The following is a 55,794-nucleotide window of genomic DNA, read 5'->3' as shown; positions in this document are numbered from 1 at the left end:
CGGCGTGAACTGGATGACGCGGAAGTAGCCATCGTCGGAGGCGTAATCGGCGTCAAGCCTCCACCCCAAGCCGCCGTAAAAACGCTTGGCGCGATCGACGTCCGAAACAGGGATGACGACGATCTCGAGCTTCATGTCCACGCCCCGCACGTTCGGGGTCTCGACTGCAGCGCTGCTCATGTGAACCTCCGCATGCTTGGGCCGCAACGCGGCCTTTGAGATTGACGACAACAACACCTGGCGAAGGGAACGGGATGTGGTTTGTCGGGCCGGATCAGCTGGCGCGAAGCATCGCGCAGATCCAGTCCCGATGCAGGGAGAACGTCGTAGCGGTGTTCGGCACCGGCGCCGTTGCCGAGTCTCTCCGGCTCCGGCATCTGCACATAACCGTCGACGACCTGCCTCGGCATTGGGCAGACGCCAGCGACAACACTAACAGGCGATGTACCCCTACGCTGGCAACGCCCGCTCACTTGCTCACATTGACCTTGGTCATATTGTAGGTCGGCCAGTGACGCGACGTCGTCGGATTTGGACGGGTCCCTCGGCCGTGGTCCTGGCGCGCCTCCAAGGCGCCCGCCCGCCAGCACGTTCTGGAGGGGCACTCCTGTGGAAGTCTGACCGGCCGCGCATCGGGATGACCAGGAACGCCGCCCGCAGTGCATGTCGCCCAAGGCGCTGTCCAGTTACCGCTTCAGCAAAGGCGTGACGACCTGCTCCAGCCGCTCGGCTGTCCAGGCCGGGCTGGCATCATCCCAGCCGTTATCGGCGAGGATCCCCGCGCGGTCGATGGTGAAGTTCACCGGAAGACGCCAGACCCGGCCGTAGCCGCCCGCGTAGGCACTACCCAGCAGTCCTACCGGAAAGGCGAGGCTGGCAGCCATCTTGCGTACGTCGGCGAGCGAGTCTGGCGTGTCCAGGCTGAAGCCGAGCACGGTGAGTCCTTCCCGGGCGTGAGCCGTCGCATAGGTCGACAAGACAGGAAGCTCTGTGTGGCACGGGCCGCACCACGTTGCCCAGAACGTGAGTACTACTACCTGGCCATGCAGGTCCCGCGTATCGATGTTGCGCCCGTCGAGCGTGCGCAGCACCAGCGGTGGCGCCGGCCGCCCCACCGCCAGGCTCTCCGCGCGCGCCGATGTGTGCCAGCCAGCAAGAGAAGGTCCGCAGGCAAGCGCGGCGGCCTTGCGGATCCAGTCGCGACGAGACGAGAGATCAGAACGCATAGGACACCCCGAGGTTGCCAGTCCAGCGAGGAAAGAGTTGGTACCCCTGAAGATTGCTATAGATTGCCTTCTGCAGAAAGGCGTACATGTGCACGTGCTCGCTCACGGCGACGGTGACCCCGGGGCTCAGGTAGAGCACGCTACCGCCTGTACTGATGGTGTCGCCAAGTGCGCCCTGGTCTGAGCTCTTGTGCGTGAAATTGAACTGTAGCTGGGGCACCACCTTTGGCTTGACTACGTAGCGCACGCCGGTGCTCACGGTCAGGAGATTGCCGGGACGATAGTCCGCATTGACGTCGTGCAGCCGTTGCATCACCGCCGCCTGGAATTGGCCATTGATGAAGGCGTCGAAATTCTGGCTGACCGGCTGGTAATAGTACGCGCCAAGGATCAGGTCGGTGCTGCCGGTACCGGGTTGCAGGCTGGCGTCGAGCGCCTGGCCCGCAGCCGCATTCGGGCCTGAGGAGAAGAACACCGGGCGGCCCACGGTGGCGCCGGTGACGACATTCTGGCTGCCGTAGGCGCCCGTGGGCAGCTTCACGCCAAGTTGCACACCAAGGTTTCGGGTGGGCAGGAAGCCCTGGTAGGTGCCGATGAGCTTGATATCGCCCAGGCCGCTGGCCGTCACACCGCTCACGTTGTCCGGCGTGAGCTGGTCGGAAGTCGCGTTGCCGTACGTGGTGTGGCTGCGGTCGATGATGGGGACGATCGTGCTAAAGCTCCAGCTGCTATTCGGGCTGTAGCTCAGGCCCAGGTTGTAGTAACGGTTGATTGTCTGCTTCTCCACCTCCTGGCTGCCGCCAGCGTCGTTGATTGCGGCAGCCTGCGTGGCGGGGACGGATCCTGTCCCATGGCGCAGCTGGTTCTGGTTGATGAAGCTGTAATCGAAGCTGATGCGCCAGCCTGGCATTGTGGAGTAGCCCATGGCGGCATCGGCGCTGAGTGAGCAGCCGCAGGTGGCGCAGCCGAACGCAAACGAGGGAAGCAGCAATGCGGCACCTGCGGTGCCGGCGCGAAGGATCGGATTCATGGTGTTCAGGGCAATACGGGGGCGGACCGGTAGTCCGCCCGTGGCATGGGCGCGCGCCCGTGCAGCGCGCGGGCGATCAGGCGAAGCCGATCATGCCAAAGGCGGCGCTCGGGCCGTCGCGAGGAGAATGCTCGGAGGCCGATAGGCATTGCGCTGTAACACCGGCCGCACAAGGCCAGGCTGGCTGAGGCGAGGCTGAAAGACAAACGGCGCGTGCGGTATCGCATTAGTGTTGCCGAGATCCGCGCAGACCAGGCAGCAGAGGGAATCGCCGAGGCTTTGGTGGTTGCCGGGGGCGCCCTGACCGAGGGGCGTTTGATCGGCCACTGAGACCACGCTTATGCCGCTTGCGCTGCAGATCGAGTGATCTAGCATTGCCTCGGCCGATTGCCCGTGGGTCATCGGCAGCAATGGCGCGTGCAGCGCCATGCCCAGCAGCGCGAGCCAGAAGACGAGCCGATGGGTGAAGGACATGTTGCTTCGTGTAAATGGGGGGCTGATTATCGTGGCGAGCCGTCGCCTGAAAGGACGCTTTGGGCTTGATTCAGCTAGACCGGGGGGGACACCGAGTCGCACCCACTGCCGCCGGATCGGCATTTGCGCCGGAAGTCATCGCAAACGGCCCCTGTCCATTCATATTTCCAGCTTACGCCGCATCTCCCCGCATTCCGTACGCTACGCCACTCTCTTCCAGGAAGCCAGCACGACGTCGCCCGTCGCCGGTCGGCATTGACCGGGCGCGGTGTATTGCGCCACCCCTGTTTCGGCGGAGTTCACCGCATCGCTCGAACAACACAAAGCTGTGCATCCATTTGCGCAATCAACCGCTTGTTGGATCGGTTCCGCGGCATTCCGCCTTTGCGGCGTTGCGGATTGCTAATCGGGAGGGCTGTGCGACTTGCTTTCTGTCTCGTCCGTGATCGAAGTGCGCGCGAATCGCATTTGATATTCGCTCGGCGAAAGGCCGGTCTTGCGCTTGAACAGTTGCCGGAACGTGCTGAGGTCTCCATAGCCGACGCGTTGACTGACCATCTCAAGGCCAATGGGCCTTGATTCCAGCAACTGTTTGGCTACTTCGATGCGCAGGTTCTGCAGATACGCCAATGGTGCCAGGCCTACTGCCAGCTTGAAACGCCGGTTAAGCGTCCGTTCGCTGACAGCGAGCCACTCGGCGAGCTCGCTCAGCCGAAACCCCTGCTGAAGTGTCGCCTCCATACGCTGTTGCGCTCGTGCGACGAGCGGATCGGCATGACCGTGGTCGTCGAGAAGCTTCGCATAAGACGCTTGAGAAGTCCGGTTCATGTCGATCAATAGTGACTTGGCGGTCCTCGCGGCAAGCGTCTCGCCCGCGAACGTTTCGACCAGCCGCACGGCGAGGTTGAGATACGACGTCACGGAGCCGCCCGAGATGATGCGATCTTGCGCGATCAGGATCTCCGAGGCCCGAAGCTCGACGCGCGGATAGCGTCGGGCGAAGTCCGCCGCAGTGGCCCAGTGTGTCGTGGCGACCCGGCCGTCCAGCAAGCCCGCCTCGGCAAGCAGGTAGTTGCCGGTGCAGTATGTGGCCAGCACGGCGCCCGCCTCGCTTTGGCTCCGTAGCGCGGAGGTCAGCGCGTTCAACTGCTTGTGGCGGCCGATGAATTCTTCCATGTTGGAGAAGAAAGGGGCCGTTACCAGAATGGCGTCCGAACGCTTGCGGGGATCGATTTTCCCGTCCACGGCAATGCTCTGGCCCGATGCGGCCTTGACCGGTCCTCCGTCCAGCGACTCCACGCGCCAGGTGAACTTGGGGGAAGGATGGCGACTATGTGCGGCTTCCCGTGCACTCAGGTGGTTGGCGGCATTGAGGACGTCGATGGGTCCCGCAACGCCCGATGCCAGGATGCCGTCATAGACCCAGATCCGGATCGTGATCATTTGCGTATGTGTCTGATATTCCTCGGATGATGGCAATACTGCCACTTCCAGGTCTGCCCGTAAAGGCCGATGATCAGCGAACCGAAACACCTGAAGAAGGAGTGACACCATGCCAATGATCGACGCACTGTGGCCGGAAGATGCCTTGACGCCTGAAGCGGAAGCACGCCTGGTTAAAGAACTGACTGACATCCTGATCAAAGCCGAAGGGTACGACCCGGGCAATCCGGTTGCGCAAGCCGTATCGGTATTCCATCTGCATCGACCGGCCGCGGTATTCGTCGGAGGAGAGCGCTCGAAGGCAGTGCGCTACCGGATTATTCCTTCGGCGCCCGAGGGGCAGTACACCGATGAGTCGCGTAGCGCACTGGTTAAAGCGATCACGGAAGCGGTCGCCCGTGCCGAGGGCCGACCGTTCGACGAGGTCGTATCGCGGGTATGGGTCTTTCCGACAGAAATTCCGGACGGTACCTGGGGCAGTCGCGGCGTCATCCTCAGGCTGCCCGCCATTCATGCGCTACTGGCCGGTGAGTCCGAACGCAGCGCCGGCGAGGAGCGACTCGCGCGCAGACGGCGCGAAAAAGCACGCATCACGCTGGAAGCCGCCGTTGATGCCATTAGCGCTGGAAGTGCCAGGTCATAACAGCGTCACATGTCGTGCTGGCGGTGCGCGAGCGGATGCCCGCGCCCGCTGCCAACGTTCAAAGAACCGAAGGAGAACCTACAAAGCTCCATTCCTCGTCCGACACGTCCGTTGGGTAGGGTCTGCGTTTCGTCATCTCCCTATGACATGAGCCGTGACGAAAAATGCATAACACGCTCTAGTCGCGCTTGTATGCCAACACCGCACCGCCCGCCCCCTGCCGCAATTCGATTGTCAGTGTCGGCGCTGGCATCCAGCGCAGTGTGTCCCCCGCAGTGGCAGCCGGTGGCCCGAATCTGGACTTCATCCTCTCGCCGAGTTTGTCGATTCCAACGTCGGGCTTGAACAGGTACTCGGCCTGGCTAAACCGTCCATCCGGTGCGTAATGGACATCGAGCTGCCTGGCATCGGCCGTGGACGGGATGGGGGTGTAGCTGTCGACGCTATCAATGAGATCCAGCTTGATGGCTTTCATCAGGCCACTTCCCTGGATGGCTCGCCGTAGCGATGTACGCGTCGCCTGGCTGAGCGGGACGCCATACAGGCTGGTTGCCTGCACCGGACCAGGCTGCGGCAACGTGGGCGATTGATCCCCCAGTTGTGCCGATGCTGCGGAATGGCTCTTGGCCAGCGCCGCCATGATGTGCTCTGTTGCCGGCGATGTGGCTGCAACCTGGCGCGGCGTGATGGCCATGTAGCTGATGCCGGGACGAATCTTGCAGGGACTCGAGGCTGCCTGGTTGTCGCAAACAATGGCCCCCGTCATGATGTTGACCCAGCGGCGCTGCTCGTCCGTCGGAACCGGGATGCTGCTCGTGGCGGGGAATGTCCAGGTACGATGTAGCGCGTAATAGTTGACGGTGCCGGCAATGAACTTGCCAATCGACAGATACGCCTTCCCGTTACCATCATCGGGACAGAACACGACATCAGTGGCGGCAGGGTAACCGTTCGCCGCTTCGGTATCGCTGTACATCATCTGCGGCACCGCCTGGCAGCGGCTAGTCTTGTGCTGGCTCTTTGGTTTGCGCTCCAGCTCGAGCGCACTGGCCGGATCCAGCCGTTGGCCAAGAAAGATGGTCACTGCGAGCAGTTCTTCCCAGTCGGCTTGCCACGGGTTCTCCGGTACGAAACGCTCGGTCGTGACCTGTGACGGTGCCTCGGCGGCCATCCTGGCTGGCGAGGGGATTCCACGCCAGCCTGCCGGCAAGCCCGGCTGGAACAGCAATTTTTCGCCGGGCGGGAGAGACGGCGGATCGGCTCGCACGACGGTTGTTATCGTGAGGGCGGCCAGCCCCGCCATCAGCGCCGGGACGGTCGGCCATCTCCAGTCAAGGGCGAATGGCATCAGGCCTACCCGACTGACGCGAAGGCTTGCTTGTATCTGTTCCACCAATTTGCTCCCCAGTCCCGCAGGCGCCCGACATAGGCAACCCTGGCGGCGTCACGCGCGACATTCGGGCCATACCAGTCAGAATCGCGGAACGTACTCGCCGGCGATGTGTTGATGTGTTCCTGCTCCGGACTAAACAGGTACGCCACATGCAGCAGGTCTGCCTTCTCGGCGCGATGGAACTCGACCACTACGAAATCCTGCGGATAGGAGATCCCGCGCACGGACATCTCGCCTGCAGCGGCGCGTTCAGCCTGGCCAATGCGCACGCTTCGGTCGTCCCAATGGGTCCACGGCGGCGTGAAGATGTTGTGCATCAGCCAGCAAGACTGACTGCCATTGGGTTCGTTCGATTCGTTGACCACGTAGAGCGCATTACCGTCATCGCAGGAGCGCGCCACCGGGAACCCCGTCGCTGGTGAGGTCTTCGCCACGACTGACTGGACTATCAGCGCGCCGGCGAGTCGCTGATGTTCGATGCGACCAAGGAAATAGGTCGCGATCGTCTGATCTGGACGGTTGCCGCGGATATCAGATAGCACCGTCCACGTACCGGGAGGCAACGGTAGTCGGTGCCCGCCAACTTCGAACATATCGCGGAAAGTCTTGCCCATTGGAGCCTTGGCACCAGGGGACGCGCCTTGCACCGGATCGGAGTAAGCCGAGCCGGCCGGGCGTGACAGTGCAAGTGGTACCTCGCGCGGCGCGGCAGGCGCGGGCTGCTGGATGCGCGCGGCCTCCTGCTTTCTGGGATGTGCGACTGGCACCTCCGGTGGTGCTGGCATCGCTGCACGGGGGAGATCTCCCGCAGGAATGGCGGGCGGTGGGGCCGGCTCGGTCTGCGGTCGGGGTTGAGCCGTGTAGGAGGCCGTGGCCTGCAGGTCCTCTGAAGTGGAACCGCGCAGGTGCGGTGGATTCCGCCCGAGGCAAACGAACAGCACGGTGGCGACCGTCGCCAGCAACACGGCGCTACGCCATATTGGAGCGCGTGCCCACAGCCTGCGCCAGGCACCGGACCAGGAAACGTTTGCGGTCATCACGAGACGGGCTTGGCAACAATGCGCTTGTCTTCGGCAATCAGCGCAATACGGCTATGGCCCTTCTGTCGCGCTTCGATCAGGGTGTCGGCAATGGATTCCTCGGCTGCCCGCACCAGATCCCGCGACGACGCGCCACCGCCAAGCCGCGCCTGCCGTTGCATCAGTGCGATCAGCACTTCCGGGGCGATGCCGCCGTCCACGATCTCGAGGCCGTAGCTCTGAATCATCGCCTCGATTTCGAGTGCCGTTACCCGCGCCACATCCATTCCGGAGAGCGGCTTGAACACGAAGATGCGGTCGATGCGGTTGAGCACTTCGGGCGCAATGCCAGCCTCACGCAATGCGTTGGTGGCAGCCTGGCGCATGCCATCGGCATCATTCTCGAAGCGTTTGCTCAGTTCCTGGAGCGCATCGGTCGCCGCATTGGTAGTCAGGATGAAGATGGCTTGCGTGGTCGGGATCTGCTTGCCGTCAGACGCTTCCGTTACAAAGCCGTCGTTCCAGGCAGTCAGGAAGTTCTTGTGGACTTCCGCATGCGCTTTTTCGAACTCATCGAGCAGCACGACCGAGTTGGGTACATCACGCAAGGCGGCTGTGAGCTTGCCATAGGTGTCCGAACCGGCGTACCCCTTGGATGAACCGAACAGCGAGGTGGCAGCGAAGCCGCCCTTCGAGAACTGCGTCATGTCCAGGTGCATCAAGGCACGTTGCAACTCGCTGGCCAGGCGCTTGGCCAGATAGGTTTTACCCGTTCCGGGCGGTCCGGCGAGCAAGAAAACACCCACCGGCTTGCCGCGCTGCTTCAGCGCGAGGCGCCTGCGTATCTGCATTGCCATGTCGTCGCACACGGCATCCTGTCCGATGACCTTGCCTTTCAGTGCCTCGGCGAGCTGGTTCGCATCGATAAAGACCGATTCGGCATCGGCCGCGAGTTTTTCCTCAAGCACACGCTTGTTGGTCAAGCGATCCAGAACATCCATTACCCATCCCCCCCGATTGCCACTGGCGGACAAGGTCCGCGTGCGCTCATGAATTAGTCCGGCAAAGACGAAGAACCATAGCCCGAAGGCCACAGCAAAAAGATACCAGGCCACTTCGCGCAGCCGGTGCAAAGCATCCTGCAGGCCGTCGTGCATGACCGCTCCCGAAGGCCCATGTTCTATCCAGAATTGGGCGATGGCGATCAACGCGATCGCGACAAAAGCCAGGGGGAGCACGCGGCTGGCGGCGTTCAGCAGTCGGACCATCTTACGGAGCCTGGGTGCGCAGGCCGATAGTCTGCCCAACGCTCATGATTGGTAATGTCACGCGCGAGGCGCCGGAAGCCACGCCGACCGTGATGCCACCGCCTTCCCCGTCGCGCATTCCGGCGATATTGACGACCCCGGACGACGCAGCAGGAACCGCGAACGTCATTGGCTGGCGCGTCAGGGTGACCACCCGGGAGTATCCCTGGCTCTGGATGCGTACGACGTCGCCATCCTCATCGTCGGTGTCCCACAGCGTCAGCCAGATCAGCCGGGTTGGGTGCCTGGCCGGAGCGACTGGCCGCACGGTGCTGACCGGAGCAGGGTGAGGGACGGTCTCGGGCCCCTGCGCCTGTGGCGTGACGGACGAGCCTGTGCCGGTGGCGGGCTTCGGCGAAGCCGCAGCCGCTTCAATCGGGCGCTCATGCAGGTCGGCTGTCAGTGCTTCGCGCGCGATCGCGCTGAGCCGCATTCCTGCAAGGGCAGTCTCTTCATCCTTTGGTTCGACGGCAGCGACCGGCAAGGCGGTGACGGCGTTGAAGGCCTCGAGTCTTGCTTGCTGCTGCGCGGATGAGAGATGATCCACGTCGTGCAGAAGGAAGGCCGGGGACAAGCGCCCGAACTGCCCCGAGCCGGCCAGTGCAGCCATCATGACCAGCGCGGCAAGAAGTGTCGCGGAGGCTAGCGTGCGCGGCAACCTCGTCGGCAAAGGCTCGCTGCGCGCGCTCAGACGCGGCGGGTCGAGTGGAACGTCGTTGTCCATCAGGTGTTTGTTCTTCTTGGTGGTCTTGAGGAGCTACGCCGAACAAATCCCCATGATACTTGGAACTCAAGATATTGGCTTACGCTGCCCGCTCAAGGCAAGCAAAAATAGAGATTCATCGCCGATTTCCGGGGAAGGCCAATGATTCGACGCCCCAGTCCGGCCATAAAGCGACATTTGCCAGTTTCCACAAATCCAACAACATTCACGCCTCATTTGCCTGTCTTTCACAAGAGACATTACGAGGTCTTTTGGTAACCATTTCCGGAAATTAATGCCGTATTTCCCTGTAGGTCTAATGCGAAACCAATCGCCAAAAAAACGAAGCTTCAAGGAAAACATGCGAGCCGTCGCCATCGCTCTTGCCACGCTCTAGGGAGGCGGCGCCAATGGCTTACAGCAGGGATTTTTTCGAGTTGCAGCTTGATTTTGCCCGGGCAGTTGCGGGTCTTGTCGACATGCCCGTCGAACGAGCATTGCTCGACTACACGAACTTCTACATTCGGTTTGGGCTAGGCAGGGATTTTGACCAGCGTCATCCCATTTGGCGTCAGTACGTCGATGGACTGACCCGGACATCGGATATTGGCGAATGGACGTATCGTTTCTATCTCACGCAAGGTGAGGATTCCCGAACTGCAGCGGCCGCTGGCTGTTTTTCATACGCGATGCAGGACGCGGAATGTGTGCGAATTCATTTCCAGAATGCGGAATCCACCACGGCATCTCCTTTGAGCATGGAGCGCATGCCTGCACGGCTTGCTGAACTCCGGTCACTCTTCGGTGACGTCAAGCGCAACAGGCAACAAGTGACACGAGTCGTGGGCACCTCGTGGCTCTATAACCTCCCTGCATACCAGCGGTGCTTTCCCGCGGCGTACGTCGCGAGCGCCAGGGTTGCAGAACCGCGGTATCGCCACGTATCGCTATGGGGACAATTTCTCCACCGCGATGGCTCGCTCAGACTCGGCGTTGTGCAGGATTTCAAGAGACGGCTCTTGAATCTGACGAATGTTCGAGACTTGGCACTCACCTTCCCACTGCAGGCGCTCGCCGTCGAAGCCCCGATCGCGGAGTTTTATACCTTCTACGGAATACAGCCCGATTGCTAGTCAGCTGTTCCGTCCTACGAATGTTCGAATGACCGCGACGAGGCGCTGGCAGGCGGCGCGGACAGTGCGGTCGGCTCGGGTGCGGGACCGCTTCATCATCACATTCCGTCCCGACGACTAATAAGGCACCTCCAAGTGGTCAGTACGCTACGCAGCCTGCGATAGGTCTTTGACAACTCGCTGCCCTGGATATCGCCATGGCGTGAAGTTCCAGCCACGTCCTGCGCAATTGGCGCTCACTTGTCAAATTATCCGTATGCGACGGCGCCTGTAGAAAGCACCGATATATTACAATGCGCCAGCGCGGCGTCGGATAATAGCGGTCGCATCATTTTGAGCAGGATTTTTGGAATTCCCCCATGGAAATTAAGGTCAACTTTCTCGATAAGCTACGTCTTGAAGCCAAGTTCGATGACTTCACGGTGGTAGCCGACCAGCCGATCCGCTATAAGGGCGATGGCTCTGCACCTGGCCCGTTCGATTATTTCCTGGCCTCGTCGGCATTATGTGCGGCTTACTTTGTCAAGTTGTACTGCGCAAATCGCAACATTCCGACCGATAATATCCGCTTGTCGCAGAATAATATCGTCGATCCGGAAAATCGATATCAGCAGATTTTCAAGATTCAAGTCGAGTTGCCCGCGGATATTTCTGCCAAAGACCGCCAGGGTATTTTGCGCTCCATCGATCGCTGTACGGTAAAAAAAGTGGTGCAAGCCGGACCCGAGTTTGTGATCGAAGAGGTAGAGAGCCTGGATGCCGATGCTCAGTCGTTGCTGACCTTGAAGCCGGCGTCTGACGCCGGCACCTATATTGCGGGCAAGGATCTGCCATTGGAGCAAACCATCGCCAATATGTCTGGCATTTTGGCGGACTTGGGGATGAAGATTGAAGTCGCTTCATGGCGCAATATCGTTCCCAATGTCTGGTCGCTGCATATCCGTGACGCACACTCGTCAATGTGTTTTACAAATGGCAAGGGATCGACCAAGGAAAGCGCGCTGGCGTCGGCGTTGGGGGAATTTATCGAGCGCCTGAATTGCAACCATTTTTATGTCGGTACGTTTTGGGGCGAAGACCTCGCCAATGCGGCGTTTTTACATTACCCGAACGAGCGCTGGTTCAAGCCTGGACGCAAAGATGCGCTACCGGCTGGAATTCTCGATGAATACTGCCTGCCCATTTACAATCCGGATGGCGAATTACGTGGCTCGCACCTGTACGAAACCAACTCGGGGAATGTGCAGCGCGGTATCTGTTCGCTGCCGTTTGTACGGCAGTCGGACGGCGAAGTGGTGTATTTTCCCTCCAATCTGATCGAAAACCTCTACGCCAGCAATGGCATGAGTGCCGGTAATACACTGGCCGAAGCGCAAGTGCAATGCTTGTCCGAGATTTTCGAGCGGGCGGTAAAGCGCGAAATTCTGGAGGGCGAAATGGCACTGCCCGATGTGCCCCAGGAAGTGCTGGCGAAATACCCTGGCATTCGGGCAGGCATTCAGGGGCTGGAAGAGCAAGGTTTTCCGATATTGGTGAAGGATGCTTCGTTGGGTGGAATTTATCCGGTGATGTGCGTCACCTTGATGAACCCACGAACTGGCGGTGTCTTTGCTTCGTTCGGCGCGCACCCAAGTTTCGAGGTGGCGCTGGAACGGAGTCTGACAGAGTTGCTGCAGGGTCGCAGTTTTGAAGGCCTGAACGATTTACCGCAGCCCACCTTTGTCAGTAACGCCGTGACGGAGCCGAACAATTTTGTCGAACACTTCATTGATTCCAGCGGCGTGGTGTCGTGGCGCTTTTTCAGCGCCAAGGCGGATTTCGATTTTGTCGAGTGGGATTTTTCTGGCCAAGGCGAGAACTCCAATGTCGAGGAAGCAGCAACCTTGCTCGGCATTCTTGAGGACATGGGTAAAGAGGTGTACATGGCTGTGTATGACCAGCTAGGCGCCATTGCTTGCCGGATTTTGGTTCCGGGCTATTCGGAAGTTTATCCTGTAGAAGATCTGATCTGGGATAACACCAACAAGGCACTGTCGTTCCGCGCAGATATCTTGAACTTGCATCGCCTGGACGACGCAAGCCTGGAGGCCCTGCTTGAGCGTCTGGATAACAGTGAGCTCGATGAATACGCCGACATCGCCACGCTGATCGGCATCGAGTTTGACGAGAATACGGATTGGGGGCAGCTGACAGTGTTGGAGTTGAAGCTGCTCATCAATCTCGCCTTGCAGCAATTTGAGGCGGCGCACGAGCTGGTGGGCGCCTTCTTGCAGTACAACGACAACACGGTCGAGCGCGGACTGTTTTACCAGGCCTTGAATGTGGTGCTGGAAGTGCAGTTGGATGACGATCTGAACCTGGACGACTACGCGGTCAACTTCCGCCGGATGTATGGCAATGCGCGGATGGACGCGGCGCTGGGTTCAGTGGACGGCAGCGTGCGTTTCTTTGGTTTGACGCCAACCAGCATGAAGTTGGAGGGGCTCGACAGGCACCACCGCTTGATCGACAGCTACAAGAAATTGCACTCGGCGCGGGCAAATGTGGCGGCTATAGCCAGTTAAGGCTAAGGATCAAGAAGGCGGGGAAGGCCTCCATCGGGAAGCACTCGCCTTCAGTGTCCGCTTTCGAGAAAGCTCAGAGGCCGCTCAGGGCAGGCAGGGACAGTCGCAGTTCCTCGGCGGGTCATCCGCCCGAGATTGGCTACGGCCGTCGGCCCGCCGGTCCATTCGAACGCCCGGGCGTCGTTTCAACTTAAACAACGGACATTCGCGCATCGACGGCACTAGTCGGTTCGTCGGCCGATGCGGACACTCGAGATTCTGGTCACCACATCGAATTCGCTAGCCGAACGTGGTCGCCGTCGCGCCGCACCGGCACTCACTGAGCCCGGTTGTCCTGTTTCGCCCGCTGGGCCTGAATGAAACGGAGCTCGTTTGCGGCCCTGGTATCGGAAGCATCCAATTCGAGGCATTTGCGATACAGGGCCTCGGCCTCAGCGAGTTGGTGCTGTTCTACGTAGACATATCCCTGGCCGCGCCATGCCCGCGAAAGCTCAGCGTTTTTCAGCGCCGGTGGAGAAAATTCACGCGCTTGCGTTTCGGCAGCCTGGAAGGTCTTCATCGCCAGAGACCAGTCCTTTTCGCGTTGATACACACTCGCCAGTTCCGCAAGAAATTGGGAATTGTGCGGAGCCAGATCAATGGCCTGTTGCAGCGAGACCTTGGCATCCGCGAGCCGGCCAAGCTCGACCAGCACGTAGCCTTTCATGTAATACGCGTAGGCCCAATTGCCGGAGACAACCCTGGCCGGCGTCTTGGCATTGGATGCTTCCACGAGGTAAAACAATGCCTCGGGCTGGAATCTGGCACTAAACAGCTTAACCTTGCTGCCTTGGAGCGCGCTCTCATACATGGCGCTTACCTTGTCGAAGTCCTCGATCGCTTCTGCTCGCTTGCCCGCGATGGCCAGTCGCGAACCCTCCTGTAGCAGTCGTGCAGCTTCGGTATCGAGCGCTGAAGGCGTGCTTGCCTCCTGCGCCAGACATGAGACCGAGAGCAGCAGCGCTGCGGTCGTCAGTAGTACCCGTACCAGCTTCATGGCGTATCTCCCCTTATTACCGTTATTTATCCATTTGGATCGCATGCGGAATGAGAGAGTCGCTGGGTCAGGGCAGATGGCGGGTGCAAAAAGTGCTTCTCGATCGCCTCGTTGCCTGCAATGACCATACCGCCAGATCGGGACGGCTGGAATCTCGTTTCGCACGGATTGCGCTCCAGGCTCATGGTTGCGCATTGCAATCCTTCTGCGGACTGCAAGCTACCATCACCAGAACGGGGGGATGTTGCTTCTGAAGTGGGGTATGTTGCGGCGACCCAACGGACGCACACCGCTGTCGGGTCAAACTGAGTTACCAGGAACTTGATGACGCTTCCACTCGCTAGTCGCGGCGTTGTCAGCTTCCGTACTACGCACGGAATTCCCCGGGGTTCTTTCCCGTCCATCGCTTGAAAGCTCTTCGAAAATTCGCGGGATCGGTAAAGCCAGTGAGTACCGCGATGTCGTCGATGCTTAATTCGGTTGTTCGCAAATACTCCGTGGCCAATGAGCACTTTACGTCGTCGGCTATTTCAACGAACGATACCCCCTCGGCAAGGAGATGGCGCCTCAATGTCCGCGTGGTCATGTGTAGCGCGGCAGYGGCTTCATCCATTGATGGAAACTGGCCGGGTGTGCGCATCATCAACTGATAGATCTCGCCGGCGGTTCCCGTGGAAGTCTTCGCCTGGCCTATCAGGCGGTCGCATGTATCCTGGAGCAGCGTCGAGGTCAGCCTGTGCGCAAGCTGCGGCCTTCCGTCAAGGATTGCGCGGGGATAGTCGAGTTCGCATTGCTCCTGGTTGAACAAGCAAGTGCATTTGAAATAGGTCGCATAGAGGCCCGCATGAGCCGGTGCGGGATAGGAAAATCGGGCCTCGACCGGAAGGCATCCGGCGCCGGCAATGTCCTTCAGATGGGTGACATGCTGGGCGAACTGCTGCTCGATCAGGAACCGCCGCAGTTCCGGCGAGGGGCTAGTGATGAAGGCATCCGGAAATACCCACACCGCCGTGTCTGGATCTTCCCGCCACTGAATGGTTAAGGTTGGCGTGGCGAGTTTGTGATACTTCACGCCCAGGTTGAAGAAGTCCTTTACGGTTTCGCTGCACATCAGTGCATATCCGTACATCCCATATGCGGACAGGTGCATGGCAAGACCGACTTCGAAGGGAGTTGCCGGGTCTGACGACAAACGCACGGCGTTCTGGCACACCTGCAGGTACTGACGGACAGAGGTTTGCGTTTCGGGGCTATGAATGTCCGCCACTGCCAATCCGCTGCCTTGCAGGCAGGCCTCTGCCGAGAGGCCCTGGCGTTCCAGCACCTCTACCAGCATTTCGATTTTGTACGGCGCGTAGATCCGGTCGTTCAGTAGTGGGGGGCGAGCCGCCATGATCTCTCCTGTGTCTCTTTCGGACATCAATATGTCCGAAAGGGACCTTACCAGGCAAGTCTTTGCTTTCTAGTATTACCGCACAGCCTGATCCCCGGCACCTGCCGCAGGACATGAGAACAGCTAGGAGACAGTAAGTGCAGAAACGCCTCAACGTGACCGTCGTGGGTGCCGGCCTGATGGGTCATGGCATCGCGCAAGTCTTTGCCGCCGCAAATCACCTCGTGACATTGACCGACTCCAACGAAGAAGTGCTCCATAAGGCGCCGGCTCACATCTCTCACAATCTGGTCCAGATGGGCGGCAAGGCGCTCTCGGTTCTTCGCAATCTACGGCTCGAACGCGACCTGAAAGCAGCGGTTGCCGAGGCAGACCTGGTGATTGAGGCGGCACCCGAGCGAATCGAATTGAAGCAGCACCTGTTCCGGGAAATCGCCGCGTCAGCGCCCGGCCATGCCATCTTGGCCAGCAATACCTCCGTCATTCCAATTAGCGAGATCGGCCGCGAGTTGAGCGATGCGGCCAAGGCAAGACTGCTAGGTACCCATTGGTGGAATCCGCCGCATCTGGTGCCGCTGGTCGAGGTGATCCGGATCGAAGAAACGTCCGACGATGTCTTCAATGAAACGTTCGCCCTCCTGGAACAAGTCGGCAAATGCCCCGTAAAAGTTCATAAAGACGTACCAGGATTTATTGGCAACCGACTTCAGCATGCGCTGTGGAGGGAAGCCATTTCGCTCGTCTACCGGGGTGTCTGTGATGCGAAGACGATCGACATCGTCGTGAAGCAGAGTTTCGGCATGCGGCTACCGGTTCTGGGCCCCATGGAGAATGCCGATCTGGTAGGCCTGGAACTCACCCGAAACGTCCATCAGCTCATCTTTCCCGACCTCGATAACTCGCGAGAGCCTTCTCCGCTTCTCGATGATCTGCTCGGGCAGGGAAATTCAGGCATGCGGACCGGGAAGGGTCTGCGTGACTGGACACAAGAGTCCGCCGATGAAGTGCGCAACGCCCTTGCCATGCATCTGATTACCGCCCTTGGGCGCTAACCATCCACCAGAGACTTTGGGTGTCACTATGAGCAAAGCCAACAACAAGGTAATCATCACCTGCGCGGTTACCGGCGCCATGCATACGCCGACGATGTCGGAGTACCTTCCGATTACGCCTGACCAGATCGCGGAGCAGGCGATCGACGCAGCCGCAGCGGGTGCCTCCATTCTGCACCTTCATGCCCGCGATCCCGTCGACGGAAGGCCTTCGCCAGATCCGGAGCTGTTTCAGCAGTTCGTTCCCCGAATTGCCGAGGCCACGGATGCCGTGATCAATATCACGACGGGTGGGAGTACGCGGATGACGCTGGAAGAGCGCCTCGCTTACCCGCTGCGCGCAAAGCCGGAAATGTGTTCTCTCAACATGGGTTCGATGAACTTCTCGATCCATCCGATCGCAAGAAAGATCACGAACTGGAAGCATGAGTGGGAACGCCCATACGTTGAGGGGATGGACGACCTGATCTTCCGGAACACCTTCAAGGACATCACCCACGTGCTGCGCGAGCTGGGCGAGCATGGAACCCGGTTCAAACTGGAGTGCTACGACGTCAGCCATCTTTATAACCTGGCCTATTTTGTCGATGAAGGACTGATCAAGCCACCGTTCTTCATTCAATCCATCTTCGGGATCTTGGGCGGGATTGGACCTGACCCTGAGAACCTGACGACGATGCGCACGGTAGCGGATCGACTGTTTGGCCGGCAGAACTATGCGTTCTCCATCCTCGGCGCGGGCCGTCACCAGATGTCGCTGCTCACGATGGGAGCGATCATGGGCGGCAATGTCCGGGTGGGACTGGAGGACAGCATCTATCTCGGCAAGGGTGTCATGGCGAAAACCAACGCTGAACAGGTCCGAAAGATCCGTCGCATCCTCGAGGAACTCTCCCTTGAGATCGCGACTCCCGCAGAAGCGCGAGAGTTCCTGCAACTCAAGGGTCGGGACAAGACCCGATTCTGAGCGGCTTCGGATTATCCAATTCCCATTTCAAGCATCACCGCGCCCCGCCACGAGGCGGGGGGGGGCGCTGCCATGCGCGCCAAGAATGCGCCATCTACTCTTAGAAAACATGGAGACAACATGCCTGCCACCACAAATGTCAGCGTAGGGCTGACTGCCGATGCCAACGGGCACGCGCTGTCCGAGGACCAGGTCTATCGAAAAATCACGCTGCGGATCCTGCCGCTGATTTTCTTCTCATACCTGCTGGCGTTCCTGGACCGGATCAACGTCGGCTACGCGCAATTGCAGATGAAGGGAGATCTGGGTTTTTCCGATGCCGTGTATGGCCTCGGAGCGGGCATCTTCTTTCTCAGCTACCTGCTGTTCGAGGTTCCGAGTAACCTCCTGCTCGAACGCATCGGCGCACGGCTTACAATTCTGCGGATCATGGTGCTGTGGGGCCTGACATCGGCCGCTACGATGTTTGTCACGACTTCCACACAGTTCTACGTGGTGCGTTTCCTGCTGGGCGTTTTCGAGGCCGGCTTCTTTCCTGGCATCATCCTGTACCTCACCTACTGGTACCCAAGCACGCGCCGTGCGGCCGTCACGGGTATGTTCATGTTCGCCATTCCAGTGTCGGGAATCATCGGTGGTCCGGTGTCTGGCTGGATCATGTCGTCGATGAACGGCGTCGGTGGCTACGCGGGATGGCAGTGGATGTTCTTGCTTGAAGGGTTGCCCACGGCATTTCTGGGTATCGCCTGCTTCCTTTTGCTGAAGAACAGGCCTGCGGATGCCGGTTGGCTGACGCCCGCGGAGAAGGATCTTATCCAGAACGCTCTCGGTGCTGATGCATCTGGAGCCGCCAGTGCGCACAGTGGAGTGGGATCGGAGCTTCGCCAGGCCTTCTTTGATGCTCGTGTGTGGCTGCTCGCGCTGATCTACTTTGCTACAGCCTGTGCGAACTACACCTTTACGTTCTGGCTGCCAACGATGATCAAGGGACTGGGCGTCACCGATGTCGCGCAGATCGGCTGGTACTCTGCCATCCCGTATGTGTGCGCTGGTGCGGGCGTCCTGTTGCTGACGCGCAGTTCGGACCGATTCAAGGAGCGACGTTGGCACGTCGGCGGTGCTCTCATCATTGCGGCGGCCGCGCTGGCATCCACCACATGGCTTCAGTCCTCGCTCGCCGCGAGCCTCGCAGTCCTTTGCTTCGGCGCTTTCTTCCAGTTCGGTGCCGGCATTGCATTCTGGGCCATCCCGCCGACGTACTTGCGCAAAGAGGCCGCTGCGGTGGGAATCGGACTAGTGAGTTCCATCGGCGTGGTTGGCGGCTTCGTCAGTCCGACACTACTGGGCTTTATCAAGGGGCAGACCGGAAGCTTGTCATACGGCATCTATGTCATCGCTGCCATCATGGTCATCGGTGGTCTCGCCATTCTGTTTGTACTGCCCAAGAGCGCCTTGCGTGTGGGCGCCGCGCAACCGGACTAGGCCTTTTCGCTTCCATCAGGACGGCAGCGTTTCACGCAGCCCGCAGCACCAATATTTCACTGCACCGTATGGCGGCCAGAAATGAATCCAGCAAAGGAGATCTGTAATGAAACCCACAACGATTACCCGCTTCTCGCACGTGCTTCCAACCGACACGGCGTTCCGGGGTGAAGGCCTTCGCGACTTCTTTGTGTATCGCGACCTTGGCATTGCTGCCGCCACGAACGGACGCGTGATCGCGCAATTGGTGCGGGCGAATAATGCACCGGAAAACGGCACTGGATGGCATGTACATAAGGCAGAGTTTCACATCGTCTACATGCTGAAAGGTTGGGCACGCTTCATGTACGAGGACCGCGAGACGCTGGTGGCCGCAGGTGATTGCGTGCATCAGGCGCCGGGAATCAGGCACTACCTTTTCGATTACTCTGAAGACATGGAGTATCTGGAGGTAGTGGGACCTGCCGATTTCGCAAGCATTGAGGTGGAAGGACCTTGTGCGGTACCGAAGCCAACGCCATGGAAGCAACGGGCGGCTTGACGCGTTGCGCGTAGGAGCGCCCCCGAAAGACATTGGACTTCGATACACCGGCTGAACGATTCCATCAATCCGTTGCGTTGACCGGTTGAATCCACAATGCCTAAGCCGCCAGAAGACATGATCTCGTCATTGTCCGAGAAGGGTCGGGATGCGGATGCCAGCCAATATCGTCGCCATGGGGGGTGTGTGCAACACCCCCATCCGCCTGCTCAGCGGCACCCAGTACACCACGCCATTCGCTACGCCAGATCTACAGGGCCGTGATCGTCGCAATGGTCACCGTGTGGATGGTGAAGATGGCCCTTGACCAGGTAGTCCATGTGGTCACCGTGTGGCACGGCTTCGTGCCCGCAGCCGGGGCCGTGGACATGCCCGGGCTCGTGCCCCCCGCAGTTGTGGTCCGGCGTGCATCGGTCGGGATTTTTCTCACCGACTTCTAGCCGGTGCTCATCGACATGGCTCGCATGCGGATGATGCAAATGGCCGTCATGCAGAAAATCGATGTGTCCGTTGTGCCGGATTGCCGTATGGCCGCAGTGCATGCCATGCCGGTGATGATGGTGGGCATGGTGCGGCAGATCGCAAGTGCTCATGCCAGACTCCTTTCGATAGGTTGCCGCACGGTTCAGCGGCAAACAGGCGCGCCTGCCAACCATGATAGACGAGCGAATGGCCCGCCATCGCGACGCCGTGGACCCACATTCAAAACCTGCGTCCCAGCTTCGGTCCTGTTGACGGACACGCGTGGCGAAGAGAAGGCGCGATCACCTGCGGGGCAGTCGTGGCAGTACAACTGACAAGCTGACGATCCCCGTCAGTCCTGCGCAGCGCCACCTCGCCACTGAGCGATTGCTTGCCCGGTTTGTTGGTGGCAGACTTGCAACAAAGTTGCAAAGAGTGCTGATCCTCTTTCCTTGCTTCCCATGCGGCAGCGCTGCTTATCGATCCTGCTGGTCCTGTTCCTGCTGTTCGCTCAGTCGGTGGTGGCGGTCCATGCGCTCGCGCATCTGCAGGCTCACCAGCAGACGAACCCCTGTGCGGCACCTGCCGATGTCGGGCAGTGCGGGCCCGCACGTTTGCCATGACCCGTTTTCCGCTACGCGCCATCGCGGCCGGCGGCGCGGCCGCTGTCGCCGCTGTCGCCCATGCCCAATCGGCAGAATCCAATCCGCCTCTCTCACCGTCTCCCTCTCCACCGCGGGGCAGCCTGACACAGCAGGAAGCGATAAAACCTGCACACGCTCGTGGTCGCAGCCAGGCGCCTGGACTAGGTACGCAACGCGCTGTCGCCCGAGAGCGGCAGTGCCGTCTGTCGGCTCAGTGGCTTCCAGAGTCGGAGCCGTGCAACGGTTAGCGCCATTAGCGGGGACTCTTCCCATGTTTGATCAACGATTCCTCAAGGTCGCCATCGTCGTCCTGCTCCTTCACGCAGGGCTGCTCTATCTGATCCAGACCGGCCTGGGCCGCAAGCTGACCGAGGCGGTTGTCGGGCCCGAGATCATCGCGCGCATCATCCCGATGGAACTGCCGCAACAACCGCCAGCGCCGGAGCCACCCACGCCGCAACCGACGCCGCCCAGACAGGCCAGGGTGGTGACGCCGCACCCGAACCCGAACCCACCCAAGCCGCAACCCACGCCGACCGCCGTAGCATCATTGCCGCCGCTGCCGAACGCGATCGAGGCGCCGCCGCCTCCGCCCGCTGCCCCAGCTCCGGCGCTGGAGCCGCCCGCACCAGCCGCACCTGCCGCAGCGGCAAACGCCGCGCCCCGCGCGGTGGGAATCGGTGAAATCGCTTGCTCGTCGCCGCAGGTCACCTATCCGGCGCAATCGCGCCGCACGGGTGAAACCGGCAAGACGATCGTGCGCCTGACCACTGACGAAAACGGCCGCGTGGTCAAAGCGGCCGTTGTCAGCTCAAGCGGATCCACCCGCCTCGATACGGCCGCGGTCAATGCGGTACAGGCGATGCGCTGCAAGCCCTATATGGAGAACGGCCGTGGCGTGGCGGTCACCGCACAGCAGCCGGTCACCTTCGAACTGGACTGAACTGCCGGAACTTTCCGCGCCCGCTAAACGCCGCCTATTCACCGCTTGTTCACCGCCTATCCAGGAGCCACCATGCAGGACCTCGGACTCTCACACCTCTGGTCGCAAGGCGATGTCGTCATGCGCGCCACCGCCATCATTCTGTTGATCATGTCGGTGCTTTCGTGGATCGTGATTCTCACCAAGGCGTGGGATCTGGTTCGCCTCAAGTCGATGGCACGTGGCGCCGAAATGCGTTTCTGGCGGTCGGACAATTTCGATCACGCACTCGACACGCTGGGCGCCAACGATGCCAACCCGTTCCGCGCGCTGGCCATGGCCGGCCGCGAAGCCGCGCAGCACCATCTCGCCAGCCAGCCGCAACTGCAGGATGCACTGGACATCTCGGACTGGCTGACTCGCTCGCTCAGGAGCGCCAACGACGAAGCCGTGGCGCACATGCAATCGGGCCTGGCTGTGCTGGCCTCGGTCGGCTCGACCGCGCCCTTCGTCGGGCTGTTCGGCACCGTGTGGGGCATCTATCATGCGCTGATCGGCATTGGTGGCGCTGGCGTGCCAACCATCGACAAAGTGGCCGGCCCGGTGGGCGAGGCGCTGATCATGACCGCCTTCGGCCTGGCAGTGGCAATCCCGGCCGTGCTCGGCTACAACACACTAAGCCGGGGCAACAAGGGCGTCATCAGCAAGCTCAACCGCTTTGCGCACGACCTGCACGCCTACTTCGTGACCGGCGCCCGCGTGCGCCCCACCACGAGCGCGCGCGCCGATGACGGTTCGATGCGGCTGGCTGTCGAGAACTGAGCGCCTGCATCCCTGGGCCCGAAACAGGAGGGATAAGCATCATGGCATTTGGCACGCTCGACGAAGACGATGACGAACTGATGAGCCAGATCAACATGACGCCGCTGGTCGACGTCATGCTGGTGCTGCTGATCATCTTCATCATCACCATTCCTGTCATCAATCAGGCGGTGAAGATCAGTCTTCCCCGTGCGAGCAACCAGCCCAACGACACCAGGCTGCAGGACATCAAGCTGTCGATCGATGCGCAGGGCAGGGTGTACTGGAACCAGCAGCTGGTAGACAACGCCGCGCTGGAGCAACGCATTGCGGAAGCCGTCAAGCTGCGGCCGCAAACTGAATTGCATCTGCGCGCGGATCGCGACGTGCGCTACGAGCGCGTGGCCGAGGTGATGGCGGCCGCGCAGCGCGGCGGCATCGACAAAATCGGGTTCATTACCGAACCGAGGCGTTGACACTGCTGCTAGGCAGAATCGGCGCCGATGCGAACGCCCGTGTTTTTGGAGATCTCAGAGGAGAATTGCTGTGTGGGTTCAGCGTATAGCTATTCGCACCGGTATCTGGATACTTGTGCGCCAGCGCGCTGTACAGCCTCCGACGCTTGCTGCGTCTGTACCGGATTATGGCTGAGCATGGCACGCTCAGCGTTGGTAACAGCAGCCTGGTAGGACTGGCGCAGCGACGGGCAGATGATGCTTGAAGTGAGCCTGGCCTGCCCCTTGGGATCGAAGACGGATGACGGTTCAGCGCGATACTCTGCGTTTTGTTGGCCGATGGATTTCTTTACCATCTCCGTCTTTGCGTCGCTCTGGCACGGGGCATCCTGCAACGTGACTTGCCCCGCGGCGCTCCGGCATTGATAGATGGTCTGGCCGGCGGCATTCGTGGCCATGACGAACATCGCGATTGTCAGATACCTCTGCATGGTGCAACTTCAGGATACGGGTGCCTGCACAGCGCGCAGCTTTCGCGCGCTCTCCGGTCCTGACGGGCCAGTTCCTTCAGTCGACTGTGGCGAGATAACAGTGATGTAGTCGCTGAGGATCGTCCCCAGTTCGACGTCCTTGGATGTGTAGCGCATGATCGGGATACCGGCCGATGCAAGAACATCATTCTTTTGCTTATCGCGCTTCTGTGCTTTAGCGCTACCGTGCGAGGCGCCGTCAAGCTCGATGACATAGAGCGGCCGCATCGTCTTGCGCTCACAAACCAGGTAGTCGACATACTTCTGAGCGAACAGGTTCCTGGCGGCCTGTGATTTTCCCTTGTGCTGTACAAACGCGGACATTGCGACCTGGGGAAAGACGTGCGTTTCTTTCAGCGCCGCGCTCAGCCGCTCGTAGAGCTGTATCTCATCCTGGCGCAAGAATGGCGCTCTGCGGGCAAAGCGAAAATGCTTAGAGGGACTCCCGCCTGCGCCTGCCGCCTTCAGTACCGACAGGACAACGACGACAATGCCGAAAAGGAACACCAGCCCGAGCATCGCTTTCACTTGACCCTCCTGCGCCTATTGTTGTATCGCGCGATACTAAGCACTAACACGACCTGGCAGCACCCCTCCATAGTGGGGCGAGCTTGGGTCGGGATGCGCAGCCCGGCGCTCGCCAGAGTGTGCGGAAGGCGTTAGGGAAGGGGGTTTTCCGCCGCCTTCGGGGGCAGCACGGCGCCTTTGCCGCAGACAAAGGCTTGCCGGGAGCTGTCTTAGCGCCCTACATGCGCGATGTCGACCGCAAGATATCAGTGGGTAGCCGCCGGGAATGAGCCCCGCCACCTTCCCGGCGGTCACCCATCAGAACTTGTGTCGGATGCCGACGGCGACCGCCGTCATGGTGCGGTCGTTCGCCCCGAGGAAATAGCCATTGGCGAAGCTGACCGCCGAAGTATCGAAATTGATGCCAGCATTTCGCACGTAGGCCATGGTCAGATAGATATCGGTGCGCTTTGACAGGTTGTAGTCGGCGATGAAGCTGATTTGCCAGGCGTTGGGTACATTGGTGCCGCTGAGCATCTTGACGTCGTCATAGAAGTAGCCGAGCGTCAGGCCCAGCGCAGTGGTAGGTTGGTAGTTGATGCCGGCCCAGTAATAGTCGTCCCTTACGATGGTGGCACCGTTGCTCGCCTTGTTCAGGCCCCACCGGTAGCCGGCCATCAGCTTGACCGGGCCCGCGCTGTAGCTGGCAGCCACCCCGGCCTTGCGAAAATTGCCGACGTCGCCACTGGTCGGGATGGTGGGGTTGTAGCGGTTGAAGGCAAACGCCAGGCCGAAGGGACCGGAAAAGTAATTCAGGCCGGCGCCATAGCCAGTGTCGCGGCGGAACTGGCCGGGAGCCTCACCGTTGCCGAACACGCCGTTGCCGAACGACCAGTCGGCGGTGGCCGTCAAGGCACCGAAGTTGCCAGTGTATTTCGCCATATTGTCCGAGCGGAAATCCAGGCCCAGCTGTGCGGCGATCGGTTCATATTGGGTCGAATAGCCGGATGGTGAGAAGTTGGAGAACGCGTCGAAGATCGCCGTGTATTGGCGCCCGAACGTTATCCGCCCGGCGCGCTCGCTCTGCAGGCCAACGAACGCCTGGCGGCCGAACAAGCGCCCCGACTGCGTAGCCTTGCCATCGTCGAGGCCAAAGCCGCTTTCCAGCACGAACACCGCCTTCAATCCGCCGTCCAGGTCCTCCGTGCCACGCAGGCCCCATCGCGAGCCGGACAGGCCGCCCGAGTTCAGCGCCACACGTGTTTCCCCCGGCCCGGGAAAGCCGGGCTGCGTGGGCAGCTTCGGCGAGAGATGGTTCACGTACTCGATATTGGCATCGGCCACGCCGTACAACGTGACACTCGCCTGGGCCGCGCCGGACAGCGCGCCGCAGGCGGCGGACAACATCCATAGGGGCGTCTTCATTCTGGTGGTCTCCTTTATTATTGATTTCTTCATGGACGGCGCGGCAGGTGGCACCGCAAGCGAGACCGGAAGTCGCCGGACGAACGCGAAGCGGGCGTCCGGCGCGGGCGCACAGGCCAAAGCGGCCGCCGGCTTCCACCGAGCCGTCGCCATCGTTGCGTTGGTACCAGTAGTCCCGATAGGCGTAGCCCTGCCGACCGGCTGCCAGGTTGCCCCGCGCAAACCGGGCCTGATTGTGGCCGGGCTGCAGCGCGATGCGCGTGGCATTGGCAACGTGGTCTGGCAAGCGTTGCGCTTGCGCCAGTCTGACGAACTCGGCAAAACGGGCCGCATCGCGCAGAGTGCTACTGATCCCGCCGCTGGCCATCTCGGTGCCAAGGCGGTCGATCTGGACACTGGCGTCATCCTCGGCGAAGCGCGACCAGATCCGCTCTGAAGCCATTTGCGCCCACGACTTTCCGGTGATGCGGCGCAGGGCCCAGGCTACGGCTTCGGGCGAGYCGTTCTGGTAGTACCAGACATCCGCTGCCTTGTCCGCGGCCGGGATGGCCACCTTCAGGAAGGCATAGATATTGTCCGGAGCACCTTCGCGGCGCGGCAGGATGCCCACCGCGCCGAACAGGCCAAGATCTGGTGGAAGGTGTTCCGGATAACCGACGGCAACCTCCATGTCGAGGTTCTGCTGGACGGTGGCCTCGCCGAATGGGGTGCCGGCCAGTTCGGGCACATAGGTGGACAATCTGGTTTCTGGATCGAGCTTGCCTTCGTCGACCAGCATGGCAGCCAGCAGCCCGGTGACCGATTTGGTCATCGATGCCCAGATATGCATCTGTTCAGCGCCGAAACCGTTGAAGTAGCGCTCGTAGACGATGCGCCCTTCGTGCAGCACGATGAAGCCGTCCGTATGGGTCTGGCGCAAGTACTCATCAAGCCGGATGGTCTGACGGTCGACTTCAAAGCTGACCAGGTCCAGGCCCGCAACGGGTTGCACCGGCATGGGCAGGGGCTGTGCCGAGTGCCGAATGCCTGCTGTGGGCGAAAGTTCGCGCGCGTGCCGGAAGGCCCAGCGCAGGTAGGGGTAGCGAAACGCGTTGCTGCTGTTGACCTGTGCGTCGGGTGGCGGCGGAAACCCTTGCATGATGCTGGTGGCCGGGTCTGCCGCCGGAATTGACGTCGGGGTTGCCGCCGACAGGGCAGCCTGCGGCTGCGCCAACGTCACCGCCGGCAGCGTGCCCAGCAGTGCCATCGCTGCGATTGCGTTACAGCGCCGTACGCCTGGCTTGCCAATGGAAAATGGGAACCGCACCTTGTCTCCTCCGTTTGCCCGCGCTTCGATTAGCGCGTTGCAACGGAGGATGCGGCGTGTAGCGGATATCCGGCAATAGGCTGCCCGGCATAACGCCATAACCGTTGGGAATGGGTCGTCGCCGCGGCCGCGGCGTCGGCGAAGCAGGCCCAGCCAAGCGTGACAACGGTAACAAGGCCCGGACACCGGGCTGCTGCATACGAACCACCACACGCAACCCGCAAAGCTGCCCACGCAAATCGGCGATGAACCCAAAAATGGCACTCGGCGCGGGCAAATGTGGCGGCTACAGCCAGTCAGGGCCAAGGATCAAGACGGCGGTGAAGGCGATCGAGGTCCGCCATCATCGCGTCCGTTTCAAGGTGGATCGGTGGATTGAATAGGGTGACGGTCATCACCGGGTCATCACCACATGTGATGTATTGACCCGCACGGTTTCATAGGCGGACATGGGCCAGCTCCCTTTGACTCAGGTTGACAGCGCGCCAGGCCAACATCGTACGGGTTGCTTCGTGCGAGTCCCTCGCCTGCTCAGAACATCGTGTTCGTGTTGTTGGCCGTCTCCGGTACCGGCTGCAGCACGTCCCAGTGCTCAACGATCTTTCCATTGGCGTCAAAGCGGAAAATGTCGACGCCTGCGGTTTCCTTGCCGCCCCAGTCCAGATAGCGCACGTGAATGAATGCGAGGTCGCCATCGATCGCGATACGTTTGACCTCGCACGGCACTTTGCCGGCCTGCTTGATGTAGCCGGCGATGAAGTCGGTGCCATCCGGAAACAGGGGGTTGTGCTGGATGTACGGACCCGCAACCAGGCCCGGCAATAGCTCGGACTCGCCGTTGTTGAAGATGCGTGCGTAGATGGTGTCGATGGCAGCTTGAATGCGTTCTCTGTTCATGGTTCGCCTTTCGGGGAGGGGTGTTCCGTAGTAAAGCAGCCCAAGGGAAGATGATCCATATCGATGCATCCAGAATTCATATCATTTCGTCTCATTCAGCAGCTATGATGAGGTCATGGAAGCGTTGAACGGTTGGTTAAAGGCGGTCCGAGCCGATGGCCTGGTGCTGGTACGCACGCGCGTGGCAGGGCCATGGGGCTTTGCGGTGCAGCGTCGCGATGCCGTGGTGTTCCATTTCGCTGCGGAAGGACATGCCTTCGTGCGTCAATCTGATGCGCAGACGCTGGAATTGCGTGCTGGTGAACTGGTTCTGTTCCCGCGCGGTGGTGCGCATGAAGTCGTGCATTCGAAGCGAGGCAAGGCCATTCCACTCGATACATTCCTTGCCAGACGCGACGGCGTCGTTGACCCGGATCCCAAGGCCACCACGCTCATTTGCGGCCAGTTCGACCTGGATCAGCATCTGGCGCTCCCCGCGTTAAGGGCGCTTCCGCAGGCCGTGCTGCTTCGCGCCGGGATGGAACCCGGGCATTCTCCTCTGAGCGATACGCTGCGCATGCTCCGTAACGAAGTAGAGACGCCGAACTTTGGCAACCACATCGTGGTGCGGAATCTGCTTTCGTCCTTGTTCGTCTACTTGATGCGCGAATGGGCTGAAAATGCGTCCCCTACAGATAACGCTTGGTTCTCGGCCCTACGGTCGCCGCAAATGACGCGGGTCCTTGCGCGGATGCACGAAGCACCAGAACGTGCCTGGACGCTCACGGCACTCGCCAAAGAAGCCACCTTGTCGCGAGCCGCTTTCGCCCGCAACTTCTGCGCCCTGGTGGGCGAACCACCGCATCAGTACCTGACGCGTTGGCGCATGGGCATTGCCGCGCAACTGCTGGAGGAAACCGAACTACGCCTCAGTGAGATCGCGTCGCGCGTCGGCTATGGATCGGAGTTTTCGTTCAGTCGTGCCTTCAAGTTGGCGCGTGGTGTCTCGCCGATCAAGTACCGCCATCAATGGAAAGGTCGCTGACGGTGAATCGACGCTCAGATCAACGAATCGGTATCATGATGGTTTCCTCCCAGCAATAGGCCCATGAAGACCGCTTTAAGTCTCGAACAGATCCACGCCTTGGTTCGCGAACGATTCCCCGAACTGGAGCGAGAGAAGAACACCAATAGCACCAGCTATTTCCTTGGCAAGAAGAGTGTTTTGAACCGAATCTTTCGGCTCAAGTCGGCGCCTCGGGGCCTATGGGATCTGAAGCTTGCACAGTCCCACGCGTCCGGGGGCGATCGCTCGCTGGAGAGGGTGGAATCTGTAGAGTCACTTGCGGCGTTGATCAAGCATGAAATTTCCCTCCTGCAGGATAGAACTGGGAAATCATCGAGCCAGACCCCAATGACTTCCAGTGGCTCGACATCCGCCTTTTCAGGCTATACCGGTGCCCCGCCTAATGCCTTTGCAATGGGTATCATTCGTTCGTTGGAGAAGGAGGGCTTTACTGTCGCAGCTACGACGCAGGGCCCGGTGAAGGCTCAACGACGAACATTGCGTATCACCTGGCGCGGCATTTACATCGGACTGATGAGCGAGCAGCTTTGGTTGAGTAAAGTTCCGTATGCTTGCCTGTACCGCTTTCCAAAGGAAGGCGTTAAGGTCTCTATCGCGAAAGCGCCTCAAGATTTCGAAAAGTATGCTTTCGCCCGCGACCATGGCTGTGATCCGGATCGGCTACACGTCTATACGGACTACAGCGGGTCTTATCTATGGATCGAGGATGAAGCGACAAGTCTACTGCTGATGCGCGATTGGGCGAGACGGATTGACGCAGCCTTCTTTCCGCCGGAAAGCAGTCTGGACGCGGCGAATATTCAGGAAGACTTGCAGACGATCTTGACAGACAAGTCGAAATCCGAAACGGAGCGTCTCGCAGAAGTGGCTGTGCGTCTGGGGCAAGGGCAATTTCGGGCCGACCTCGAGCAAGAGTTCAATAGCGCGTGTGCAGTCACGCGGTTGACCGTTCTTTCGGCGCTGCGCGCCTCACACATCGTGCCGTGGAAGCATTCGACCGACGCACAGAGGCTCGACCCCAAGAATGGCCTACTGCTGTCAGCCAACCTGGATGCGTTGTTTGATCGATATATGATCACTTTCCGACCGGACGGAAAATTGGCAGTCTCCAAGTCCATGACGCATTGCGATCTGARCAAGCTTGGTCCTTTGCAAGATCTTGAGAACAAGCCATGCGAGAGGCGTGCAGCCTACCTAATGCTTCATAACGCGGAATTCGACCGGCTCGAAGAGCGCCGTGTGGAATTTGTCAGCGCCTCTTCCCAATCGCTAGGCGACCGCTGAGGCCAGATGGACAGCGCCGGCCGACTTGACCCTATCGGCATGTGGTGTCAAGTCGCCAGGCATATTTTGGCGGACCAGATTGACGTGTAGTCGGAGAGATTGGCCGGCCAGGGGACGCTTGCCGGCCAATGACTGACCTTCGCCGCATCAGATCATACGACCGCAGCCGGATCCACAGCGGTCGTATGAGAACGCACGCGCATAACATTTTAAGGGCTGCACGCGTAGCAGTTCGGACAGCGATCGCTAGGTTTCTTACTCTCCTATACAGCCGCGCTTCCTTCTGCCGCCACTATAGTTACTTCAACTCGTAGCCCCTCCGTGGCGAGCGCTGCCTCGACAGTAGTACGAACGGGTGCCTCCGCTTTGTTGTCTGCCAACCACCCCTCCCATACAGCGTTCATTCCTGGAAAATCCCTGATGTCACGCAGATGGACCGTCGCAGAGAGAAGCCGGCTAGGGCTGCTTCCCGCTTCAGTAAGGAGCGCCTCGATACGTGACAAGACCTCACTTGTTTGCGCGGCGATATCGCCGGTGGCGGAAGCACTCCCTTTGGCAGTTTGTCCGCACAGATACACCAGTCCGCCATAGCGGACAACCTTGCTCAGACGCGAATTCGTATGGTGTCTCTGGATTGCCATCACGACTTGTGTTCCTTCTTTTGTGGTGCTTGATTGGGGGGGCACGCTAGGGCGGCCAGCGACCCAAGACTTATTGGTTTGATCGGGGCACGAATGCGATAGGCGCCAATCTCACTCGGCGTACGATGGTGGGTATTCGCAAGTATCTGGGTCACGGTGATTCCGCACATCCTCCCCTGACATGGCCCCATCCCGCAGCGACTAAAGAACTTAGTCTGGTTTGGTCCCTCACACCCCAACTTCGCCATCTCACGGACGCGCCCCGCGGTGACTTCTTCACATCGGCAAACAACAGTGTCGTCAGCACAGTCAACGAGCCATTCTGGAGGGCGATAAAGGGCATCCAAGAATGGACGGACACGCTGCTGATGCTTTAGCGCGGAGCGCCAAGACTTCGCAAGTTGCTCGCCCCTTTTAGCGTCTAGTCTTCCGATTGCCACCGCAGCCCCTATGGCAGCGATGGCACCACTGGCCTCCGCAGCCAAAGCGCCCGCGATCGCCGCACCATCGCCGGCTATTCGAAGCCCAGACAAGGACGTCTCACCCCACGCATCAACGGTCGGATGCCACGCCAGTTGCTCATCGCTCCACGAGTGGTCCACACGCAAGAGCCTGGTTATCTGAGTATTGGGCACGACGCCGTGATGAAGCAAGGCAACGTCGGCTTCGATACATTGCGCTCTGCCGCCCTCGACGAATGACACCGCTCGCACACGTTGACCGTCATCTGTAGCCTCAATGCGAAGATCTTCCACATGCTTGACAAAGCGTACGCCCGCACGGCGCAGCCTCCATAGCATCCGTAGACCTTTTCCGAGAATCTTCGGGCACGTTGCAGCCAATGTCAGATGCTTCAATGCGCGCCGCTTGTTTTCTGTGGGGGTTGTCTCAATGATGCCGGCAATTTTGGCTCCTCCGTCTAGCAGTTGGCATGCAACCAACAGTAGCAATGGACCGCTTCCCACCAGCACAACCCTGCCGTCTGGGACTTGAGCTGCCGTCTTAAGAGCGATCTGTGCAGCGCCTGCATTTAGTACGCCTGGTAGCGTCCAACCGGGTAACGGCGAGGGGCGCTCCATCGCTCCGGTGGCAATCACCAATTGCGGAGCACGGGCGTTGAACGAGCGTCCTGACTGTTGCGCGGTAACAGTCAGATCACGCGCCACATCCCACACCAAAGTGCCGTACCGGACATCGGCCCCTGATTTTGCAAAGCGCTCCGCCAAGGACGCGCCATGGCAGTAGTCCGGACCGAGCAACTCTTTGACCGTTCGGGGCGCGACCGTGATATTCCGGTATATCTGGCCGCCAGCGCGAGGCTGTTCATCGAGCACGACAGTCCGCAGGCCACACGCTGCCGCAACTGTCGCTGCCGACATCCCCGCAGGACCGCTACCTATAATGATGAGGTCGTGGGTGAAGCCTTCGTTGATCCGCTTTTCGTCGATGGAGCGAACATTGTTCCCTGAGCTCATGCTGCTGCCTCCACGCGCCGTGCGCCCGATGGCAACCGCACCTGCATTCCTTCGCGCACCTCGACCATACAGGATTGCACGTTCTGAGCGCCATCCACTTCTACGACGCAGTCGAAACATACACCCATGAGGCATAGCGGCGCCCGTGGAGCTCCCGATACTGCCGTCTTTCGAAAAGGCACGATTCCCGCGGCAAGCAATGCTGTCGCCAGGGTCCGGCCCGCGCACGCATGTACCGCTTGTCCTTCCACGTGGATGACAACAGTCGGCTGCAGCTCAGTGGGCGATAACTTGATTGACTTGAACATCGAAACGCCTTGCCTTGAAATCCCGAACTTCAACCGGTTCGGTGCCGGTACGTATCCATTCCACAAGAGGGCCGGAATGTGCTGGTGCCAGCGTGATGCCGCTGTGGCACGTCACGACGAAAGCTCCCGGGCACTCAACGGACTGCTCATAAATCGGATAGCCATCCGGAGTCATGACACGCAGCGCGCCCCATGTGCGAACCAAGTTGACATTGGCCAGCATTGGGAAGCTGCGCACCGCTCGCGCTGCAATGCGAGCCAGTTCAGGCAACGTGGTGCCATCGTCCATCCCGACTTCTTCCTTCGAGTCACCGATCTGCACAACGCCTTCGCCCGTCTGCCGCACGTAATGGCACGGATATCGCAGAAATGGCGACACCCGTTCGCTAACCAGGAGTTGGCCTCGTACAGGTCGTACGGGGGCGCATAGTCCTACCTGGGGAGCAAGGTCTCTGTTCGCCAGTCCGGCAGCGAGTACCACGCGCGATGCCGAGAACGTGCGGTCTCCAGCCCGGACTCGGAATTCCCCCGCGCGGTGCTCAATTTTCCCAACGCTTACGCCGGTCACCAGGTGGCCACCGAGAGCCTTGTAGCCTTGGACCAGCGCTCTCAACGTACGCAGCGGACTGACATGACCGTCGAGCTCGCAGTAAATCGCACCGACAACATCCGGGCCGGTTTCTGGGATGAGCCGGCGCAGGCTCGGCAGATCTAGGACTTCGTATGGATAGTTGATACCGAGTTGTGCACCTAATACTGCGAGTTTCCCGGCGGACTCAGAGAGCGTCTTCTCATCGAAGCTCATACTAATTCCGCCTGGCTGCTGAAGTTGGACGTCAATTCCCGTGAGGTCTTGCAGTTCCGTCGCGAGTGCTCGCCACTCGCGCGCCGCCTGCATGGTCCAGCGTGCATAGGCCGGACGACCCAGCCCCTTGTTCTGGACCCAGACGAGGCCGAAATTTCCTCTCGATGCACGAAAGGCGTCATCGCTTCCGTCAAGCACGCACACGGTATCTCCGCTGCGGGCAAGCCCATATCCCACGGATAGGCCCACTACGCCCCCGCCTATGACGAGCGTGTCGATGTGATCAGTACCCATGGCCTATTCCGCCTTGATGTTGCGCTCGCGGACAATCTTTTCGAACTTGTCTGCCTCGCTGCGAATGAACGCAGCGACCTCGGCGGGAGTCTTGCCCGAATCCGGTTCGATGCCGAGCTTGACGAGCTTCTCGCGGAAATCTGGCGTTGCCATCACTTCGCGAATAGCCGTGTTTAGTCGATTGACGATAGGTGCGGGGGTGCTGGCCGGAGCCTGGATGGATTCCCACGCCACAAGTTCGAAGCCAGGTACGCCCGACTCCGCAATGGTCGGAACATCGGGGACCGCTGAGACACGCTTCTTGCTCGACACGGCAATAGCTCGAAGCTTCCCTTCCTTGACGAGGTTGATTGACGACGCCACTGTGGGCATCATCATTGTCACCTGCCCGCTCATGAGGTCTATCAGCGCAGGACCACTGCCTTTGTAGGGCACGTGGATCATGTTGATTCCCGTCTTGGACAGCAACAACTCCGATGCCAAATGACCCGCACTTCCAGGGCCATAGCTCGCATAAGGAAGCTTGCCCGGCTGCGCCTTGGCCATCGAGACCAGATCGGGAATCGATTTCACAGGAATGCTAGCCGGCGTAACGAGCCACAGCGGAATGACGCCGAGCAGCGCAACGGGCGCGAAGTCCTTATAGATGTTGTAGTTCAGCTTCTGAAGGGCCGGATTGATGGCGAACGACGAGGAAACCGACAAGAGCGTGTAGCCGTCTGCAGGCTGGCTCTTCACATACTGAGTCGCGATGATGGAATTCGCGCCCGGCCTGTTTTCCACCACAATCTGCTGGCCGAGCTTCACGCTCAACGCAGCGCCCAGCAACCGCGCGGTCGCRTCCGAAGATCCGCCCGGGGGAAACCCGACTACCAGTTTGATTGGGCGGGTTGGATATGACTGCGTCGGCTCCTGTGCGCTCACCGGGAAGCACGCGAACATCGCGAACGCGGTGACCCCTGCCGATGCCAGTAAGCTGCCCAGGCCGCAGCGCGGCGTCTGTGGCAGAAGGGTCTTGTCATGTTTGAGTTCGGGGGGCATGTTTGTCCGTATCTCCATACCCCTGGTTTGCCGCTAAGATTTGGGTCCAGGGTGAATGAATCTTAGAAGCGCTACCTCTGCATGACAATTCATTCTTTACAGCCTGCTTATTCCAGAAAGTTATGTATGAAAAAGACCGTCAATCTACGCCAAGTTGAATCCTTTTACTCCGTAATGCGCACGGGTACCGTAGTCGGAGCAGCGCAACTGATGAACGTGACGCAGCCGGCGGTCAGCAAAGCAATCGCCCTCCTCGAACTGCGCATCGGATACAAGCTCTTCGAGCGCAGGGGTCGTAAGCTTGTGGCGACGCCTGAGGCGGAGGCGTTATACCGTGAGATCGAGCCAATCTATGGCAGCCTCGAACGGATTTCCCAGATCGCTGAAGACATCCGTAACCAGCGCGCGGGAGCACTGCGTATTGCGACGCTACCTTCGATTTCTCAGTGGCTGTTGCCGAGGGCCATTGCTCGCTTTCTGTCGACCCGACCAAATGTATCCGTCTACATCGAGAGCCTGCCGTCCCGGCAGGTCGCGGATCTCGTCGCTACACGTCAGTTCGACGTAGGCTTGATCGAACTGCCGCTGTCGCGGCCCGCTATCGCGATGGAGCCACTGGAACCCAGTCCGGCAGTCGCGGTACTGCCGGTCGGTCATCGACTCGCCTCGAAGCGGGCAATTTCCGTCAAGGACCTTGCCAGTGAGCGGCTAATTTTGCTGTCCCAGCACAGTTTTCTGCGCCACCAGATTGACGACGCGTTTTCGAATGCTGGAGTTGCGGCAAACGTCATTGTGGATACACCCCATTCCTTGGTAGCCTGCGGACTCGTAGCGGCCGGGGCGGGAATCACACTGGTGTCACGCTGGGCTGCGGAGCTGTTCTCAGCGCATGACGTCGTCGTGCGACCATTAAGAGAAGAGCTAGCTTCGCGATACGCAATCATCTTCCCGAATCCTGGACCCAGACTCCTCTTGGCGGAAGCTTTCGCCGAAGACTTCAGGGAAGAGATTAGACACCCGAAGCGGCGTTAGAATGCCTTCGGCGACACTCGGTTTTTTGCTGCCGGAAGCGGAAATTTCTTCCGCCCGCGTTTCATCTAAGGCTCGGATTTCTCCCTGCCCAGAATCTGACGGCTGATTGAACGCGTAAAGAAGCCATTGACGATCTAGCGCTGGGGGGCAGGAATGGGTCGGGAGCGGTCCAGCCGCTGGCCGCAGCCAAGCGGTCGTGACGGGGCGACCCAAGGATTCTAGGCGTGGAATTCGCAATCGGTGCCAACGGCGGCGGGGGTCGGCGGGTTCACGGACCCGACTGAACGCAGTAGCTTCTCGAAGACCCAGGGGTGGTGCCACCGTCTCCGGCGCATGAGCCGCTCTACGTATTCCTTGTGATGGGCAGCGTCCCGCGCTGCTTTGCCCTGGTGTCGGCGGGCGTTGCAAAGCCGGCAGGCGGCCACGATGTTGCTTTGGGAGTTGCCGCCGCCATCGACTCGGGCATGCAGATGCTCGGCCGTACATTGCAGGTGTCGAGCCTGCCGACTGGAGAGATAGAAGGTCGCTGCGAACGCTCCCATGGATTGCTCCCACATGGGGCAGCAGCAATAGAAGCAACGACCGGATTGACGATGGAAGGCACGGGCGCGCAGACGCGCGAGAGTCGAGGGCATGAGCGATCCTGTGTTCAGGAAGATTTCGGAAACTTCGAAACCCGCTCGCCCTTAACAAGGCATACACGGGAACCAGCCAAGTAGCTCGTGCTGGCACCTCTTCAGCCCCTAGCGGAGACTGACAGCAAGGAGTTTAGCCTCACATTTTCCCGAGATGCAAGGGAAAGGCGCGCCCGCCTTGCAAAATCGCAACATTGCACCTCGTACTGCCGCGCCGCCGCAAAGCTCTAATGGCTCTGCGAAGGACATTGACGCGTCGACAAATGCCGCTGTCCAGTCTAAGGCGTATTCCTAGACGCAGGGAAGCCTGATCGCAGCCTCGGAACGCTAGTTGGAAAGTTGGAACGCTAAATGGTGCCATAAGCCGACGGGGAACCGACCAGCGGAGGTCGCTTGCCGGCCAAGAGGCGTCACTGCACATCACGATCCCAACGGCCGCTATGGGCCGGACAAGAGACGCAGCCATTTGAGTCGGGTCTGGTCTACGTGTTTGGCCACCAAGCGACCTCCACCCAGTGGCGATGAACAGCCATGGCCTGCGCAAAATCACCGCTGCTGCGGCGGCACCGGCAAGGTCAAGCTGCTCRCCAAAGCTAAAGCTGAAGGCGCCAGCATCGACGATGCCGCGCTGCGACGGCTTCGAATTTGCGTTGCGGTTCCGGATGGTTGGGGAGACGTCGTTTTCCTCGATACCGTGGAGACGCCTCCGGCGAAGTCCTCGAAGTAGTGCCGCGCGCGCTGCCGCGTTAAGGATGCTTTAGCCGCGCGATACTTCCTCGCGCGGCTCTTCAACTGAGGGCAATGTTGCTGACATCAATAGAGACGACCAGCGGCTCCGACAACGCTTGACCGTCTGGTAGGCGAGGATAGATGCGACGTCTAGTCGGGAATCGGATTCCGGAAACCGTGATGTAGTCGCTGACGTAATGCGCTCCGGCTGTATTGCCAGCGATCTCCACGTCATAGTCAAGGCGACGTACTAGATTGTCGGAATCAACGTAGATTGCCTGCGCATTGCTGAATACCTCTAGCGAATCTGGGTAGCGCACTTCGATCTTGCGCCATGTTTCGCCGCGCTCTGTCCATGTCCCTGCGTCCTCGCACACTACACCGTCCCATGAGAGCAAGAATGGTGTATTCAGATAGGTCCACATAGCACAGCCAGCGAAGAAGGCCAGTTGCAGTGGATCCCAAGAGGTTTCCAGCTTGTGTCCTTCAAACGAGGTGCGGGGCTGGATACGCTCTTCCAGAACTTGATTAGCCGCATCTAGTAGAGCGATTCGGCGTCCCGTAAAGTCACTCCTGTTCGCGAGCGTTCCGAACGGTTCGTGTGACGCCCATTGACTGTCGGTCCTTACTGTGACCGTAGTCGTGTCGAGTACACCGGGTTGGGATTTGATAGCCCATAGTGCCCCACCCTGGCTCAAGTCGGCCTGAACCTTTGTAAATTCCCGCCATTGGGCGAGGCCCCCGTGGGCGTCGATGATGGCTTTCGCGATGCTGTTCATAGAATGGACCTTTTTCATTACCTAGCCGGTGCCACATGGCGATTGAGAACAAGGGCGACCATCTCACACGCGCCGGCGAATAGGCCAATGCCCCAGATGGCATCAGTCGCCAGAATCGCCGCACCTATTGCGCTGCCAATGGAAAAGCCGAAGTACATGGTCGACGTGTTTAAGGCCAGCGAGAGCGGTGCCTGGGACGGGCCGCCGGCTGCCATCAGGCGCGACATCTGTGCCGGGAAGAACGCCCAGACGGCGAAGCCCCAGACCGCGATCGCCGCCAGGACTGGTAACAGCGCCGGGCCCGCCGTATGCGTGGAGGCCGACACTGCGAGCGCCCAGAATGAAAGTGCCAGGGCGAAAAGCGAGTAGCGCGCCACTCGGCTCGAGCCAAACTTGTCCGTCAGCGTGCCTCCCGCCGTAACACCCACTGCCGCCGCCAGGCCCCACATCGAAACAGTCGCATTGATGCCAACTGCGTCGAATTCAAGCACGCGAGACAGGTAGGCTGCGATATAGGGATATGCAGCATAGGCACCGATGGACCAGAATAGGCTCACCGAAAGCAATCGGACGACGGCAGGCTGACGGGCGATTGAGAGCCGTTGCGATAGCGTTGCCACAGGAATGCCAGCACCGGCATCCCGGGCGACGCCGACGAGAATCCCTGCAATCGCCGTCAGGCTCATCGCGCCGACCGCCAGAAAGGTGGCACGCCAGCCGAAGGCATGTCCCACTACGCCGCCAAGAGGCAAGCCCAGCGCGATCGCCAGTGTCATACCCCCGCTCACAATGGCCAACGCCCGGCCTCGCTTGCTAGCAGATACGATCGCACCGGCAAGGGCGTTGGCGTTGGGCACATACAGACCCGAAGCAACGGCCATCATCACGCGTGCGGCCATCAGGAGCCCAAAGCTGGGCGACCAGGCGGCCAGCAGGTTTCCTCCGCCAAAGATGGTCATGGCGAACAGAAGTACGCTGCGACGCCGTAATCGCGCCGTCATGACCGTCGCGACAGGTGAACTCACGGCCATGGTCAGTGTGAATACCACGACGAGCAGTGCGGTATGTGGCACGGTCATTCCGAAATCGGCTGCCATCGTAGATAGCAGAGGCGCAATCATGAATCCCTCGGTGCCAATCGCAAACGTGCCGAGCGCCAGAAACAAGGCGGGTACTAGCGAGTCGTTGCGTTCGGGGGCGGGTACCGCAGAGGCCGCGGGTGCCGTTACCGCACGGCTATTGTGTGACAAAGATCTTCTCCTGCGCGTGGTCACTGGCACTCCGGGCCGGGGCGCCAGGCTTCTCGTTAAACCGGGATGGGGTTATCGGCGATGTGCTGGTTGAAGTCGTGAACCAACTGATGCTCGCCGAGTCCCGGGTTATCGCGCATGGCGCGAATGGACTCGACAAACACCTCAGGCGCTTCGGTCGCGAGGCCGCGCATGGTTTCTTCGATAAACGCCTCCAGGGGCATGGCACGCGGATCGCCGCTCTTCTTGACGAGGTCGGTGTCGACCCAAGGCGGTGCGATCTCCTGGATTGTCACGTTGGTCGCGCGGAGCATGAAGCGCTGCGACAGGGCATAAGAGTGCAGCGCCGCTTTAGATGCGGAATAGACCGCATTAGTGGCGATCGGGACATACGCCAGCACCGACGTGTTGTAGATAATCGTCGAGCGCGGTTGACCCTTCAGATGCTCGACGAGCTCCGACGTCATGCGGATCGGGCCCAAGAGGTTGGTGTCGAGGATGCTGCGAGACGCGGCATCCTCGACGGGAGTCGACGCGTCGTCAAACGGCATGATGCCCGCGTTGTTGATTAGAACGATGTCGGCAGCGTCGGAAATATCGAGTTCAACGCCATCAATGCCGGGATGCTCCACCGAAATCTGCTGCAGAAGTACTTTGCGGCGTCCAGCAATGATGACCTTGTTTCCCAAGGCATGAAAGGCCTTCGCCAATCCCAGGCCAATGCCCGACGTCCCGCCCGTAATAAAGATGGTATTCCCGGTGAGTTGCATTACCACATCCTTTCGTTAGAAGAGAAAGCGCTTGCCTCGGTGCTTCAGACCACAGCGCCACTTGCCCTCTAATGTGGCGGAAACCCATGCGGTTTCACATGTCATTAATCCGTCGATTCAGGACAAAGTGATTGGGGAGACGATCATCACTGTCCGGTGTGAGGCCGATTAGGTCGGCTTTGCGCACAATGTCGGCTAGGGAGGTTGCCCTCATCTTTCGCATAGCCGCAGCGCGGTGTACCTTGACGGTGATATCGCTGATGCCAGGTTCGGCTGCAATCTGCTTGTTCAGATCAACAAGCGGCTTGAGCAGAAAGTCCCAAGCACCAGCTTTCATGGCGCGTACGCAACTGCTGATGTCGGCGAAGCCCGTCATGAAGATGAAGGGCATGCGATGGACCTGGGTGGCCTTCTGCTGAAAATAGAGACCGCTTTCACCGCGCAGGCGGACGTCAAGCAGCAAGCAGCTCGGTCGGTCCGGCTTCTCGGACGCGTTTAAGGTCGATGTGCGCTCGAAGGTACGCGCGTCAAAGCCGGCGGAGCGGAGGAGGCTGGACAAAGATGTGCGGATTGCGTCTTCGTCATCGACGATGTGGACGAGGTGGCTGCTCGTCGCATGCGGAATTGCTGGGCATCCTTGTTCGGTTGCCGGTTCCGGGGCGGAGCCCTACGCCTGCGAGGGAGGGGCGAAGGCATGGCAAGGATAGGCCTGGTCGTGTCTCTGCGGACAGACGAAATCGCGGAGATTCCGGACATCTTCAGGCTGCGCGGCGCTCGACACTGACCGCTCACTTGACGGCGTCARGCGCCAGGAATAGATTGCGGGAGAGTCTCATGAAACTGTCATTGGGACGCTGACGTAACGAGAAAGAAGCAATGCGGCAAATCGGCTTGATTCTGGAAAATGGATTCCAGGTCATCGGTCTCTCGGCGCTATCCGCGTTTGAACTGGCCAATGCGGAGCTCGGCGAAGAGGGCTACCGCATGACGATCCTCTCCCAATACGGAGGTATCGTTCATTCGACAATTGGCTTGGGGATCGTGACCACCAAATTCGACACGATGCCCGATACGTTGATGGTTGCAGGGATTCGTGTCCCGGGCCCCCTGGATCCCGGGCTGAAGTCCTACATCGGCCGTGCGGCCCGCGAGGCACGACGTGTCGCGGGCATCTGCACGGGCGCGTTCGCACTTGCAGAAGCCGGCGTGCTGGACGGAAAGACTGCTACCACCCACTGGTTGCATGCCAGACGATTGCAGGAAACCTTTCCTCAGGTTCGTGTCGACGAGGATCGCATTTTTGTTCAGGACGGAAACATTTGGACCTCGGCCGGCATGTCTGCGGCAATGGACCTCGCCCTGGCGCTCATCGAGCACGACCACGGCGCGGCGCTGGCTCGTAACGTGGCCCGACGTCTGGTCGTCTATTACCGCCGCCCCGGTGGGCAATCCCAGTTTTCTGCATTGCTGGAACTCGAGCCGCGCAGCGATCGCGTCAAACGCGCACTGATCTACGCGAAGGAAAATCTGCGCAATGCGCTGACGGTGGAGGAGCTAGCGGATGCCGCGCGCCTGTCGCCGCGGCAGTTCAGCCGTGTCTTCCGCGAGGAGACTGGGCAGTCGCCGGCTAAGGCCGTCGAGATGCTCCGGCTGGAAATGGCCAGAACCATGCTCGAGTCAGGTCGTCACCCGATGGAAACCGTGGCTCGAGACACAGGGTTCGCGGACCGCGATCGTATGCGCCGGGCCTTTGTACGCGCCTACGGCGTGTCGCCAAGCAGCATCCGGCGAAATGATGCACTAGTCGAGCAAGAAGTGACGGAATGAACTGACGGCCAGCGACCGATGTGGTCGCGTTACGAGCATGTCTTCGACGCTAGGATGCGCAGCGTCGCACCACCGGCTTGCGAAACGACGTGCCTCGCGGCTCGAATACGACCTCACCCAGACGGATGCCGACACCAGACAAGGCGCATAGGGCATCCTGGCGCGTGGGTGGTCAGTACCCATGAGCGGTCGGTGTCTCACATTAAAAGTGCATTATAGGTTTCTTTCTGTAGCTCGACACTGATCCTGGTGCTAATTCCCGGTTACATCGAATGAACTAAGTTCTCGACCTTACAAATCCATCGTCATCGAGGACGACAAAGCCCTTTGAGGGAACACTACCAAGTGCGGGCGCGGCATACAGGGTGCACAGTAACCAAACGGTTGCTGCTAACAGTAGATTGTGAGGCAGAGAGGACGTGATGCCTCTCTGCCTCTCTGCCTCTAAACGATCAAACGATCAAACGATCAAACGATCAAACGATCAAACGATCAAACGACGAAGGGCATCTGCCGCTGGCGCTTGCCCGTCAGCCGGAACAGTGCATTGGCGACCGCCGGTGCGATCGGCGGCACGCCAGGCTCGCCCAGTCCCGACGGTGCGTCTTCGGACGGCACAAAGAACACGTCGATGCGCGGTGCATCGGGCATCCGCGGTGGCGGATAGTCCGGAAAATTGCTGTTCCGAACCACTCCGTTCTCCATCTCGATGGCGAAGCCGGGCCGAATCATCGACAAGCCGAAGATGCATGCGCCCTGGACCTGGGCTTCTGCAGTCAGCGGATTGACGACGCGATTGCAGTGGACACCGGCCGTGACGTTGTGCACGCGCGCCTCGCCCTTGGCGACGGACACTTCGACGACATACGCAATTACGGTCCCGAACGATTCGTGCACGGCCACGCCCCACGCATGCCCCTTCGGCAATTTGCGCTTGCCGTAGCCGGCCTTATCCGTGGCCAGCTGCAAGGCGGCGCGGTGTCGGGCATGCTTGGTGGTGTCGAGTCGTGCCATGCGCCAAGCGACGGGATCCTGCTTCGCGGCCGTGGCGATCTCGTCGATCAGCGTCTCCTTGACGAAACTCGTGTGGGTGTTGCCCACCGAGCGCCACCAGAGCACCGCGACATCGACCTTCGGGTGATGGGCCGTCACCTGCATCGGCAGAGCGTATTCGTTCTCGACGATGCCTTCGGTCATGGTCGAGTCCACGCCGTTCTTCACGAGAACAGGCTCAAATGGGGTTCCCATGACGATCGACTGGCCGACGATCGCGTGCTGCCAACCTACGACCTGCCCCTTTTCGTCGAAGCCGATGCGCGCGCGGTGGACGTGCAGCGGGCGGTAGTAGCCGCCCTTGATATCGTCTTCGCGACTCCACATGACCTTGAGCGGTTCGGCATGCCCTCTGGCAATCCACTCGCGAAGTACGCCTGCCGATTCGACCAGGTAGTCCGACGTCGGCACGGCACGCCGGCCGAAGCCACCCCCGGCCATCATCGTGTTCAGCGTCACCTTCTCGACCGGCAGCGACAACGTTTGGGCGATCGCCGTCTGATCGACGGTCTGAAATTGCGAGCCGACCCAGACCTTGACGCTGGTCGCCTTATTGCCGCTAATCTCGGCCTGCATGGTACAGTTGAGCGGTTCCATCGGCGCGTGCGCGAGATACGGCAGCCGATATTCGGCGTCGATCACGCGCGCAGCGCCCGCGAGGACCGCCTGCACGTCGCCACTCTCCAGCGGGAGCGCCATCTTGCCCGGCTGCATCGCAAGCTTGCTGTATTCCTCGTAAAGCGCCTGCGTGCTGACCTTCGAGCCCGTGTCCTCCCATTCGATCTGCAGCGCGTCGCGCCCCTGCTTGGCCGCCCAGTATCCGTTGGCGACCACCGCCAGGCCGGAGCCGCCGCGATCCGCGGGCACCTGCATGACGTCGACGACGCCCTTGATCGCGCGCGCCTTGTCCGCGTTGAACGACTTCACCTTGCCTCCAAAGCGGGGCGGGTGCGCGACTACGGCGACAACCATGTCCTTGAGCCGGGTATCGATGCCGAACACGGGGTCGCCTCGCAGCTTCGAGGCGGCATCCAGGCGCGGCATTGGCTTGCCGATGAGGCGGAACTGCGATGGGTCCTTCAATACCACGGTCGTCGGCACCGGCAGACTCATGGCCGCATTGGCGAGCTCACCATAGGTGGCGCGACGCGTGCCCGATGTGACCACCCCCTGCACGGCGGCGCAGCTGGCGGGGTCCACATTCCATTGTTTGGCCGCCGCAGTCACGAGCATCGCCCGGGCGCGTGCGCCGAGCTCGCGATACTGCGTAAACGAATGCATCAGCGCGGTGGAGCCGCCCGTCATCTGAATACCGAAGCCCGGATCGCGGTAAGCATCGCCGGCCGGGGCCAGCATTGACCGCACGTTCTTCCAGTCCACGTCGAGCTCGTCGGCCAGCACCATTGGCAGCGCGGTATGCACACCCTGTCCGAACTCGAGCCGATTGACCGCAATCGTCACCGTGTTGTCGGGGGCGATGATCACGAATGCCTGCGGAGGCGACGGCGATTTTTGCTTCGCGCCGTCTTCCGCTGCCTGGGCGAGTTCGACACCGCCGACCAGGCCCAGCGCGAGTCCGCCGCCGGCAACGCCGGTCAGTTTGAGAAAGGTGCGGCGCGAGAGCGGCGCGACGCTGTTTTCGGGCGCGGCCGTGCTACCACCGCCCGCCAGCGCTTCCAGTCCACGAATACGCATGTGGCGCTCCTCAGGCGATCGCGCGCGCGGCATCCTTGATAGCCGCGCGGATACGTTGATAAGTGCCACAGCGGCAAATGTTGCCCGCCATCGCTTGATCGATATCGGCATCGTTCGGCCGCGGCTTGGTGCGCAGCAAGCTCACGGCGCTCATCACCTGACCGTTCTGGCAGTAGCCGCATTGCGCCACATCGTGCCGGATCCAGGCGTCCAGAACCGCGCGGCCGATTCTGTCGTCGCCCATGCTCTCGATGGTATTGACCTTAGTGCCGGTCACCGACGAGATCGGCATAACGCAGCTCCGCGTCGCTGTGCCGTTGATATGGATCGTGCACGCGCCGCACGCGGCCATGCCACAGCCGAACTTCGTGCCAGTCATGCCGAGATTATCGCGGAGCGCCCACAGCAGCGGCGTGGACGGATCGGCGTCGACATCGACCGTCTTGCCATTGATGTTCAGGGTGGTCATTCTGGCCTCCTCTACTTCTGCGAAAGGACCCACTGCGCCAGGGCGGTGAGATCGGCATCGGGCACTTGCGGCTGCGGCGGCATCGGTACAGCGCCCCACTTACCGCTGCCACCGGCCTTGATGCTGGTTGCGAGTTGCTCCGTTGCCTTGCTGCCGCCCTTATATTTGGTGGCGATTTCTTTCCACGACGGACCTACCAGGCGGGCATTTGCCTGATGGCAGCCCACGCACGCGTACTTCTGTGCGAGGGCTTCACTGGCTCGGGCCGGTTGGTGAGAGAAGAGGGTGGCCATAGCAACCAAGGCCAGAGGGGCGATTGTTTTGTTCATGGGGAGTGAGGTTCAGGGTTTTAGTCTTGCTTCCCGGCACGCGCCGCGTAGCGCGGCGCGGCGACGCGGGAGGACAAATTTGACGCCATGGCTTCGCGCGCGGTCTCCCATGCATGCCATTGCGAGTCGTCCTGTAACGACGGAATCGAGGCAAACACGTCGGCGTCGAGGTCGCTCAGTGCTGCGTCCACCAGCGTTTCGGGTGTCATGACCCAGCTTTCCGGGAGATTCGACGTAGGGAGACCCGCGACTTCCCAGAAGTCAGTGCCGGTAGCCCCCGGCAGTACGACCTGAACGGTCACGCCGCTTTCGCTCAACTCTTTCTTCAACGAGCGGCTGAATGCGAGTACGAATGCCTTTGCGCCGCCGTAGACCCCATTGAGGATCTCGGGAGCGATCGCGACGATAGATGCGATGTTGATGATCACACCGGCGCCGCGCGCGGCAAACGCTGGCGCGGCCGCATAGGACAAGCGCATGACGGCGGTGACGTGTCTACGTGGGCACCATGCGTGCTCGCGAGCCTCGCCGCATGCGCGCGCAGCCGTTCTTCATTGCGTGCAACGAGAATAAGGTCATAGCCGCGTGCCGCGAGGCGATCGGCGTAGACGGCGCCGATGCCGGAGGACGATCCAGTGACGAGAGCGGTTCCGAGTTGTGATGGCATGTGTATCCCTTTGGGTGAGAGCGAGTTGCCTGGTGCGCATGGAGTGGCAAGCAGATACGCCCAAGCATAGGGATAGTGATGTTCCACGGACTGACATATACGCACAATTTTCGGACAACAATCTTGCATGCACGTGTCGTCATACTCGGCGGTGCGTGGGCGCGAACCAAAGGCATGACCGAAAGCGCCGCGTTTATGTCCTGCATCGGGACGGATTCGGCAATACGCTTGGCGGGGTACTCATCGAGAACGATCCACAATATATCTACCCACCATGACACGTTCTTTCGACATCGACACTCCATATGGCCGAATCTGCGCGCGCGAAACGGGCCCCGAGGGAGGTCTCCCGCTACTGCTGCTGCAGCGGTTCCGCGGCACGATGGATGATTGGGATCCGGCGTTTATCAAAGAACTGTCGGCGGATCGGCGCATCATCTGGTTCGACAGTACGGGAATCGGGCGGTCGGGCGGCATCGTGCCGGACACGATTGCGGGCATGGCGGCGGTAGCATGCGCGGTCATCGCAGCACTGGGTCAAAAGCAGGTGGACGTGTTGGGTTGGTCGCTAGGCGGGGTGGTCGCGCAGCAGTTGGCACTTGAGGCCCCGCATCTGGTGCGACGCCTGATCGTCGCTGGATCCAGTCCCGGTGGAATCACAGATGGGCCGCAACCTCATCCGAGAGTTCCGCAGGTCATGACACGTCCCGTCAATGACATCGAAGATTTCCTGTTTCTATTCTTCTCGAAAAGCGAATTCGGAGTCGATGCGGGCCGCGCCTCGTTGAAGAGAATCGCTGACCAACTGGACCGCGGCCCCGCCGTCACGGCCGAGGCATTCATGGCACAAATCAAGGCCATTTCGACGTGGCAGGGCGTGCTGCACCGGGCCAGCGAACTACGTCTGCCGATGCTCGTTGCCAACGGCGCGTGTGATGTCATGCTACCGGCCTATCGCTCTTTCGTATTGTCACAGCAGGCACCCGATGCAAAGCTAATCCTTTATCCCGATGCTGGCCACGCGTTCCTGTTCCAGGAGGTTGAAGATTTCGTGATGCAGGTAGACCGCTTCCTAGCATAAGTGATGGCCGTCGCGAACCCATGGCGATGCGGCCGCAGCCATAGCAGCGAGCATGAGGGTCATTAGTATCCACCCCGCAGCGAGGACCTGTCAGAAATTTTGTGTTTGGGGCATAACATGTCGCCAAGGAGCATGTCATGCCACGCAAAACCAAGACGAGCCGGGCCGCTGACCGTGAGCTGCCCACCATCCCCGAGGACTTGATCGCCCATTTCGTGAAGGGCCCGATGACTGCCGAGGCGGTCCAGGACGCTTCGATGGCGTTCAAGAAGGCCTTGATCGAACGAGCTTTGGGCGCCGAGCTAGGCCATCATCTGGGCTACTCGCCGGGCGCCGAGCGTCCGGCCGGCACGGCCAACCAGCGCAACGGCAGGAGTGCCAAGACCGTGCTGACCGAAGACGGCCCGTTGCGCGTAGACATCCCACGCGATCGCGACGGCAGCTTCGATCCGATCCTGATTCCCAAGCACGAGCGGCGCTTCACCGGGTTCGATGACAAGATCATCGCCATGTATGCCCGTGGCATGACCGTGCGCGAGATCCAGGCGTTTCTGGCCGAACAATACGGGACCGAGGTCTCACCGGAGTTCATCAGCTCGGTAACCGACGCGGTCATGGACGAGGTCACCGCCTGGCAGGGCCGCCCGCTGGAGGTGATGTACCCGGTGGTGTTCTTCGATGCGCTGCGGGTCAAGATGCGCGAGGACGGCGTGGTGCGCAACAAGGCCGTCTACCTGGCCTTGGGCGTACTGCCAGACGGCACGCGCGACATCCTGGGCCTGTGGATCGAAACCACCGAAGGCGCCAAGTTCTGGATGAAGGTGTTTAATGACCTGAAGACCCGTGGCACGCAGGACATCCTGATTGCGGTGACTGACGGGCTCAAGGGCATGGAGCAGGCCCTGAATGCGGTGTTCCCGGACACGACGCTGCAGACCTGCATCGTGCATCTGATCCGAAACAGCCTGGAGTACGCCAGTTGGAAGGAGCGCCGGGCCGTCGCAGCGGCTCTCAAGCCCGTGTACACCGCGCCCACCGTGGAGGTTGCGCTGGCCGAATTGGCGGCCTTCGAGCAAGGGGAATGGGGCAAGCGGTACGCCCGATCGCCGCGTCCTGGCGTCGCGCCTGGGACCAGGTGATCCCATTCTTTATGTTCCCGCCGGCGATCCGCAAGATCATCTACACGACGGATGAAGTTGACAAGCCCCCGCGGCAATCTCCGCCGTTCATGGCGTCCGTATCGGTGGCCAGGGAGCGCGAACCGCACCCTGCGGTCGCGCTTGCTTCCAGCGCGAGAACAGGCGTTGGTAAGCCTGCTCGGCTTGCTCTCCAACTGCACGCTCCAGATCCCGGACGGACTTCAGATTGTAGGCGGCGGCAGACCCCTTGCGGCTACCGCGGCGCGCAGGAGGCAGGCCTGCCTGCAATTCCAACTCACGGGTCTTTCGCGCTGTCAGCGCTGGGCGATCCCACGCGAAGGATTCGTTACGCGTGAGGACGTGCCAGACGATTATTGCCAGCTTGCGCGCGGTGGCAACAGCCGCGATCTGCTGACCGCGATGATCCCGGATGCGCAAGAAGAAGGCACGAATGGGGCCGGCCGTTTGCGCTGCGGCCCAGGCAGCCTCAACTAGCATGGCACGCGCGTAGGAGCGTCCGCGCTTGCTGATGTGTCCGTGCTTTGCTGGGTGCGAGCCGGATTGGTAGACCGAAGGATTGAGGCCAAAGTAGCTGACCAATTTCTCCGGCGAGCGAAAGCGAGCAATATCGCCGATGGCGGAGAGCAAGCCGATCGCAACGGTGGTGTTGACGCCGGTGATGGTCAGGAGCTTGCGCAGCCTGTCGTCCTGAATAGCGGATTGGGCCAGGATGCGCTCGACCTCCTGCAGATTCTCTGCCAGCCGGTCCAGCTCATGCAACCGCTGGTCGATCCCGATGCGCTCATCCGTGGGTAGCTGCTGCCAGCTCAGCCAGGCCCGCCCTTTCTTGCCAAACAGGTCTGTCGCCGGACACCGCTCGATGAGATGTGCGGCAAGGACGGCGTGAATCTCATTCTTGAGCCGCGTCCGCTGCCGCACGATCTGGGCTCGACGCGACACCTGCCGCCGCATCGCTTGCGTGGTCTCGTCTGGAATCCAAACCTCGGGCAGGAAGCCACTCGCATAGAGTTGCGCGAGGATCGTCGCATCGATCTTATCCGTCTTCACGCGGGCTTCCGCAATCAGACGGACTTGCAGCGGGTTGGCGACGATCACCCTGCCGACATGGCCTCTCAACACATTCGCAATAGCGATCGTATTGCCGGTCGCCTCGAGTACCACGTGGTCGTCGGGCTTTAGCTTGGCGGCAAAGCGCTCCAGCTCATCGCGTCGCAGTCCGACGCGCCCACCGGCGCGCAGCAGGCCATTCTCCAGATAGGCGATCTCAGCTACCGATCGCGATACATCCAGTCCTATCACTCGCATTGGCGTCTCCCATGGGAAACATCGCAAATGGGAGCCGGTGGGACAGCACGACAACTACGGATTCGCGCTCGCAGCGCAACCGGGCGGGTCGCAGGGGCGGCCAACTACTAACACGAGCTCGCGGCTCAACGTATATGAACGGCCTGCCCACCCGAAGTGCTCCCCGGTGCCCCTGTCCCGGATGGTCTAACCATACACCAAGTTACTCGGTGAGGAGGAGGGGCACCGGCTCCTATCATGCCGGTTACCAACGCCATTGAGAGCATCAATGCGCAGTTGCGCAAGATCATCAAGACGCGGGGCCACTTCCCCAGCGACGAGGCGGCGACCAAGCTACTGTGGCTGGCCCTGCGCAACATCACGGGGAAGTGGGGCAGTTCAACGCATGACTGGAAGGCTGCCATGAACCAGTTTGCGATCCACTATGAGGAACGGTTCACCCATCCACATCGTTGAGATAATGCCGGCTCACCGGTCGAAATGATAGTGAGCCTTTAACTGCCCTGCACACAAAAAAACTGACAGGTCCCGCAGCGACAAAGAATCTCATCCATCGGTTCACGCTTCTACCCCTACTTTCCGTTTCCTCGCTTTCGCCAACCCTCGGCCTCACGTCCGAAAAAGTCTACCAACGAAACACTATTGCGCTAGCGAACGATTGTTACGCTGAGGCGAAAGCAATGTTTGGCGAATTATCTTCGAACACGGCCTTGTCGTCGTTAGGGTAGAGCTAGTTGTGAAAAATCGACTGCCTCCCGTCCCACGCGCCATGCCGCTGCCTGCATTTATCGGTGAAACGATGTGGAAGCTCGAGACCGCCACCACCGAGGTGGTGGTGGATGTCGCGATGCCGCTGCGCAACAACCCTGGTTCCCAGGAACACGCGTTGGTCGACCAGTTCAACCAGTCCCTCGCCGAGAACCCCATCCCCGTAGCTTAACCTTACTAAAGGAATCCAAATGACTCGTATGTCCACGATCGATATCACGTCCGCCACCGGCCTGACTGCGGAACTGTTCGCCAACATCAAACGCGGCCTAGGGAAGGTTCCGAACGCGTACGCGAGCATTGGTTCGCAATCTCCCGTCGTGCTCCAATCGTTGTTGGCGACAAACGCAGCCTTGAAATCCAGCGGCGAGCTTTCTGCGAAAGAGCTGGAAGCAATCAACCTTGCTATTAGCGAAAACAGCGGTTGCGACTATTGCCTCGCAGCACATACTTTGACCGGCAAAATGGCGGGTTTTACTGCTGAACAGATGCTTGAACTGCGCGCCGGCGGATTGAGCTCTGATGCAAAACTCGACGCGCTCGTAAAGTTCGTACTGACCCTCGTTCGCACAACCGGTACCGTTCCGCAGAGCAGCCTGGATAACGTACGCCGGGCTGGCTATACCGATTCGCAAGTCACTGAATCGATTCTCGCAGTCACTGCGATTCTGACGACCAACATCTTCAATCGCGTCAACGATACGACTCTGGACTTTCCGGCGGTCAAGTAACCATTCGACAGCCGTGTAATCACGCATATCTTGACTTCCCTTCATTTTTTTCGGGAGGTCAAGATCTAGGCTAGCTTCATATATGCGGATCGCACTGAAAACCCTGAATTGCAGCAGCTAGTAGGTCGGGAAGGCGTAGGCCACCACCCCTGCATTCGCGCGCCAGTAACCGCCTTCCATGCCCGGCTGGTCGTGCAGCGCCAGATCGAGCACCGCCTGCGCCGCAGCCAGGTCCATGGATTCGCGTCGATCGTCCTCTGATGGAAGTTGCTGGCGAACGCGTGCTGCGCCGGCCTGCAGGGTCTGGCAACTGATCGAGGTAAGTTGGCGCGCACGCGCAATCTGGGGGCCGGCGCCTTGGCGACTCAATAGCAGCAGCAGCCACCCCAGCACAAAAGCGGCCACAGTGATAGATAGCCACAAGATCAGCAGATCGCGTCGGGCGGATGGTTGCAGCAGCGACAGGTCAGGTTTCCTTTTGATGTGAGACACCGATTGGTCAATCGGTGGGCGATCGGCAATCGGCTGGCAATCGTAACCTTGCCAGAAGGGGCATTGCCGTGCAAGGAACCGCTCGGCTAGACGACCCGCACACCTACGTGTCCTTCTTCAGCGTCATGGAAATAATGAGCAGCTTCTCAGGATGCCGAGAAGCGATGCAGGAGCATCCTCGCCTTGTTCCAGGCTGCGAGATAACCATACTTTCGATGACGATCTGCTGAAGGTGATGAACGCCCGCTCTCTGCCAGTGAACAGACACATCGAAATCGGATCCAGTATGTCGGTAAAGGGTCGGTCAGAGACGGCCGCGGCTTCGCGCAGGGCATCCGACAGAGACCGGCCTGACCCAGCGCCACGACAATCATGATAGTTGCGCCGTTAGAGCGCGCAGTTCCTCGAGAAGCTTGATCGAAGGACCGGGCAGCATGCCGGCCCTTCGACGGAATGCAGTCAGAACTCTCTTGTCGCTGGCGCCCGGTATCTCCAGAGCGTCGATGAGTCCCGCCTTGCGCTCGGCGTCGTACATGGGCTCGGGCATCCAGCCGAGGARACCTGAACGGCCAATCAAGCTCTTGAGCGCAGTGACGGAGCGTGTCTCGACGACGACGTTGGGCAAGGCCAGGTTCTGTCGCGAAAACACCTTCTTCATATGCTCGAAAGGCGCGGTTCCCTTCGGAAGCATGACCCAACGCTCTTGCAGCGTATCAACGAGCTTGAGATTTGGTTTTTTTCGCAAAGGATGGCGCCGACCAGCAACCACGTAGCTGGTGTCCTCCCAACGGCAATCCTTGACAGCGACGATTTCGTCAGTGTCCTCAATGTCGGCCCCCAGCGCCAGATCGATTTCGTGCGAGACAAGCGCATCAGCAAGGCGATCCCAGACTCCTTCGATGATCTGGACTTGAAGATTTGGCCACTTCTTGCATGTGCTGCCGATTGCCAATGGAAGCACCAGGCAGGCGATGCTGCCGACTGCGCCGACGCGAATCGTTCCTTTTGCCAAGCCCAGCATCGCCTTGATGTCCTCACTCGCATGCTCAGACTCGCGCTGCAAAAGGAGCGCGTGGGGCTGCAACGCCCTGCCCACATCCGTCAACTGCATCCCCTTTGAGTGACGCTCGAACAGAGGTGCGCCAACCTGCTCCTCGAGCCGGCGAATCGTGCGACTAAGAGCCGGCTGCGTCACATTCAAGGCGTCAGCCGCGCGACCAAGGCTTCCGGACGAAACGATGGCGTTGAAGGCGACAAGATATTGGAGATCGAAAGTCATGCCTAACGGTAATGACTTTCTCTCAAAAAAGCAATTTTCATGAGAGTGATGAGCTTTCACACTTGCGCCATCGAGACAAGCGCTGCGACCCGTCCAGCGCACAACAGAAGGAAAGCGCGAAATGACCGGACCCGTACCACTCGCCGTCGTCGAAGCAGCCAAGCAACCCAGCACCGTCACCGTTCGCGACGCCGTCATCGACCTCATGCGTCGTTTCGGCATGACATCCGTGTTCGCGAACCCCGGTTCGACTGAGCTCCCGATGTTTCGCGATTTCCCAAGCGACTTCCGCTACGTGCTGGGTTTGCAGGAGGCTACCGTGGTCGGCATCGCGGATGGCTACGCCCAGGCAACGCGAAATGCTTCCTTCGTGAACTTGCATTCGGCAGCAGGCGTGGGCAATGCGATGGGCAACATCTTTACGGCTCATAGAAATCGCACGCCGATGGTCATCACGGCAGGCCAGCAAGCGCGTTCGATCCTCCCTTTCGACCCATTCCTGTCTTCCGCCCAAGCCACTGAACTCCCCAAGCCCTATGTGAAATGGAGCATCGAGCCTGCGCGCGCTCAAGACGTGCCAAAGGCCATCGCGCGGGCGTACTACATCGCGATGATGCCGCCGCGTGGCCCCGTGCTCGTGTCGGTGCCGGTAGACGACTGGGACCAACCAGCAGAGTTCGTGCCGGCAAGGGTTGTGAGTACGGAACTTCGCCCGCAGCCTGCCGTTCTGGCACAAATCGGCGACGCGCTAGATGCAAGTCATCGACCGGCGATCGTCGTAGGTGCCGCAATCGATCGGGACAACGCGTGGAACGAGGTCGTTGCTCTTGCTGAGGCGCACAACGCCCGCGTGTGGGCAGCGCCGATGTCGGGCCGGTGTAGTTTCCCCGAAGATCATCGGTTGTTCGCTGGCTTCCTGCCCGCAATGCGCGAGCGGATCGTCGAACTGCTCGGTGACCATGACCTGATCCTGGCCATTGGTGCGCCCGCGTTCGCGTATCACGTCGAAGGCGCGGGACCACACATCCCAAGCGGAGCTACGTTGTGCCAGCTAACTGAGGACCCGGATACCGCGGCTTGGACGCCGGTTGGAATGTCGGCTGTCGGCAGCATCCGCCTTGGAGTTCTTGATCTGCTCGCCCGCCCGGCGCCCCAGATTCGAGCCTCGCCGCCGGCCAAGATCAGCGCGCCAAAGGCAGAGCCTTCGCCGTTGATGTCGGTTGCCTATGTCCTTCAGACGTTGGCGGAAGTAAAAGCGCCCGAGGACATCGTGGTCGAGGAAGCACCGAGCGCCCGCCCGGTGATGCAAGCCTATCTGCCAATCACCCGCAGCGAAACTTTCTTCACGATGGACAGCGGCGGTCTCGGCTACGGCATGCCGGCAGCAGTGGGCGTAGCGCTCGGCAAACCGGGCAGCCGCGTCATCTGCCTGATGGGCGACGGTTCCAGCATGTACTCGATACAGGCGCTGTGGACCGCAGCGCAACTCAAGCTGCCGATCACTTTCGTGATCCTGAACAACCGTCGGTACGCTGCGCTACAAGATTTCGCGCCCGTGTTCGGGTTCTCCGCAACCGATGTCGTTCAGGGAACGGAACTGCCCGACATCGATTTCCTGTCGCTGGCAAAGGGCATGGGATGCGCCGCCACACTCGTCAGCGATTCCGGCGATTTGCGGACGGTGCTCGACCYTGCCCTGGCCGGCAAGGCGCCAAACGTCGTGGAGGTTCAGGTCGCCTGAACACACCGCCCACTCCCGCTTCCATACAAGACCTTCCGGAGACAAACCAATGAAGATTTCGATGCTGATCAACGGTGAGCAAGTCCAGGCCCGCAATGGCGCCACCTTCGAGCGGCGCAATCCGCTTGACGGCAGCGTTGCGACGGTCGCGCCCGCGGCCACCGAGGAAGACGCGGTCGCGGCCGTCGACGCTGCCGCCGCGGCCTTCAAGACCTGGTCGCACACGGGCCCAACCGAGCGTAGAACGATGCTGACGAGGGCCGCACAAGCGCTCGAAGCGAAAGCCGAGGCATTCGCGGCTGCAATAGCGTCCGAGACCGGCGCGTCGGCGATCTGGGCAGGCTTCAACGTTCACCTTGCGGCCGGTATGCTTCTCGAGGCCGCATCGCTGACCACGCAGATCGGCGGCGAGATCATTCCTTCCGACGTGCCGGGCAACCTCGCCATGGGTGTACGACAGCCTGCGGGAGTCGTTTTGGGCATCGCTCCCTGGAACGCGCCCGTGATCCTGGCTGTACGGGCCATCGCGACGCCACTGGCTTGTGGCAATACGGTGGTGCTCAAAGGCAGCGAGATCTGTCCGGCGACACACGGCCTCATCATCGAGGCGCTGCAAGAGGCCGGGCTACCCAAGGGCGTGGTGAACTTTGTCACCAATGCGCCGGCCGACGCGGCTGCTGTAGTGGAGGCCATGATTTCGCACCCGGCTGTGCGACGAGTGAACTTCACGGGATCAACCCACGTGGGCAAGCTCATTGCCGCAACCTGCGCGAAGTACCTGAAGCCCGTGGTTCTCGAACTCGGTGGCAAGGCGCCGCTGGTCGTCCTCGACGACGCCGACGTCGATGCTGCCGTCAACRCGGCCGTGTTCGGTGCGTTCGCCAATTCGGGACAGATCTGCATGTCGACCGAGCGGATCGTCGTCGATTCGGCCATCGCCGATGATTTCGTTGCCAGGTTGAGCGCACGTGCATCGAGTCTTCCGCTCGGTGATCCGCGTCTTGGCCCGGCGGTTCTCGGCTCAGTCGTGGACATGAGCACGGCAAAACGCTGCAACGAACTGATCGATGATGCGCTTATGAAAGGCGCGAAGCTCGTGGCGGGTGGCAAGGCGAACGACACGCTGATGCCCGCGACCCTGCTCGACCACGTAACGCCGGACATGCGCATCTTCCGCGAGGAGGCTTTCGGCCCCGTGAAAGGCATCGTGCGTGTCAGTGGCGTGGAAGAGGCGGTCGCTTGCGCCAACGATAACGAATACGGCCTCGCAGCCGCGGTCTTCGGCCGTGATGTGGCGCGCGCCATCCAGGTAGCGGGACGCATCGAGTCCGGCATTTGCCACGTGAACGGGCCCACGGTGCACGACGAAGCGCAGATGCCATTTGGCGGCGTCAAGGGCAGTGGCATTGGACATTTCGGCGGGAAAGCCGGTGTCGAGGCCTTCACCGATCTGCGATGGGTGACCGTTCAAACGACCCCGCGTCACTACCCCTTCTGAGCGAAACACCGGAATGAAAACACAAGTTGCCATCATCGGTGCCGGCCCGGCCGGGCTTCTGCTGTCCCACATCCTGCACCTGCAAGGCATCGAGTCGATTGTCCTCGAAACCCGCAGCCGCGAAGCCATCGAGGCCACGATCCGCGCCGGCGTGCTTGAGCAGGGCACGATTGATCTCATGAAAGAGATTGGCGTTGGCGCGCGTATGGAGCGCGAGGGCTTTCGGCACGAAGGA

At 60.4% G+C, this 55,794-nt stretch carries 53 protein-coding genes and 4 pseudogenes (2 of these 57 running past the window's edge); 23 read left to right on the top strand and 34 right to left on the bottom strand.

Going from position 1 to position 55,794, the window contains the following annotated elements:
• On the bottom strand, positions 1-180 hold the 5' portion of the coding sequence (locus tag AC1DK4_RS33320; protein ID WP_441614103.1) for a VOC family protein. Its footprint begins 498 nt before the window's first position; 180 of the gene's 678 nt are visible here — the first part of the coding sequence; it begins with the start codon at positions 178-180; its stop codon lies off the left edge, out of view.
• Between the two features lie 74 nt (positions 181-254).
• Between AC1DK4_RS33320 and AC1DK4_RS33315 the strand changes: the two genes are divergently transcribed.
• Positions 255-503: a DUF6130 family protein gene (locus tag AC1DK4_RS33315; RefSeq protein WP_441614104.1), complete on the top strand. Its 249-nt coding sequence runs from the start codon at positions 255-257 to the stop codon at positions 501-503.
• A gap of 183 nt (positions 504-686) precedes the next feature.
• On the opposite strand, the gene AC1DK4_RS33310 is transcribed toward AC1DK4_RS33315, so the two are convergent.
• The 4 genes from AC1DK4_RS33310 to AC1DK4_RS33295 all read right to left on the bottom strand — a co-directional run bounded on the left by AC1DK4_RS33310 (position 687) and on the right by AC1DK4_RS33295 (position 4,173).
• A complete protein-coding gene (locus AC1DK4_RS33310; protein WP_441614105.1) occupies positions 687-1,226 on the bottom strand; it encodes a TlpA family protein disulfide reductase in 540 nt (179 codons plus the stop codon).
• Positions 1,216-2,256: a transporter gene (locus tag AC1DK4_RS33305; protein ID WP_441614106.1), complete on the bottom strand. Its 1,041-nt coding sequence runs from the start codon at positions 2,254-2,256 to the stop codon at positions 1,216-1,218. The genes AC1DK4_RS33310 and AC1DK4_RS33305 overlap by 11 nt, the downstream gene beginning before the upstream one ends.
• Positions 2,257-2,346: 90 nt before the next feature.
• A complete protein-coding gene (locus tag AC1DK4_RS33300) occupies positions 2,347-2,730 on the bottom strand; it encodes a DUF2946 family protein (protein WP_441614107.1) in 384 nt (127 codons plus the stop codon).
• A 402-nt stretch (positions 2,731-3,132) separates the two neighbouring features.
• Entirely contained in the window at positions 3,133-4,173 is a 1,041-nt protein-coding gene (locus AC1DK4_RS33295; protein WP_441614344.1) for a GlxA family transcriptional regulator, read from the bottom strand.
• A 109-nt stretch (positions 4,174-4,282) separates the two neighbouring features.
• Here AC1DK4_RS33295 and AC1DK4_RS33290 point away from each other — a divergent pair, with 109 nt between their 5' ends.
• Entirely contained in the window at positions 4,283-4,816 is a 534-nt protein-coding gene (locus AC1DK4_RS33290) for a tautomerase family protein (protein WP_441614108.1), read from the top strand.
• Between the two features lie 178 nt (positions 4,817-4,994).
• Here AC1DK4_RS33290 and AC1DK4_RS33285 read toward each other — a convergent pair whose 3' ends face one another.
• The 4 genes from AC1DK4_RS33285 to AC1DK4_RS33270 all read right to left on the bottom strand — a co-directional run bounded on the left by AC1DK4_RS33285 (position 4,995) and on the right by AC1DK4_RS33270 (position 9,259).
• Complete coding sequence (locus AC1DK4_RS33285; protein ID WP_441614109.1) at positions 4,995-6,164, bottom strand: hypothetical protein; 1,170 nt, start codon at positions 6,162-6,164, stop codon at positions 4,995-4,997.
• Between the two features lie 5 nt (positions 6,165-6,169).
• Positions 6,170-6,823, bottom strand: coding sequence for a hypothetical protein (locus AC1DK4_RS33280; RefSeq protein ID WP_441614110.1), 654 nt, complete (start codon positions 6,821-6,823; stop codon positions 6,170-6,172).
• A 422-nt stretch (positions 6,824-7,245) separates the two neighbouring features.
• The gene (locus tag AC1DK4_RS33275) at positions 7,246-8,496 is read right to left on the bottom strand and encodes an AAA family ATPase (RefSeq protein WP_441614111.1); all 1,251 of its coding nucleotides are present in this window, start codon (positions 8,494-8,496) and stop codon (positions 7,246-7,248) included.
• A gap of 1 nt (position 8,497) precedes the next feature.
• Positions 8,498-9,259 carry a hypothetical protein gene (locus AC1DK4_RS33270; protein ID WP_441614112.1) on the bottom strand — a complete coding sequence of 254 codons (762 nt, stop codon included), beginning with the start codon at positions 9,257-9,259 and terminating at the stop codon, positions 8,498-8,500.
• Positions 9,260-9,648: 389 nt separating this feature from the next.
• Here AC1DK4_RS33270 and AC1DK4_RS33265 point away from each other — a divergent pair, with 389 nt between their 5' ends.
• A complete protein-coding gene (locus AC1DK4_RS33265) occupies positions 9,649-10,371 on the top strand; it encodes a hypothetical protein (protein WP_441614113.1) in 723 nt (240 codons plus the stop codon).
• Positions 10,372-10,730: 359 nt separating this feature from the next.
• The gene (locus AC1DK4_RS33260) at positions 10,731-12,935 is read left to right on the top strand and encodes an OsmC domain/YcaO domain-containing protein (RefSeq protein ID WP_441614114.1); all 2,205 of its coding nucleotides are present in this window, start codon (positions 10,731-10,733) and stop codon (positions 12,933-12,935) included.
• Between the two features lie 316 nt (positions 12,936-13,251).
• Here the strand turns inward: AC1DK4_RS33260 and AC1DK4_RS33255 are convergent, their stop codons facing one another.
• Together AC1DK4_RS33255 and AC1DK4_RS33250 are read right to left on the bottom strand one after the other, a co-directional pair.
• Complete coding sequence (locus tag AC1DK4_RS33255) at positions 13,252-13,971, bottom strand: tetratricopeptide repeat protein (protein WP_441614115.1); 720 nt, start codon at positions 13,969-13,971, stop codon at positions 13,252-13,254.
• 367 nt (positions 13,972-14,338) lie between these two features.
• The gene (locus AC1DK4_RS33250; RefSeq protein WP_477132034.1) at positions 14,339-15,364 is read right to left on the bottom strand and encodes an AraC family transcriptional regulator; all 1,026 of its coding nucleotides are present in this window, start codon (positions 15,362-15,364) and stop codon (positions 14,339-14,341) included.
• 137 nt (positions 15,365-15,501) lie between these two features.
• Between AC1DK4_RS33250 and AC1DK4_RS33245 the strand changes: the two genes are divergently transcribed.
• The 4 genes from AC1DK4_RS33245 (at position 15,502) to AC1DK4_RS33230 (ending at position 19,406) form a co-directional block, all read left to right on the top strand.
• Positions 15,502-16,416: a 3-hydroxyacyl-CoA dehydrogenase family protein gene (locus AC1DK4_RS33245; protein ID WP_441614117.1), complete on the top strand. Its 915-nt coding sequence runs from the start codon at positions 15,502-15,504 to the stop codon at positions 16,414-16,416.
• A gap of 28 nt (positions 16,417-16,444) precedes the next feature.
• Positions 16,445-17,383 carry a 3,5-dioxohexanoate:acetyl-CoA acetone transferase gene (gene kce, locus AC1DK4_RS33240; RefSeq protein ID WP_441614118.1) on the top strand — a complete coding sequence of 313 codons (939 nt, stop codon included), beginning with the start codon at positions 16,445-16,447 and terminating at the stop codon, positions 17,381-17,383.
• Between the two features lie 120 nt (positions 17,384-17,503).
• Positions 17,504-18,865 carry an MFS transporter gene (locus tag AC1DK4_RS33235; protein WP_441614119.1) on the top strand — a complete coding sequence of 454 codons (1,362 nt, stop codon included), beginning with the start codon at positions 17,504-17,506 and terminating at the stop codon, positions 18,863-18,865.
• Between the two features lie 106 nt (positions 18,866-18,971).
• The gene (locus AC1DK4_RS33230) at positions 18,972-19,406 is read left to right on the top strand and encodes a cupin domain-containing protein (RefSeq protein ID WP_441614120.1); all 435 of its coding nucleotides are present in this window, start codon (positions 18,972-18,974) and stop codon (positions 19,404-19,406) included.
• A 239-nt stretch (positions 19,407-19,645) separates the two neighbouring features.
• Here the strand turns inward: AC1DK4_RS33230 and AC1DK4_RS33225 are convergent, their stop codons facing one another.
• Complete coding sequence (locus AC1DK4_RS33225) at positions 19,646-19,999, bottom strand: hypothetical protein (protein ID WP_441614121.1); 354 nt, start codon at positions 19,997-19,999, stop codon at positions 19,646-19,648.
• Positions 20,000-20,783: 784 nt separating this feature from the next.
• On the opposite strand from AC1DK4_RS33225, the gene AC1DK4_RS33220 reads away from it, so the two are divergent.
• The 3 genes from AC1DK4_RS33220 (at position 20,784) to AC1DK4_RS33210 (ending at position 22,711) form a co-directional block, all read left to right on the top strand.
• Positions 20,784-21,455 carry an energy transducer TonB gene (locus tag AC1DK4_RS33220; RefSeq protein WP_441614122.1) on the top strand — a complete coding sequence of 224 codons (672 nt, stop codon included), beginning with the start codon at positions 20,784-20,786 and terminating at the stop codon, positions 21,453-21,455.
• A gap of 72 nt (positions 21,456-21,527) precedes the next feature.
• On the top strand, positions 21,528-22,256 hold the full coding sequence (locus AC1DK4_RS33215) for a MotA/TolQ/ExbB proton channel family protein (protein ID WP_441614123.1): 729 nt from the start codon (positions 21,528-21,530) through the stop codon (positions 22,254-22,256).
• 41 nt (positions 22,257-22,297) lie between these two features.
• The gene (locus tag AC1DK4_RS33210; protein WP_441614124.1) at positions 22,298-22,711 is read left to right on the top strand and encodes an ExbD/TolR family protein; all 414 of its coding nucleotides are present in this window, start codon (positions 22,298-22,300) and stop codon (positions 22,709-22,711) included.
• Positions 22,712-22,800: 89 nt separating this feature from the next.
• Here the strand turns inward: AC1DK4_RS33210 and AC1DK4_RS33205 are convergent, their stop codons facing one another.
• The 5 genes and pseudogenes from AC1DK4_RS33205 to AC1DK4_RS33185 form a co-directional block, all read right to left on the bottom strand.
• Positions 22,801-23,181: a DUF4124 domain-containing protein gene (locus AC1DK4_RS33205; protein ID WP_441614125.1), complete on the bottom strand. Its 381-nt coding sequence runs from the start codon at positions 23,179-23,181 to the stop codon at positions 22,801-22,803.
• Between the two features lie 9 nt (positions 23,182-23,190).
• Entirely contained in the window at positions 23,191-23,739 is a 549-nt protein-coding gene (locus AC1DK4_RS33200) for a DUF2726 domain-containing protein (protein WP_441614346.1), read from the bottom strand.
• Positions 23,740-24,045: 306 nt separating this feature from the next.
• Positions 24,046-25,152 (bottom strand): porin, encoded by a 1,107-nt coding sequence (locus AC1DK4_RS33195; RefSeq protein WP_441614126.1) that lies wholly within the window; start codon positions 25,150-25,152, stop codon positions 24,046-24,048.
• Between the two features lie 127 nt (positions 25,153-25,279).
• Positions 25,280-26,149 (bottom strand): annotated as a pseudogene (locus AC1DK4_RS33190) (serine hydrolase domain-containing protein); the annotation flags it as partial.
• Positions 26,150-26,989: 840 nt separating this feature from the next.
• Positions 26,990-27,355 carry a nuclear transport factor 2 family protein gene (locus AC1DK4_RS33185; RefSeq protein ID WP_441614127.1) on the bottom strand — a complete coding sequence of 122 codons (366 nt, stop codon included), beginning with the start codon at positions 27,353-27,355 and terminating at the stop codon, positions 26,990-26,992.
• 115 nt (positions 27,356-27,470) lie between these two features.
• On the opposite strand from AC1DK4_RS33185, the gene AC1DK4_RS33180 reads away from it, so the two are divergent.
• Both AC1DK4_RS33180 and AC1DK4_RS33175 read left to right on the top strand, forming a co-directional pair.
• Positions 27,471-28,379 carry an AraC family transcriptional regulator gene (locus AC1DK4_RS33180; protein ID WP_441614128.1) on the top strand — a complete coding sequence of 303 codons (909 nt, stop codon included), beginning with the start codon at positions 27,471-27,473 and terminating at the stop codon, positions 28,377-28,379.
• 63 nt (positions 28,380-28,442) lie between these two features.
• A complete protein-coding gene (locus AC1DK4_RS33175) occupies positions 28,443-29,705 on the top strand; it encodes an HNH endonuclease (protein ID WP_477132033.1) in 1,263 nt (420 codons plus the stop codon).
• A gap of 263 nt (positions 29,706-29,968) precedes the next feature.
• Here AC1DK4_RS33175 and AC1DK4_RS33170 read toward each other — a convergent pair whose 3' ends face one another.
• Genes AC1DK4_RS33170 through AC1DK4_RS33150 form a run of 5 tightly spaced genes read right to left on the bottom strand, consistent with a single transcriptional unit; the run spans position 29,969 to position 34,269 of the window.
• The gene (locus AC1DK4_RS33170) at positions 29,969-30,346 is read right to left on the bottom strand and encodes a RidA family protein (RefSeq protein WP_441614350.1); all 378 of its coding nucleotides are present in this window, start codon (positions 30,344-30,346) and stop codon (positions 29,969-29,971) included.
• Positions 30,346-31,821: an FAD-dependent oxidoreductase gene (locus tag AC1DK4_RS33165; protein WP_441643221.1), complete on the bottom strand. Its 1,476-nt coding sequence runs from the start codon at positions 31,819-31,821 to the stop codon at positions 30,346-30,348. The genes AC1DK4_RS33170 and AC1DK4_RS33165 overlap by 1 nt, the downstream gene beginning before the upstream one ends.
• Positions 31,818-32,129, bottom strand: coding sequence for a (2Fe-2S)-binding protein (locus tag AC1DK4_RS33160; RefSeq protein ID WP_441614131.1), 312 nt, complete (start codon positions 32,127-32,129; stop codon positions 31,818-31,820). Before AC1DK4_RS33160 ends, AC1DK4_RS33165 begins: the two co-directional genes overlap by 4 nt.
• Positions 32,098-33,228 carry an NAD(P)/FAD-dependent oxidoreductase gene (locus tag AC1DK4_RS33155; RefSeq protein ID WP_441614132.1) on the bottom strand — a complete coding sequence of 377 codons (1,131 nt, stop codon included), beginning with the start codon at positions 33,226-33,228 and terminating at the stop codon, positions 32,098-32,100. Before AC1DK4_RS33155 ends, AC1DK4_RS33160 begins: the two co-directional genes overlap by 32 nt.
• A 3-nt stretch (positions 33,229-33,231) precedes the next feature.
• The gene (locus AC1DK4_RS33150) at positions 33,232-34,269 is read right to left on the bottom strand and encodes a tripartite tricarboxylate transporter substrate binding protein (RefSeq protein ID WP_441614133.1); all 1,038 of its coding nucleotides are present in this window, start codon (positions 34,267-34,269) and stop codon (positions 33,232-33,234) included.
• Between the two features lie 126 nt (positions 34,270-34,395).
• Here AC1DK4_RS33150 and AC1DK4_RS33145 point away from each other — a divergent pair, with 126 nt between their 5' ends.
• Positions 34,396-35,301 carry a LysR family transcriptional regulator gene (locus AC1DK4_RS33145; RefSeq protein WP_441614134.1) on the top strand — a complete coding sequence of 302 codons (906 nt, stop codon included), beginning with the start codon at positions 34,396-34,398 and terminating at the stop codon, positions 35,299-35,301.
• A 218-nt stretch (positions 35,302-35,519) separates the two neighbouring features.
• Here the strand turns inward: AC1DK4_RS33145 and AC1DK4_RS33140 are convergent, their stop codons facing one another.
• From AC1DK4_RS33140 to AC1DK4_RS33120, 5 genes are all read right to left on the bottom strand, one after another.
• Complete coding sequence (locus AC1DK4_RS33140) at positions 35,520-35,843, bottom strand: HNH endonuclease (RefSeq protein WP_477115980.1); 324 nt, start codon at positions 35,841-35,843, stop codon at positions 35,520-35,522.
• A gap of 881 nt (positions 35,844-36,724) precedes the next feature.
• Entirely contained in the window at positions 36,725-37,444 is a 720-nt protein-coding gene (locus AC1DK4_RS33135; protein ID WP_441614136.1) for a hypothetical protein, read from the bottom strand.
• Between the two features lie 17 nt (positions 37,445-37,461).
• Positions 37,462-38,610, bottom strand: coding sequence for an MFS transporter (locus AC1DK4_RS33130; RefSeq protein ID WP_441614137.1), 1,149 nt, complete (start codon positions 38,608-38,610; stop codon positions 37,462-37,464).
• A gap of 140 nt (positions 38,611-38,750) precedes the next feature.
• Complete coding sequence (locus tag AC1DK4_RS33125; protein ID WP_477132032.1) at positions 38,751-39,464, bottom strand: SDR family oxidoreductase; 714 nt, start codon at positions 39,462-39,464, stop codon at positions 38,751-38,753.
• A gap of 94 nt (positions 39,465-39,558) precedes the next feature.
• A complete protein-coding gene (locus AC1DK4_RS33120) occupies positions 39,559-40,056 on the bottom strand; it encodes a response regulator transcription factor (RefSeq protein WP_477115979.1) in 498 nt (165 codons plus the stop codon).
• Positions 40,057-40,340: 284 nt separating this feature from the next.
• On the opposite strand from AC1DK4_RS33120, the gene AC1DK4_RS33115 reads away from it, so the two are divergent.
• Positions 40,341-41,291: a GlxA family transcriptional regulator gene (locus AC1DK4_RS33115; protein ID WP_441614139.1), complete on the top strand. Its 951-nt coding sequence runs from the start codon at positions 40,341-40,343 to the stop codon at positions 41,289-41,291.
• 492 nt (positions 41,292-41,783) lie between these two features.
• On the opposite strand, the gene AC1DK4_RS33110 is transcribed toward AC1DK4_RS33115, so the two are convergent.
• The 4 genes and pseudogenes from AC1DK4_RS33110 to AC1DK4_RS33095 all read right to left on the bottom strand — a co-directional run bounded on the left by AC1DK4_RS33110 (position 41,784) and on the right by AC1DK4_RS33095 (position 45,504).
• Positions 41,784-44,039, bottom strand: a complete 2,256-nt coding sequence (locus AC1DK4_RS33110; RefSeq protein WP_477132031.1) for a xanthine dehydrogenase family protein molybdopterin-binding subunit — start codon at positions 44,037-44,039, stop codon at positions 41,784-41,786.
• A gap of 10 nt (positions 44,040-44,049) precedes the next feature.
• Positions 44,050-44,508, bottom strand: coding sequence for a (2Fe-2S)-binding protein (locus tag AC1DK4_RS33105; RefSeq protein WP_441614141.1), 459 nt, complete (start codon positions 44,506-44,508; stop codon positions 44,050-44,052).
• Positions 44,509-44,519: 11 nt separating this feature from the next.
• On the bottom strand, positions 44,520-44,837 hold the full coding sequence (locus AC1DK4_RS33100) for a c-type cytochrome (RefSeq protein ID WP_441614142.1): 318 nt from the start codon (positions 44,835-44,837) through the stop codon (positions 44,520-44,522).
• Positions 44,838-44,857: 20 nt separating this feature from the next.
• Positions 44,858-45,504 (bottom strand): annotated as a pseudogene (locus tag AC1DK4_RS33095) (SDR family NAD(P)-dependent oxidoreductase).
• Between the two features lie 274 nt (positions 45,505-45,778).
• Here AC1DK4_RS33095 and AC1DK4_RS33090 point away from each other — a divergent pair.
• Together AC1DK4_RS33090 and AC1DK4_RS33085 are read left to right on the top strand one after the other, a co-directional pair.
• The gene (locus AC1DK4_RS33090; protein WP_441614144.1) at positions 45,779-46,585 is read left to right on the top strand and encodes an alpha/beta fold hydrolase; all 807 of its coding nucleotides are present in this window, start codon (positions 45,779-45,781) and stop codon (positions 46,583-46,585) included.
• Positions 46,586-46,722: 137 nt separating this feature from the next.
• Positions 46,723-47,786: pseudogene (locus tag AC1DK4_RS33085) on the top strand (IS256 family transposase); the annotation flags it as partial.
• Positions 47,787-47,811: 25 nt separating this feature from the next.
• Here the strand turns inward: AC1DK4_RS33085 and AC1DK4_RS33080 are convergent.
• Entirely contained in the window at positions 47,812-49,050 is a 1,239-nt protein-coding gene (locus tag AC1DK4_RS33080; RefSeq protein ID WP_441614145.1) for an IS110 family RNA-guided transposase, read from the bottom strand.
• Positions 49,051-49,284: 234 nt separating this feature from the next.
• Here AC1DK4_RS33080 and AC1DK4_RS33075 point away from each other — a divergent pair.
• From AC1DK4_RS33075 to AC1DK4_RS33065, 3 genes and pseudogenes are all read left to right on the top strand, one after another.
• Positions 49,285-49,506: pseudogene (locus tag AC1DK4_RS33075) on the top strand (transposase); the annotation flags it as partial.
• A gap of 280 nt (positions 49,507-49,786) precedes the next feature.
• Entirely contained in the window at positions 49,787-49,990 is a 204-nt protein-coding gene (locus AC1DK4_RS33070; RefSeq protein WP_441614146.1) for a hypothetical protein, read from the top strand.
• Between the two features lie 19 nt (positions 49,991-50,009).
• A complete protein-coding gene (locus AC1DK4_RS33065; protein ID WP_441614147.1) occupies positions 50,010-50,549 on the top strand; it encodes a carboxymuconolactone decarboxylase family protein in 540 nt (179 codons plus the stop codon).
• Between the two features lie 117 nt (positions 50,550-50,666).
• Here AC1DK4_RS33065 and AC1DK4_RS33060 read toward each other — a convergent pair whose 3' ends face one another.
• Together AC1DK4_RS33060 and AC1DK4_RS33055 are read right to left on the bottom strand one after the other, a co-directional pair.
• The gene (locus tag AC1DK4_RS33060; protein ID WP_441614148.1) at positions 50,667-51,041 is read right to left on the bottom strand and encodes a hypothetical protein; all 375 of its coding nucleotides are present in this window, start codon (positions 51,039-51,041) and stop codon (positions 50,667-50,669) included.
• Between the two features lie 370 nt (positions 51,042-51,411).
• Positions 51,412-52,320, bottom strand: coding sequence for a LysR family transcriptional regulator (locus AC1DK4_RS33055; protein ID WP_477132030.1), 909 nt, complete (start codon positions 52,318-52,320; stop codon positions 51,412-51,414).
• A gap of 121 nt (positions 52,321-52,441) precedes the next feature.
• On the opposite strand from AC1DK4_RS33055, the gene mdlC reads away from it, so the two are divergent.
• The 3 genes in view from mdlC to pobA are tightly spaced (at most 49 nt apart) and all read left to right on the top strand, a layout consistent with a single transcriptional unit that may run on beyond the window.
• Positions 52,442-54,061, top strand: coding sequence for a benzoylformate decarboxylase (mdlC, locus tag AC1DK4_RS33050; RefSeq protein WP_477132029.1), 1,620 nt, complete (start codon positions 52,442-52,444; stop codon positions 54,059-54,061).
• A 49-nt stretch (positions 54,062-54,110) separates the two neighbouring features.
• Complete coding sequence (locus tag AC1DK4_RS33045) at positions 54,111-55,559, top strand: aldehyde dehydrogenase (RefSeq protein WP_477132028.1); 1,449 nt, start codon at positions 54,111-54,113, stop codon at positions 55,557-55,559.
• Positions 55,560-55,572: 13 nt separating this feature from the next.
• A protein-coding gene (gene pobA / locus AC1DK4_RS33040) for a 4-hydroxybenzoate 3-monooxygenase (protein ID WP_441614152.1) crosses the window boundary here: on the top strand, positions 55,573-55,794 show its start. 969 nt of this gene lie beyond the right edge of the window; only the first 222 of its 1,191 coding nucleotides appear in the window; its start codon is at positions 55,573-55,575; its stop codon lies beyond the right edge, outside the window.

The sequence above is a fragment of the Cupriavidus sp. 05N38 genome (genome assembly GCF_056397345.1).
Note: the sequence above shows the minus strand (reverse complement) of the source record. Positions and strands in the feature narration are given on the sequence as shown.

What these genes read in the sequence shown, in the direction of transcription:
- AC1DK4_RS33205 (WP_441614125.1), bottom strand. Translation starts at nt 23,181, where the DNA reads ATGCAGAGGTATCTGACAATCGCGATGTTCGTCATGGCCACGAATGCC.
- AC1DK4_RS33200 (WP_441614346.1), bottom strand. Translation starts at nt 23,739, where the DNA reads ATGCTCGGGCTGGTGTTCCTTTTCGGCATTGTCGTCGTTGTCCTGTCG.
- AC1DK4_RS33090 (WP_441614144.1), top strand. Translation starts at nt 45,779, where the DNA reads ATGACACGTTCTTTCGACATCGACACTCCATATGGCCGAATCTGCGCG.
- kce (WP_441614118.1), top strand. Translation starts at nt 16,445, where the DNA reads ATGAGCAAAGCCAACAACAAGGTAATCATCACCTGCGCGGTTACCGGC.
- AC1DK4_RS33280 (WP_441614110.1), bottom strand. Translation starts at nt 6,823, where the DNA reads ATGGGCAAGACTTTCCGCGATATGTTCGAAGTTGGCGGGCACCGACTA.
- AC1DK4_RS33165 (WP_441643221.1), bottom strand. Translation starts at nt 31,821, where the DNA reads ATGAGCTCAGGGAACAATGTTCGCTCCATCGACGAAAAGCGGATCAAC.
- AC1DK4_RS33230 (WP_441614120.1), top strand. Translation starts at nt 18,972, where the DNA reads ATGAAACCCACAACGATTACCCGCTTCTCGCACGTGCTTCCAACCGAC.
- AC1DK4_RS33160 (WP_441614131.1), bottom strand. Translation starts at nt 32,129, where the DNA reads ATGTTCAAGTCAATCAAGTTATCGCCCACTGAGCTGCAGCCGACTGTT.
- AC1DK4_RS33295 (WP_441614344.1), bottom strand. Translation starts at nt 4,173, where the DNA reads ATGATCACGATCCGGATCTGGGTCTATGACGGCATCCTGGCATCGGGC.
- AC1DK4_RS33290 (WP_441614108.1), top strand. Translation starts at nt 4,283, where the DNA reads ATGCCAATGATCGACGCACTGTGGCCGGAAGATGCCTTGACGCCTGAA.
- AC1DK4_RS33080 (WP_441614145.1), bottom strand. Translation starts at nt 49,050, where the DNA reads ATGCGAGTGATAGGACTGGATGTATCGCGATCGGTAGCTGAGATCGCC.
- AC1DK4_RS33145 (WP_441614134.1), top strand. Translation starts at nt 34,396, where the DNA reads ATGAAAAAGACCGTCAATCTACGCCAAGTTGAATCCTTTTACTCCGTA.
- AC1DK4_RS33185 (WP_441614127.1), bottom strand. Translation starts at nt 27,355, where the DNA reads ATGAACAGAGAACGCATTCAAGCTGCCATCGACACCATCTACGCACGC.
- AC1DK4_RS33265 (WP_441614113.1), top strand. Translation starts at nt 9,649, where the DNA reads ATGGCTTACAGCAGGGATTTTTTCGAGTTGCAGCTTGATTTTGCCCGG.
- AC1DK4_RS33300 (WP_441614107.1), bottom strand. Translation starts at nt 2,730, where the DNA reads ATGTCCTTCACCCATCGGCTCGTCTTCTGGCTCGCGCTGCTGGGCATG.
- AC1DK4_RS33105 (WP_441614141.1), bottom strand. Translation starts at nt 44,508, where the DNA reads ATGACCACCCTGAACATCAATGGCAAGACGGTCGATGTCGACGCCGAT.
- AC1DK4_RS33235 (WP_441614119.1), top strand. Translation starts at nt 17,504, where the DNA reads ATGCCTGCCACCACAAATGTCAGCGTAGGGCTGACTGCCGATGCCAAC.
- AC1DK4_RS33275 (WP_441614111.1), bottom strand. Translation starts at nt 8,496, where the DNA reads ATGGTCCGACTGCTGAACGCCGCCAGCCGCGTGCTCCCCCTGGCTTTT.
- AC1DK4_RS33210 (WP_441614124.1), top strand. Translation starts at nt 22,298, where the DNA reads ATGGCATTTGGCACGCTCGACGAAGACGATGACGAACTGATGAGCCAG.
- AC1DK4_RS33255 (WP_441614115.1), bottom strand. Translation starts at nt 13,971, where the DNA reads ATGAAGCTGGTACGGGTACTACTGACGACCGCAGCGCTGCTGCTCTCG.
- AC1DK4_RS33100 (WP_441614142.1), bottom strand. Translation starts at nt 44,837, where the DNA reads ATGAACAAAACAATCGCCCCTCTGGCCTTGGTTGCTATGGCCACCCTC.
- AC1DK4_RS33195 (WP_441614126.1), bottom strand. Translation starts at nt 25,152, where the DNA reads ATGAAGACGCCCCTATGGATGTTGTCCGCCGCCTGCGGCGCGCTGTCC.
- AC1DK4_RS33220 (WP_441614122.1), top strand. Translation starts at nt 20,784, where the DNA reads ATGTTTGATCAACGATTCCTCAAGGTCGCCATCGTCGTCCTGCTCCTT.
- AC1DK4_RS33310 (WP_441614105.1), bottom strand. Translation starts at nt 1,226, where the DNA reads ATGCGTTCTGATCTCTCGTCTCGTCGCGACTGGATCCGCAAGGCCGCC.
- AC1DK4_RS33140 (WP_477115980.1), bottom strand. Translation starts at nt 35,843, where the DNA reads ATGGGAGCGTTCGCAGCGACCTTCTATCTCTCCAGTCGGCAGGCTCGA.
- AC1DK4_RS33315 (WP_441614104.1), top strand. Translation starts at nt 255, where the DNA reads ATGTGGTTTGTCGGGCCGGATCAGCTGGCGCGAAGCATCGCGCAGATC.
- AC1DK4_RS33305 (WP_441614106.1), bottom strand. Translation starts at nt 2,256, where the DNA reads ATGAATCCGATCCTTCGCGCCGGCACCGCAGGTGCCGCATTGCTGCTT.
- AC1DK4_RS33155 (WP_441614132.1), bottom strand. Translation starts at nt 33,228, where the DNA reads ATGGGTACTGATCACATCGACACGCTCGTCATAGGCGGGGGCGTAGTG.
- AC1DK4_RS33115 (WP_441614139.1), top strand. Translation starts at nt 40,341, where the DNA reads ATGCGGCAAATCGGCTTGATTCTGGAAAATGGATTCCAGGTCATCGGT.
- AC1DK4_RS33285 (WP_441614109.1), bottom strand. Translation starts at nt 6,164, where the DNA reads ATGCCATTCGCCCTTGACTGGAGATGGCCGACCGTCCCGGCGCTGATG.
- AC1DK4_RS33135 (WP_441614136.1), bottom strand. Translation starts at nt 37,444, where the DNA reads ATGAACAGCATCGCGAAAGCCATCATCGACGCCCACGGGGGCCTCGCC.
- AC1DK4_RS33260 (WP_441614114.1), top strand. Translation starts at nt 10,731, where the DNA reads ATGGAAATTAAGGTCAACTTTCTCGATAAGCTACGTCTTGAAGCCAAG.
- AC1DK4_RS33110 (WP_477132031.1), bottom strand. Translation starts at nt 44,039, where the DNA reads ATGCGTATTCGTGGACTGGAAGCGCTGGCGGGCGGTGGTAGCACGGCC.
- AC1DK4_RS33170 (WP_441614350.1), bottom strand. Translation starts at nt 30,346, where the DNA reads ATGGCAATCCAGAGACACCATACGAATTCGCGTCTGAGCAAGGTTGTC.
- AC1DK4_RS33065 (WP_441614147.1), top strand. Translation starts at nt 50,010, where the DNA reads ATGACTCGTATGTCCACGATCGATATCACGTCCGCCACCGGCCTGACT.
- AC1DK4_RS33225 (WP_441614121.1), bottom strand. Translation starts at nt 19,999, where the DNA reads ATGAGCACTTGCGATCTGCCGCACCATGCCCACCATCATCACCGGCAT.
- AC1DK4_RS33270 (WP_441614112.1), bottom strand. Translation starts at nt 9,259, where the DNA reads ATGGACAACGACGTTCCACTCGACCCGCCGCGTCTGAGCGCGCGCAGC.
- AC1DK4_RS33215 (WP_441614123.1), top strand. Translation starts at nt 21,528, where the DNA reads ATGCAGGACCTCGGACTCTCACACCTCTGGTCGCAAGGCGATGTCGTC.
- AC1DK4_RS33180 (WP_441614128.1), top strand. Translation starts at nt 27,471, where the DNA reads ATGGAAGCGTTGAACGGTTGGTTAAAGGCGGTCCGAGCCGATGGCCTG.
- AC1DK4_RS33125 (WP_477132032.1), bottom strand. Translation starts at nt 39,464, where the DNA reads ATGCAACTCACCGGGAATACCATCTTTATTACGGGCGGGACGTCGGGC.